This window comes from Pannonibacter indicus (assembly GCF_001418225.1).
Taxonomy (GTDB): domain Bacteria; phylum Pseudomonadota; class Alphaproteobacteria; order Rhizobiales; family Stappiaceae; genus Pannonibacter; species Pannonibacter indicus.
In genome coordinates this window covers 1-54,547 of the sequence record NZ_LIPT01000008.1, presented here as the reverse complement: position 1 = coordinate 54,547, position 54,547 = coordinate 1, and the positions used below count along the sequence as shown (strand labels likewise).

The window sequence follows — 54,547 nt, the reverse complement described above, 5'->3', positions numbered from 1 at the left end:
TCAAACTGTTGCTCGACACGGTGGAACAGGCCGATGCCCTGGCTGCGGTGCGCGAAAATGCCGGTATCGGGGCGCGCAGGGAACGCATTCGCGGCTGGTGAAGGCCGCCGCTACGACAAGAGGCTCGAAGCAAGATGAAACTGACATCTGGCAGGGCGGCGTCCCCGCTCACGCACCTCGCCGGCAACGGCCATCTCGGCCTTTTCTACATCGGCGGTCAATGGGTTTACCCCAAGGGCACTGCCCACGCCGATGTGGTCAACCCGGCCACCGAAGAGATCATTGCGCGGGTTCCGCTCGGGAACAGCGCTGATGTGGATGCTGCGGTGTCTGCCGCACGGCGGGCGTTCGCCAGCTGGAGCCGGACGCAGCCGGGCGAACGCTCCGCGCTTCTGGAGCGTCTGCAGCAGCAGATCGAGGCGCAGAGCGAACGCATCGCGCAGTGCCTCAGCCTCGAAATGGGGGCCGCGATCAGTTACGCGCGGAGCGCCCAGGTGCCGCTGGCCATCGCCCATGTGAAAGCCGCGCGGGAGGTTCTTGCTGACTTCCGGTTCATCGAGCGGCGCGGCCAGACCGCCATCGCGCGCGAGGCAATCGGCGTCTGTGCGCTGATCACGCCGTGGAACTGGCCGCTCTACCAGATCACGGCCAAGGTGGCTCCGGCCCTTGCCGCAGGCTGCACCGTGGTGCTGAAGCCGAGCGAGCTGTCGCCGCTGAGTGCGCTGCTCTTCGCAGAAGCCATCGAGCAGGCGGGCTTCCCGGAGGGCGTGTTCAACCTCGTCCATGGCAGCGGCCCGGACGTTGGGGCCGCGCTCGCCGCGCATCCCGATGTCGACATGATCTCCATAACCGGCTCCACCCGCGCCGGCATTGCGGTGGCCCAGGCTGCCGCAACGACGGTGAAACGCGTTGCCCAGGAACTCGGGGGCAAATCGCCCAACGTTATCCTGCCGGATGCCGATCTCGCGGGTGCAGTTCCCCTCGGCGTTGCTGCCAGCTTCCGCAATCTGGGGCAATCCTGCAGCGCACCGACCCGCATGATCGTGCCGCGCGCGCGGCTGGCCGAGGTCGAGGCATTTGCCGTCAAGGCTGCGGCCGAGATTGTTGTCGGGGATCCCTTTGTGGAAACGGTAACGCACGGGGCCATCGCCAATCGCGCGCAGTTTGACCGCATTCAGACCATGATCGGCGCGGCCATTGCCGAAGGCGCCAAGCTGTTGACTGGCGGGCAGGGCCGCCCGGACGGCCTCAAGGCCGGGTTCTTCGTCAAGCCCACCATCTTCTCAGACGTGCGCACCGGCATGCGGATCGCGCAGGATGAGGTCTTCGGGCCGGTGCTCTGCATCCTTGCCTATGACACGGTCGAGGAAGCCGTCGCCATCGCCAACGACACGGTCTATGGCCTCGGAGCCCATGTTCAGGGCAGCGGCATGGATCTGGTCCGGCACGTGGCATCGCAGATCCGCTCCGGCCAGGTGCACCTGAACTATCCGGCCTGGGACCCGCACGCCCCGTTCGGTGGCTACAAGCAGTCCGGCAACGGGCGCGAATATGGCCTTGAGGGCATGCTGGAATATCTCGAAATCAAGTCGGTGCTGGGATACTATCAGGACGCCTAGGTCCGGCGTCTTCTATTGTTGTTTGTGGACAGCGTCCGGACACACCGTGCCGTACGCTGTCTGCTTTTTTGAGGGCGCCCGGTCTGGGCGGTTCTCAGGCCACCGGCCGGAAAAGGGTTCGCTCAGACGAAGCGGGCAACACTGATGCGGCACTCCCTTTTCAGATGGCGCAGGCGTGACCGGCTCCCGGACAGGGGCATCAATTGATCTTCTGGGCCTGCCGGCGGATCTTCAGCGTGGTGCTGGCCACAAGCTCCACAGAGTCTGCGATATCACTGATGGCGCTGCTGATCTTGGTCACTTCGGTTGCCGCGGATTGCATACTGGAGGAGATATCGCGCGATACAGCTGACTGCTCTTCGACAGAAGCCGCGATCGTTGTCGAGATCTGGCGGATTTTTTCCGTCGTGTTGAGGATCGAGGAGATGGCCCTGCCTGCCTTATCAACGGAGGACTGGACCGCCGTGATCTGACCGGCGATTTCCTCGGTCGCCTTGGCTGTCTGCGCTGCAAGGTTCTTCACTTCGGTGGCGACCACGGCAAAGCCCTTGCCTGCTTCTCCGGCTCTTGCGGCTTCAATTGTCGCATTGAGAGCAAGCAGGTTGGTTTGATTGGCGATTGTATCGATCAGCTCAAGGACCTCACCAATTTTCTGCGAGTTATCTGTAAGGCTTTCCATGATGCTGCGGGAGGCTTCCGCCTCGCCTGCGGCCTGATCCGAGATAGCGTTGGCATGCGTCACTTGCCTGCTGATCTCTGAGACGGACGCCACCAGTTCTTCCGTTGCGGCAGCCATGGTCTGGACGCTGGTGGAGGTGGTATCGGATGCGTCCTTGGCGTCACGTATCTGCCGGGTTGCTTCGGTCAGTTTGCTAGCGACCTCCAGCAATTCGTTATTGAGCCGCAGGTTCTCGTTCCTGCGATTGATTTCCTCGGTCTGATCGGTTGCGATCTTGATGACCTTCAGCACCTTGCCGGTGTTGTCGAGAACAGGTGTGTAGGTGCCGACGACGAAGACATCCTTGCCGCCTTTTCCCTTACGGTTGAATTCGCCTGTGTTTGGCTTGCCTTTTCCCAGTTCCTTCCAGAAATCCCGGTAGCTCTCGGAGGCCTGCTCCTCGCGTGACAGGAACATTCTGTGATGCTGTCCGGCGACTTCATCCAACCGGTAGCCCATCAGGTTCAGGAAGTTCGCATTTGCCGTGAGAATGGTGCCATCGGGTGTGAATTCGATTATCGCGCTGGTCCGCCCGATGGCACCGACAAGAGCCTGTGTCTCAAGGCTTTGCATTTTTGCAGCCGTAATATCTGACGCGATCTTGATGACGCTCTGAACCTGACCCGCGGCATCAAGCACCGGGGTGTACGATCCAGCTATCCAGACGTCCTTGCCGTTTTTCCCGATGCGGCGAAACTGCCGGGTTTCCGATTTGCCCTTGGCGAGTTCTGACCAGAACTGCCGGTACTCCGGTGTCTTTGCCTCGGCAGGATCCACGAAGATACTGTGATGCTTTCCCGTAATCTCGCTGAGTTTGTATCCCATCACTTCGAGAAAGTTATCATTTGCCGTGATGATCGTTCCGTCAGGTTTGAACTCTATGATTGCCTGGGCACGGCTGATGGATTCAAATTTTGCCCTGAAGGGATTGCGGATACGAAACATATGGGAAGCTCCGGACGCTGAATTTATGTCCAGAGGCAGTTTGAGCTCAGTTGCGTAAATAAAGAATAACTTCTGGGTTGGTCTGGAGGGCGTAAGCAAATTTTATTTTGCCTGATATTGTATTGTTAAAAATGACTATATGTTAAATCTGGCGATCCTCAACCCCTCGGCGCAATCGTCTTGTCTTTGTATCAAGTGTGTCCGGAACGGACTGCCGGTGGTTTGCGTGCCACACAACGCCGGCTGAGCCAGAAAATGGTGAAAGGGTGCGGACATTGGTTTGCGACTGTGCCGCTGGATCAGGACAATAGGCAATGCCTCTGCAAGAGGCCTCAAGCTTCTGAAATTCATCAGCAAACCGCCTTTCCGGCTGCTTGATCAGAAAATCTGATTGATACAATCAGAAGATACGAATTTTGCTAATTCCAGCAATTGGGTAACGTCATGTCACTGGCGCTGTTCCTGATCAGGGAACGGCGGCTGATCCCTGCTGAAGCGGGGCAGATTTTCCGGGCAGCGTACCCCGCCGCTGCCTGCCGAAGAAGAGGGCGGCGCGCCGTGCCGCCCTGCTGAAGTGCCTCAGGCGGCAGAGATGCTGCCGGGGGCAATGTTCGGGCGGTCGGCTGTACCGCTTGGGGTAAACACAGGCGGTGTCTGGCCGCCTCAAGAACCATATGGACCGGAGAGAGACAATGGACGCGACGAATGCCAGCAAGGCAGGCAAGTGCCCGGTGATGCATGGTGGCAACACCGTCACCGGCAACTCGAACATGGAGTGGTGGCCAAACACCCTCAACCTCGACATCCTGCACCAGCATGACGCCAAGTCCAACCCGCTGGGCAAGGATTTCAACTACCGCGAAGAGCTGAAGAAGCTGGATGTAGAGGCGCTGAAGGCCGATGTGAAGGCACTGCTCAAGGACAGCAAGGACTGGTGGCCGGCTGACTGGGGCCATTATGGCGGCCTGATGATCCGCCTTGCCTGGCACTCGGCCGGTTCCTATCGTCTGGCGGATGGCCGTGGCGGCGGTGGCTCGGGCAACATCCGCTTTGCTCCGCTTAATTCCTGGCCGGACAATGCCAGCCTCGACAAGGCCCGCCGCCTGCTGTGGCCGGTGAAGAAGAAGTACGGCAACAAGATCTCCTGGGCCGACCTCATCCTGCTTTCCGGCACCCTGGCCTATGAGGACATGGGTCTGAAGATCTTCGGCTTTTCCTTCGGCCGCGAGGATATCTGGCATCCGGAAAAGGACACCTACTGGGGTGCGGAAAAGGAATGGCTGGCGCCGTCCGACAACCGCTACGAGGACGTGACCAAGCCGGAGACCATGGAAAACCCGCTGGCTGCCGTGCAGATGGGCCTCATCTACGTGAATCCGGAAGGCGTCAACGGCAAGCCGGACCCGCTGGCCACCGCTGCCCACGTGCGCGAGACCTTCGCCCGCATGGCCATGAACGATGAGGAAACCGTGGCGCTGACCGCTGGCGGCCACACCGTCGGCAAGGCCCATGGCAATGGTGATGCCGGTGCGCTCGGCGCCGAGCCGGAAGCGGCTGGCCTTGAAGCTCAGGGCCTCGGCTGGCTCAACCCGAACCAGCATGGCAAGGCCAGCGAAGCCGTGACCTCCGGCATCGAAGGCGCATGGACGACGAACCCGACCGTGTTCGACATGGGCTATTTCGACCTGCTGTTCGGCTATGAGTGGGAACTGACCCGCAGCCCGGCAGGAGCCCAGCAATGGCAGCCGGTCGGCATCAAGGAAGAGCATATGCCGGTTGATGCGACGGACCCGTCCATCCGCCGCATGCCGATGATGACCGATGCCGACATGGCCATGAAGATGGATCCGAAGTACCGGGCCATCTGCGAAAAGTTCATGGCTGATCCGGAGTACTTCAAGGAAACCTTCGCCCGCGCCTGGTTCAAGCTGACCCACCGCGACATGGGCCCGAATGTGCGCTACATCGGGCCGGATGCGCCCAAGGAAGACCTGATCTGGCAGGACCCGGTCCCGGCTGGCCCGAAGAACTACGACATCGGCGCCATCAAGTCGAAGATCGCTGCCAGTGGCCTTTCGGTTGCCGAACTGGTTTCCACCGCATGGGACAGTGCCCGCACCTATCGCGGCTCCGACAAGCGTGGCGGTGCCAACGGTGCCCGTATCCGCCTTGCCCCGCAGAAGGACTGGGAAGGCAACGAGCCGGCCCGCCTTGCCAAGGTGCTGGGCGTGCTGGAGCCGATCGCCAAGGCCTATGGTGCAAGCCTTGCCGACGTGATCGTGCTGGCTGGCAGCGTGGGGATTGAGAAGGCCGCCAAGGCAGCCGGTTTTGATGTTTCCGTTCCGTTCGAACCGGGCCGCGGTGATGCCACTGCCGAGATGACCGACGCGGACTCCTTCAAGGTTCTGGAGCCGATCCACGACGGTTTCCGCAACTGGTTGAAGAAGGACTATGTGGTTTCGCCGGAAGAGCTGCTGCTCGACCGCGCCCAGCTGATGGGGCTGACCGGTCCGGAAATGACCGTTCTTCTCGGCGGCATGCGCGTTCTGGGCACCAACCACGGTGGCTCCAAGCATGGCGTGTTCACGGACCGGGAAGGTGTCTTGACCACGGACTTCTTCGTGAACCTGACCGACATGGCCTACACCTGGAAGCCAGCCGGCAAGAACCTCTACGAGATCCGCGACCGCAAGACCGGAGCGGTGAAGTGGACGGCGACCCGTGTGGATCTGGTGTTCGGCTCCAACTCGATCCTGCGTGCCTATGCCGAGATCTATGCCCAGGATGACGCGGCAGAGAAGTTCGTGAAGGACTTCGTGGCTGCCTGGGTGAAGGTGATGAACGCAGACCGCTTCGACCTGACGGCCTGATCCGTCCGGTTAAGGAAACAAAACGCGCGGCGCTCCGGGAAACCGGGGCGCCGTTTTGTGTTTGCAGGCCTTGATTGTCAAAGCCCGTAACCCTGCGCCATGGCTGCGGCAAAGAGCGGAAGAAGGGGGAAGAGCAGTAACTCGGCCACAAGGGCGCGGCGGACCAGCCTGTGCCCGGCTGCCGGAGGCACAAAGGCAGGATCTGCCTTCAGCTGGCGCCGCCAGGACAGGATACGCAGGGTTGGCAGGATGGAGATCAGCCCAATGGCGAGGAAGATGCCCATCTTTGCCCAGAAGAACAGGTTTTCAAGGTAGTAGTCCGCTCCCTTGCCGCCATACATGACGCGCAGGCCGCCAGCCAGCAGCACCAGAACGGCGAGCGCGCCATAGTGGAGATCGAGCAAGGCAAGCCGCTTCAGATCCTCCGATGCGAGTGTCTGGCGCAGGCAGATGGCCAGTTCCATCACCAGCACCGCGAAGAGCGCGAAGACGGCCAGATGATGCAGGCCGGCAAGAACAAGGCCAGAAAGAAGAAGGGATGCGTCTGCCATTCAATCCTCCAGAGGGAACAAAAACGGCCCGGCAACCCGTCCCCACTTACTCCACCTGCAGGTGGGGCCGTCGCGGTGCGCAGGGTATGACTGGCCTGTGGTCACACTGCATTCCCCCGCACCGGAAAAATTAGTCTGAGCGGCCTGCCAGGGCACGTTGCCAGGGGAAGGACTTGATGTGTACACTGTAAACATAAGATCGAATGTGAACGGTGTCAACATGCCTGGTAAAACCGGAAATGGCCGCAGGCCTGCGTACCACCACGGCGATCTGCGCCGAGCTCTTGTTGATGCTGCAATGGCGGAAGCGGGCAGGGGCAGTCTTGCAAATCTGTCTCTGCGGTGGCTGGCGGCGAGCGCCGGGGTCTCCCCGGCGGCAGTCTACAGGCATTTTCCGGATGTCGAGGCCCTTCTGGCCGCCGCAGCACACGAGGCTTTCGACCGGTTTGCAGCATATCTTCAGGCTGGTGCCCGGACAGGCGGCGATGATCCGGCCAAACGCCTGAAGGCCATGGGCTGGGCCTACCTGCGCTTTGCGGAAACTGAGCCGGGGCTTTATTCGCTCATGTTTGGCCGGACCTACAGCCCGTGCCATACCGGACTGATGGAGGCTGCGGCCCATGCGTTCCGTCAGTTGACGGAAGGGCTGTCGCACCTGCTGCCGCAGGAGCAGATGGCTGATGCTGGTAAGATTGCGGGCAGCCTCTGGGCGCTGGTGCATGGGCTTGCAGATCTGCGGGCCAAGGGGCTGTTAGGCGCGAGTGGCAGCACGCTGCAGGGGGCGTTTGACGAGCAGGCGGAATATGCGCTTACACTGGCCGTCGAAAGCATGGTGTCGGGCCGCAGCGGGCAGAAAGTCCCTCAATAGGGCGTCAAAAGGCCTGAGAGGCGGGGTGCCGGCTGGCAAGCATTGACTCGCCCGTCAGGCTCAGGGCAGCCTGGCGGCCGTGATGCCATAGAACGCTGGCGGGGCAGACCGTCTGATCCTGCTCGTCCAGCACCAGAACGCGAGACGGCAGGGTGACTTTCACCTCGATGAGGGCGCCCGTCTCGCCGCTTTCCGCATCAAACAGGGTGCAGGCCGTAATGTCCGCGCCGGCTTCCGTCTTCAGGCGGCCGCCGCGCATCCGGGCCCTCAAGGCGGGCTTGAGCTGCGGCGGGCGGAAGCGGTGGCCTGTACGGGCCGGGGGTACGCGGGTCATGGTTTGTCCAAATGGCAATAGCGGCGCGCAGCATGCACAGCCGTTCATCCTCCTGTCAGTTATCACAGGGTTAGACGCCTTAACTTGCCCGGAGCTTGCCGGAATTGGGGTCAGACCAGAAACGGCAGGCCCGTCAGGTCGGACAGAACGGCGCTGGGGGCGAGATCCGGATATTCGTCCGGCTGGGCGGTGCGGTTCATCCAGACGGTGCGGAAGCCATAGGCAGTGGCGCCTGCAATGTCCCAGCGGTTCGAGGACTGGAAGGAGATCGCTTCCGGATAGACCCGGAAATGGTTGGTCACCAGTTCATAGACGCGCGGATCGGTCTTGTAGGTGCGCAGGTCATGCACCGAAAAGATCTCATCCAGAAGCTCGGTGATGCCGGCAGCCTTGGCCGCTGACTCCAGCATGGAGGGCGTGCCGTTGGACAGGATGGCGAGCCGCGCCCCGGCCTGCTTCAGGCTGGTGAGCACTTCGGGCACTTCCGGATAGCAGTCCAGCGCCCAGTAGGCGTTGAGAAGGTCGGCCCTGAGGCCCCGGTCGGCGGAGGGGAAGAGATTGAAGGTGGTGTCGAGCGCCTGCTCGGTCAGCACCCAGAAATCCTCGTAGCGCTGCATGAGGGCGCGGACCCAGGAATATTCCAGCTGCTTCTGCCGCCACACGAAGGAAAAGGTCTGCGCGTCGGGCCCCAGTTTCGCGGCATGTTTGCGCACGGCGGCGTGAACATCAAAGAGGGTGCCGTAAGCGTCAAAGACATAGGCCGAATGGGCCATCGGGATGCTCCGTGGGGTCGCAGGACAAGATCCGCCGTCAGCTTTCCTGAACAGCGTCCGAACATATGCCGATCATTTGCCGGGATGCAATCAGGACGATAGGCATATGCAAGCTGTGTCAACGATTTGCTGCGCCGTTCAGCCCGGCAGCACGATGGCCCCGTGTTCATCCAGGGACCAGAACGGGTTGAAGGCGATTTCCAGAAGATGGCCGCCAGGAATGCGCACATAGGCCGTGTAGCCGCCCCAGAAGGCCTTTTCCGGCGGCACGACGGCTTCAGCGCCAGCCCGCAGCGCCCGTGCATAGGCCGCATCGACCTCGGCCTCGTTGCGGCCATTCCAGGCAAGCGAGATTGCACCCAGACCTTCCGGAACGGGGCGGCCAATGTCCTTTTCCAGCGAGGCGCGGGGATAGAGCGCAAGAGCAAGGCCGGGAAGCTGATAAAAGGCAATGCCTTCCTGGCTTTCGGAGGAAGCTGTCCAGCCGAGCCCATCCTCGAAGAAGCGCCGGGTTCCGGCCAGATCATCTACGGCGAGGGTGATGAGGGAAAGGCGCTGTTCCATGATCGGGCTTCCTTGGGCTGGAGGCATCAGCGGGTAACGATGAGCGTGGCGCCCGTTCCGGCTATGACGGCTCCGGCGGTGCGGTTGACCCGGCGCACAACGGCAGGGCTGCGCAGCAGGCGGCGGGCACGCATGGCCATGAGAACATGACCGCCGATGACCACTACTTCAACCGCCAGAATGACGGCGGCAAGTTCCAGCACACTCAAGGGAGTGAGGACGGTTCCGGCCACATTGGGCAGAAGCGCCACATAAAACAGCGGCATCTTCGGATTGCCGAGATTGAGGGCAATGCCGGTGGCGAAGTCAGACAAGAGATTGCCGCTGCCGGTGGTTTGCAGGGCCGGCACCACAGGCTCCGCCGTCCACAGGCGGATGCCCGTCCAGATCAGCCAGAGGGCACCGGCATAGCGCAGCACGGTCATGGCCGTGCCCATTTCCGAGGCCAGCAGCGACAGGCCGAAAGCGGCAAGGCAGAGGAAGATGAGGATGCCCGCCACGGTGCCTGCCCCATAGGCAAGGCCGGATGCGGCCCCATGCGACAGGGTGCGGGCGATGATGGTCATGTTGTCCGGGCCGGGGCTGGCGGCAAAGACGAAGAAGGCGGCAGCAAAGGCAAGAAGCGTGGAGAGGTCCATGGTCAGTCCTCCGGATGGCGCCTGAGCGAGGGGCGGGCAGATGGAGGATCAGGCGGAATCTTTGAAAGATCAAAGGCTTTGTGAGCCGGGAAGCAGACAGTGCAGATAGTTGTGCGGATCAATTTTCCTGCAAGAGCGCTTTTCAGGAATGAGAGCCTGTCCGGGTGCGGCCTTGCCGGAGCAAGTCTTCCGATTTTCGGGTGAAGGGCGTCAAACGGTTGACCTTGCCTTTTTCCGGGCGTTTGTTCGCTGGCAGTGAAAAATACAGCGGAGGACGCGCAAGATGAGCGGCTGGAGTGAGACCTGGACCTATGTGGATGGCGCCTGGCATGAGGGCAATCCGCCGCTGATGGGGCCGCGCACCCATGCGGCCTGGCTGGGATCTTCGGTCTTTGACGGGGCCCGGTTCTTCGAGGGTGTGACACCGGATCTCGACCTGCATTGCCAGCGCGTGAATGATTCGGCCGTGGCTCTCGGCCTGAAGCCGACCGTCAGCGCGGGCGAGATGATCGAAATGACCCGTGAGGGCGTCACCAAGTTCAAGCCGGGCAGCGCCGTTTACATCAAGCCGATGTATTGGGCGGAAAGCGACGGGCCGGGGGTGATCGTGGGCGATCCGGAGAGCACCCGGTTCTGCCTGTGCCTGTTCGAGGCGCCGATGGCGCCTGCCGGTGCCTCCTTCTCCATCACCCTGTCGCCGTTCCGCCGCCCGACCATGGAAACCATGCCGGTGAATGCCAAGGCGGGCTGCCTTTATCCCAACAACGCCCGCGCCATGGCCGAAGCCAAGGGCCGTGGCTTTGACAATGCGGTGGTGCTAGACATGCTGGGCAATGTGGCCGAGCTGACCAGCGCCAATATCTTCATGGTCAAGGACGGAGCGGTGCATACGCCGGCGCCCAACGGCACGTTCCTCAATGGCATCACGCGCCAGCGGGTGATCCAGCTGCTGCGCAAGGCGGGCCATGCGGTGCATGAGCGCACCATTGGTTACCGTGAGTTTCAGGAGGCGGACGAGATCTTCTCCACCGGCAACTATTCCAAGGTGGTGCCGGTGAACCGCATCGAGGAGCGCAGCCTGCAGCCGGGACCGGTGGCGGCCAAGGCGCGGGAACTCTATTGGGACTTCGCCCACGGCTGAGGTTTCGGCTGATCACTGCTGCCGGGCGGGCACAAGCACCAGTCCGGCGGCCAGCAGCAGGCAGATGGCGGCACCTGCCGAGGGCAGGGCAAAGCTGCCCGTACTGCCTGCGGCAAAGCCCGCAAGGCTTGGCCCCAGCATCTGGCCAAGGCCGAAGCTGGCCGTCATCAGCGCGATGGTGCGGCGCGGATCGCCCGTGGACAGGCGCCGGGCTTCGATGAGCCCCAGCGCGGTGATGCCCATGAAGGTTATGCCGAGCAGAAAAGCCGCGAGCAGAATGCCGGCAGGGCCAGTTGCGGTGACGCTGAGTGCAACGCCGCAAGCCTCAATGACACAGGCGAGCGCATAGGCGCGGGGCACGCCCATGCGGGCGGCGATCCGGTTCCAGATGAAAATGGACGGTGCAGCCGCAAGGCCGACGATCAGCCAGAGATAGGGTTCGGCCATTACCAGCGCTGGATCGGAGCGGGCAATCACGGCGATGAAGGTTGCCGTCACCACATAACCGATGCCGAACAGGCCGTAGGCGGCGATCAGCTGCGGCAGCCCGGCGGGCAGGCGGCGGGGGCCGGTTTTCGCGGGCGCGGGCGGTGCTGTTTCGGTGGCGCCGGGAACCATCCATGCGATCAGGACCGTCAGGGCCAGACTGATGACGCCGCAGCCCGTCCACAGGCCCTGCCAGTCTGCGCCCAATGCGGCCAGGCCGGAGACGATGAGGGCGGAGCCAGCAATCCCTGCGCCAACACCCGAGAAATAGAGTGCTGACAAGCCAGGCCGTCCGGCCTGCGCCAGCCGGTCGAGGATGAGTGCTGCCGAGAAGACGAAGGCAAAGGCGCTGGCAAGGCCCGCCAGAAACCGCAGCAGCATGAACACCGGGATGCTGTCCGTCCAGGCCATGGCGAAGGAAAGGACAGAGCTGGCAATGAGCGAGCCGATGAACCACATGCGGCGGCTGCCGGGCAGGGAGCCGGAGGAGGCCGCAAGCGCCCCCACCAAATAGCCGAGGAAATTGGCCGAAGCGATGAGCCCGCCGTCAGCTTTGCTGAGGGGCACCTGAGCGATCATGAAAGGCAGCACGGGTGTGTAGACGAAGCGCCCGATGCCCATGGCCGCAGCCAGCGACAGAAGGCCGCCGAGAGCAAGGCGGACGGGGGAGGCTGCTGATGGCATAGAAGTGGTCACGGAAGGGCTCCGGCTGGCTGGTGAGCCGACACTAAGCCAGCTTTACCGTCCGGCGAAGCCCTGCAAGTGGATGAGACGGCCGGGCAGACCAGTGGCAGTTCAATTGGCCAAGGCTTTGTGGACCTTGCCGTCATCATCAGCAATAGGGACGGCCATCGGTACGCTCATCGGCAGCCTCTGAACGGCGAACTGCGGCGCCACTTTCTATCTATCTATAGCCTTGTCTTGTGTGGATCAGCAGCTCTCACGCGTCCGTGATTTCAGTTTTGCGGCGCACTCGGGTCTGAATGGGCGCACCGGCCAGTGACGCGGCCGGCTCTTTTGAGGGAGACTTTGATGCGCAAATATTTTTTGGCCGGCGCCTTGCTGGCCGTAACCCTGACTGCGGCATCGGCTGCCGGTGACCCTGTCGCGACCCGCAAGGCCATCATGCAGTCCGTGGCTGCCAATGCCGGTCTTGCCGGTGCGATGATGAAGGGCGACATCGCCTACAGCCCGGCAGCGGGCAAGGCGGTGATCGCTTCGATGAATGCAGCCGCCAATGCTCTTGGTGCGTTCTATCCCGACGGCACACAGAATGCGGAAGGCTCTTCCGCCAGCCCGAAGATCTGGGAGGATGCAGCTGGCTTTGAAGCTGCGCTTGCCAAATTTTCCGAGGTTGCGGGCGCGGCAGCTCAGGCCTCTGGCAAGGATGGCCCGGCCGATGTGGAGGCCTTCAAGACCGCAATGGGGCCGGTGATGGCCAGTTGCCGGTCCTGCCATGAGGCTTACCGGGTGCAGAGATAAGCAAGACATGGAAGGCGTGGTCCGATGCTGAAGAAACTGGCTCTTGCCGGTGCCCTCGTATTGGGGGCGGGTGGATTGGGTTTCTGGGCTCTGACTGCGCCCGCCTCGATTGAGCCCGCGCGGCTCGCAGCCCTGCCGGAAGGCAATGCCGGGCGGGGGGAAGCGATGTTCTGGGCGGGAGGCTGCGCCTCCTGCCACGCCGCGCCGGGCGCATCAGGACAGGACAAGCTGAAGCTGGGCGGCGGCATGAGGCTGGAAACACCTTTCGGCGTTTTCGTTGCCCCGAATATCTCACCGGACATTGAAACGGGCATCGGCAGCTGGACGCTGCCGGACTTTGCCAATGCCATGCTGGCTGGAATTTCGCCCGAGGGAGAGCATTACTACCCCGCCTTTCCTTACACATCCTATGCCCGCATGAAGGATCAGGACATCTCCGATCTCTTCGCCTTCCTGAAGACCCTGGAGCCAGTGCAGGGTGTTGCGCCCGGCCATGAGCTCGCCTTTCCCTTCACCCTGCGGCGGGGGCTGGGGCTGTGGAAGCTCATGTATCTCGATCCGGGTCCGGCCGTGGTGCTGCAGAGGATCGACGAGCAGCTGCAGCGCGGCCAGTATCTGGTGGAAGGGCCGGGCCACTGCGGCGAATGCCACACGCCCCGGGACATGGCGGGTGGCCTGAAGCTGGATCAGTGGCTTGCGGGGGCAAAGGCGCCGGTTGGCGAAGGCCGGATTCCCAATATCACCGGCGGAGAGGGCGGGATCGGCGGCTGGTCTGCTTCGGACATCGCCTATTACCTCGAAAGCGGCTTCACGCCTTCCTATGACTCCGTTGGCGGGGAAATGGTGGCCGTGCAGGAGAACATGGCCCGGCTGACGGCGGAAGACCGGGAGGCCATTGCCGCCTATCTGAAGGCCATTCCCGCCCACGCGCAGGGCCAGTAGGAGAAAGGCCGCAGTCTTCCTCACTGGCCTGTCCTCATCCGCTGCCGCTAGACTGGCAGCGATTACAGGGAGGCGGAGCAGGGGCATGAGCGGACAGATTGCAGGCAGCAATTTTGAGGAGGCGCTGCGCCTGATGGGGCTTTCGGATCTCTCCGAGGCCGGGCGCCGGACCGTTGAGCAGGCCCTGCGGCAGATGGCCATTCCGGCTGGAATCGAAGTCTTTGCGCCCGGACAGGCCTGTCCGGGCTGGCTGGTGCTCACCTCCGGCAGCATCCGCGTGCTGATGACATCCGATACAGGCCGGGAAATCCTCTTGTACCGCGTTGCTGCCGGTGAGAGCTGTGTGCTGACCACATCCTGCCTGCTGGGTGAAGAGCCTTATGCCGCGTCGGGCATCACCGAAACGGCCTGCCAGGCCTTCATGATCCCGGCCGGGGTGGTGGCGCGGCTGCTCGACAGCGAGCCGGTTTTCCGCAAGCGCATCTTTCAGGGCTTCAGCCTCCGCCTTGCCAGCATTCTGCGGAAGATGGAAGACACCATGTTTCACCGGCTGGACGCGCGGCTGGCGCGGCTGCTACTGGAACTGGCCGGAGACGGAGGAGAAATTCACCTGACACAGGCTGCCCTTGCCGCAGAAACCGGCAGCGCCCGCGAGGTAATCGCCCGGCTGCTGGGGCGTTGGGCAGAGGCCGGCCATATTGCGCAGGGGCGCGGTGAGGTGCGGCTGCTTGACGCTGCGGCGCTTCGCCGGATCGCCGATGCGGGCTGAGCGGGCGAGAAGTAAGTGCAACTACGCTGCCGGGTTTTGTTTGTGACCATGTCACAGACGGGGTGTCCCACTGGCGCTAGGATCGTCTCACCGTCCGGACAGTCCGGACAAGCCTTGAGCCAAGGGGACGGGATATGACTGTGAACATGGGAACCCTCGACCGGGCCATCCGCTTCCTGATAGGGATTGCACTGATTGGTTTCGCGCTTTTCGGACCGGCTGACATCAGCTGGAAGTGGATCGGCTGGTTCGGCGTCATTCCGGCAGTGGTTGCACTGGTGGGCTGGTGCCCTGCCTATACGCTGTTCGGGATCAAGACCTGCAGGGCAAACTGACCCCCTGCAATGATCCCGCAGACAGAAAGCCGGAGCAGCCCCATACTCCGGCTTTCTTGCATCTAGAGGATGTCGTTACAGCCGCTTGCATTCCCGCGAATAGACGAAGTCGATATAGCCGCTCATCACGTTGAGGAAGGCCTGGCAGTCCTGCTGTGTCCGGAAACAGCCTTCACGGCTGACCGGACTCGTCTTTTTCGCGTCTGGCCAGACCTGACCACCGATCAGGCCGCGCCAGACGCCTGCCGTCTGATTGGCGGCTTTCAGCGGACGGCAGTCATAAGCCGTGCCATAGGTCTCCGGGACGTCCCCCGGGGTGCGGGTCGGGGACAGCAGAAGATGCTCCAGAAAACTGCCCTGCGCCATGGCAGCCGATTGCCCGATCACGAGGACCAGTGCGGTGAGCGTGGATCTGTTCAACATTTTCATGACTTCTCCAAACATGAGGCAATCTTCCGGCCGCTGCGGTGATGCAGCCAGGGCGGGCACCTGCCGGGCCCGGTTCAGCCTTATGGAAGGTTATGGGAAGCGTAAACGCAAATGGGAAGAAGCTTCTGCGGCATTTGTGCTGTTTCTGACGGTCCAGTTCAATTGCTCTGCCGCAGCGCCTTGTGCAGGGGGAGGCGGACTGCGGTCTGCGCCGGGAGGACGCCGCCTGCATGGCTGAGGGCGACGCCGGGCCCCGCAAGGCAGATGGCCTCGATCCAGACTGCAAGAAAGGCGGGCAAACGGGCAAAACCGAGGGCCCGCAGCGTGGCGATTTCGCCGGAGCGGCTGGATACGGCGCTGAACATGGTGTTAAGCACGCCCGCCGCCGCCTAACGCCCAGCCCTGCGCCTCGGCCAACGCTCGGCCCGCCAGCAGACTGTCACGGCTCTCGTTCAGGTTGGCGATGAGGGCGGGCGTCAGCGCCAGTTCCGGTCCGTTGACGGCGGCAGCACGGGCAGGACCCACTGCCGCGACCGCGATGACATTGGTCTCCCGGTCCTGAAAGCCGCGCAGGCGGGCGGCGGGGCCGGCGAGAACGGCTAGCACATCCCCGGCCCGGACTTCAGACCCGAGCGTGACGCTGACGCTTTCGATCCGCCCCTCGTAACGGGCAAAGACAGGGACGGATTGCAGGGCAATGACATGGCCCGAGCCGGTGATCTCCCGCGACAGGAGAGCTGGAGGAAGAGACGGGGATAGGGGTGCTGCCGCCTGCTGCTGCGATACTGCGGTTGCGGCAGGGACTGAAGCCGTGCCGGTGAGCGCTGCCACCCCAATGGCAAGGGCGGCGCTGCCGAGGCCGGTCAGCAGAAGCCATGTGGGGAAAAGACGCGGCTTGCGCTGCGGCTGTTCCGTGCCGGGCGCGGGATCGGGGAGGGAGAGAGACCGCAGCGTCCCGGCGAGCTGGCGGTTATTGTCTGTCAGGCTGGTCATGTGGCCAGACTGGCGCCGTCAGCCCATCGGCTCGACCTTGAACACGATCCGGGAGGGTGCAGATCGTGATCGAGGACCTGATAGGAGAGTTTCAGGCCGCGCCGGACTTCTGCTGGCGCCACTCCACCGGGCTCAGGCCTGTCACACGGCGGAATTCACGGTTGAAGTTGGATTTGGTCTGGAACCCGGCTTCGAACATGATGGCTGCCACCGGCTTGTCCGTGCTTTGGAGAAGCTGGCAGGCCTCTGCGATGCGGAACTCGTTGACATATTGCGAGACGTTCTTGCCGGTGGTGCGGTTGATCGCGCCGGAGATCTGCCGGGCGGGAATTCCGGCACGCCGGGCCAGCCGGCCCAGAGTGAGATTGGCGTCCCGGTAAAGCGTGCGGGCCTGCATCAGGGCTTCGATGCTGGATATGACCTCACGGCCGGCAATCACCGTGTCTGCGCCTGACACAGAGGTGCTGGCGGTCTCTTGTCTGGTGGCTGAGAGGGCCGGCTCTTCCGTTTTGCGGGGCGACCGGAGAATGGCTGGCGGCGGAGGCGGCGATGGCGAGAACGATCAGAACGCCTATGTTCCCGCCAGTGATGACGCTGATCGCGTGCTGGCCGTTGAGCCAGGTGAAATCCAGAGCAACGTAACTATCCACCAGCGCTGACAGGATCAATGCCACGGCGGCGAAGAGGATGGCCTTGTGGACGCGGGATGCGTCCTCAAAGGTGGCAAACCGAAGTGTATCCGTGCCCTGGCGCGTAAGCCGCAGGATTGCGGCTGCATAGCCGAGGAATATGGAAATCAGCGAAACGTCAATGGCTTGTGGGAGAGCGATCACGATAACGGCCATGAGGAAAGCCGGGGCAGCATGCAGCGCAAGCCGCTGTAGCAAGGGACGTGTGCTCCGGCGCACCAGCCGGGCGACGCCGCAATAGGCGAGTGGTGGCACCAGAGCAGCTGTCACGGGCAGGGCATACATGAGGACCGCGATGCCGTAGCCCCAGCGCAACCCCAGCAGTACCGATTGCGCCGCGGCCAGAAGGATCAGGGCCAGAAAAGGGACGTTGCGGCCTTCCCTTTCGGATCTGCGCAGCGATCCGGCGAAGAGCATCAGCAGCACCATGACTGCAGCAAAGGGGAAGGGAATGAAGAGCTTGGAGGGGATCACGGGGGGCCAGCAGAACCCGCACTATGCCTGCCCCGTCCGGTAAATTCGGCCTGAAACACGTTTGAGGACGAAAGGTTTCAGGGGCAATTGGCACCGCCCCGGTGGTTGACCGGGGCGGCGCGGATGTTTCTTCAGGCCTTGCCGGTCAGCATCAGAGCGAAGGACTGGACGAGGGCGACTTCCTTGAGGCGGTCGAAGCGGCCAGAAGCACCGCCGTGGCCGGCGTCCATGTTGGTCTTCAGCATCAGCAGGCTGTCACCGGTCTTGCGCTCGCGCAGGCGTGCGACCCACTTGGCCGGTTCCCAATAGGTGACACGCGGGTCAGTGAGGCCGCCAACGGCGAGGATGGCCGGATAGTCCTTCGCCGCCACATTGTCATAGGGCGAGTAGGAAGCGATCAGGTCATAGGCCTCGCGCGAGGCAATGGGGTTACCCCACTCCGGCCATTCCGGCGGAGTGAGGGGCAAGGTGTCGTCAAGCATCGTGTTCAGCACATCGACGAAGGGCACTTCGGCGATGATGCCGGCGAACTTCTCCGGCGCCATATTGGCGACCGCGCCCATCAGCATGCCACCGGCAGAACCACCCTGCGCGACGATGCGGTCATGGGCGGTGAAGCCCTCCTTCACCAGATGCACCGCTGCGGCGATGAAATCGGTGAAGGTGTTGGTCTTGAACTCGCGGCGGCCCTTCTTGTACCAGGCGTAGCCCTTGTCCTTGCCGCCGCGGATGTGGGCGATGGCATAGACGAAGCCCCGGTCCACCAGCGACAGGCTGGTGGTGCTGAAGCTGGCCGGGATGGAGATGCCATAGGAGCCGTAGCCATAGAGCAGGCAGGGCGCTGAGCCATCAAGCGGCGTGTCCTTGCGGTAGAGGATCGACACCGGCACCAGTTCGCCGTCTGGAGCAGGCGCCATCAGGCGGCGGGTGATGTAGTCATCCGGATTGTGGCCGGAGGGCACTTCCTGCTCCTTGCGCAGGGTGCGCTGGCGCGTTTCCACGTCATAGTCATAGACCCGCGCGGGCGTCGTCATGGACGAGTAGGTGAAGCGGATGATGTTCGTGTCGAACTCGTAGCCATCGGCAAGGCCCAGAGAATAGGCTTCCTCGGCAAAGGCAATCGGGTGTTCGAGGTGATCCGCCAGCCGGTGGATGATGATGCGCGGCAGGCCCTCGGCCCGCTCCAGCCGCACCATGAAGTCCTTGTAGAGCGTGTGCGACAGGATCAGCCGGCCAGCCTCATGCGGGATGAAGTCGCGCCAGTTCTCCCGGCCGGGCGTCTCCACCGGAGCGGTGACGATCTTGAAGTCCTCGGCATCATCCGCATTGGTGAGAATGTAGAAGGTGCCGCCGTTCTCCTCGACCGAATATTCGATGCCCCTGTCGCGGGCCGCGATGAGGCGCGGAGCAGCGAGCGGCTGGTCTGCCGGGATGACGTGGACTTCCGAGGTTTCGTGGTCGTGGATGTCGATCAGGATATGGCTGTCCGACTGCGTCTTGCCGACGCCCATGAAAAAGCCAGCGTCTTCTTCTTCGTAAACCAGCACGTCAGCAGCCGGATCCGTGCCGATCTCATGGCGGAACAGTTTTGACGGGCGGTGGTTTGCGTCAAGGCGCACGTAGAAGAGATAGCGCCCGCAGGCGGAGAAAACTCCGCTGCCAGCGGTATCCTCGATCCGGGTGGGCAGGTCCTTGCCGGTGGTGAGGTCGCGGATGAGCAGGGTGAAGAACTCCGAGCCCTTGTCGTCAAAGGCCCAGGCCAGCCGGTCATGGGCGGGGGAATGCATGGCACCGGCCATGCGGAAATAGGCCTTGCCTTCGGCTTCCTTGTCGCCATCGACGAGGATCTCCTGCGCGCCGCCGCCAAGAGGCGTGCGCACAAGGCGCGGATGCTGGCCACCGGTGACGTAGCTGACGCCATATTCGAACGGGCCGTCCGGCATCGGCACGGAATTGTCGTCTTCCTTGATCCGGCCCTTCATCTCGGCAAAGAGCTTGTCCTGAAGTTCTTTCGTGGGCGCCATGACCGTTTCCAGATAGGCGTTTTCCGCCTCAAGATAGGCGCGGATGTCCGGCGCCAGCACGGACGGATCACGCATCACGTCCTGCCAGTTTTCCGCCCTCAGCCAGGCGTATTCGTCCTGGCGGGTGATGCCGTGAGCTTCGAGGGTGAGGGGGCGCGCTTCGGCGCGCGGGGGAAGTGTCTGTGTCATGGCGGGGAGGTAAGGTTTTTCCGGAAAGGTAGCAAGAGGGAGGAGTGATCATGAGGGCGGAACAGCTGCAGGACGCAGCAGCAAGCTGGCACAGAGGCCACCTGAAGGGTGGGCGGCAAGTTCCAGCCTGCCTCCGGAAGATACGGCAATCTCCTGCACGATAGACAGTCCGAGCCCGAGATTGGCGAGCGGACTGGTATCTTCTTCGTCCAGCCTGTTGCCGCGCACGAGGCAATGCCTGATCTGTCTTTCTGTCATGCCAGGGCCGTCATCCTCGACCGATATCCGGACACAATCCGCTTCGGCATGGGCCGTGATCCGGATGCTGGAGTGGGCATAGCGGACAGCATTTTCAACGAGATTTCCGAGGGCTTCGGCAAGGTCATCAGGATCAACCGCGGCAGCAAGGGAGGGGGGCGTTTCCACTCGCCAGTTCAGGGCGGTGCCTGAGGGTGTGCGCTCCATGACGCGGGTGATCTGGCTGATAATACGGGCCACATCCGGGGTGAGCGCATGACCGGAAAGGTTGAGCCGTGCGCGTGCGAGTTCACGCTCCACATGACGGCGCATGGCGGCTGCGACCTGTTCGATTTCGTCTGCGATTTCGCGCTCTCCAGCAGTGCGCAGGCGCTCCACGTCCCCCATAAGAACCTGCAATGGTGTCTTGAGGCAATGGGCCAGATCTGCGGCACGGCTGCGGGCCCGGACGATCTGGTCCTCGCGGGCCGACAGCAGGTCGTCAATGGCTGCGGCGACCGGCTTCAATTCGTCGGGAAAGGTGGAGCCAATGCGTGCCTGCGGATTAGCCCGGATCTGCGACAGGCGGCTGCGGATGCCTTTGAGGGGAGACAGGCCAACCGTGACCTGAAGGGCTGAAGCTGCCGTCAAAACAGCAGCCAGAAGCAGCATGTAGGGCAGCATACCGAGGGCGAAGGAATAGGCGGCATCGGATACTTCGCTGCTGACGACGGCGACCGATATGCGGACCGGCTCGCTGCCAAGGCGTTCGGGCAGAACGATCTGACGATCCAGCACAAGCAGCGGCGCTCCATCAGGGCCTCCGGCCTCGTGCTTGTGCAGATGGCCATCCGTGACGCCATCCTCCGGAAGGTCCAGCCAGCCGTCCCAGAGCGAGCGGGAGCGCAGGTTGCCTTCTGGCGACGTGATCTGCCAGTAGAGGCCGGAGAGTGGTTGATTGAAGCGGCTGCTGGCCTGAGGGGATTGAATCACAAGCTGGCCGGTGGCGGGGTCTTTCTCGAGGCCCGCCGCAAGCTGATCGAGAATCCCAGTCAGTTCCGCCTCGACCCTTTGTTCCACATGCCGGGAGAAAAGCTGGGTGAGGCCGAAACCGGCGAGGGCAAGGGCAAGGCAGGTGGAAACGGCACCAGCTGCAAGAAGGCGGATGCGCAGGGAGCCGGAACGGATCACGCGCCATCTCCTGCCATGTAGCCGAAGCCGCGCCGGGTTTCGATGGCATCGGGCCCCAGCTTTTTGCGCAGGCGTGTGATGACGGCCTCCAGTGCATTGAAGTCACGAGCGTCATCATCGCCGTAAAGGTGCTCCAGCAGCTCGGCAGGCGGCACGACACGCCCCTTGTGGTGCAGCAGATAGGCTGTGAGACGATATTCCAGCGGTGTGAGGGAGACCGGCACACCATCGCGGCTGACACGCATCTGCCGGGTGTCGAGTGTCAGCGCGCCTGCTTCGATGACCGGTGAGGCGATACCTGCCGACCGGCGGATGAGGGCCCGCACGCGAGCGGTGAGTTCCTCCATCCGGAAAGGCTTCGGCAAATAGTCGTCAGCGCCTGGGTCGATGCCCTCCACCCGCTCGGACCAGGAGCCTCTTGCCGTAAGCACCAGGATGGGTGTTGCGAGGCCCGCTGCCCGCCAGCGCTTGAGCACCGCAAGCCCATCCATGCCCGGCAGGCCGAGATCGAGGATGATGAGATCCCAGGCCTCGGTGTCACCCATGAACCAGGCAGTTTCGCCGTCACTGGCTTCTTCCACCCGGAAGCCCGATGCCTCAAGGGCCGCTTTCACGTTGGCGCGGATGCGCGGTTCGTCCTCCACGAGCAAGACACGCATTCAGTCGTCTTCCTCCTTGAGGATTTCTCCGCTGCGGGCGTCAATCACCATTTCGCGGATCTTGCCCTTTGCAGAGAGTACCTTGAACTCGTAGACGAACCGGTCATCGTCTTCTTCGAACTCGATGCCGATCACTTTCCCGTCCAGCACCGGCGACACTCGCTTCAGGATCTCTGCAAGCGGAAGGGCCTTGTCGTCCCGAAGGGCCTGTTCAGCCCGCTTCTGAGCATCTTCGTCTGCGTGCACCTGCGAGGTCGCTAGACATGCGGCAGCAAGGCCAGCGCACAGGAGAGTTGCCTGCAAGGCGCGGCCGGCAGCTTTGGATTTCCTGTGAGAGATGGATGAAGTGAACATGGCGGAAGACTAGCGTTTCTTCTCTGACAATTCACTGACAAAGGCCGGAGGGCAGCTGTCAGGAGGGGTGTGCCAGATTGCGTCTCACCGGACGCCAGCGTGCCGCCGCAGACATGAAACAGGAGACTGACATGCGCAAGTTTGCAATCGCCACCCTCATCGCCCTTGGCGCCCTGACCGGGGCAGCTCATGCCTCCGAAAACAAGTTCAACGTTGATGCGCCGCGTGATCAGTGGATGACCGTCGAGCAGGTGGCCGCCAAGTTTACTGCTGAAGGTTACAAGGTGCGCGAAGTGGGTGAAGAAGATGGCGTCTATGAAGTCTACGCCATGGACAAGGACGGCAAGCGTGCCGAACTCTATGTTCATCCGGTGACGGGCGAGATACTGAAGCGTGGCGGGGACAACTGATGCACACGCCACATTCCTCCCTATCCTCCGGCGCAACGGCGCCGGAGGAGACCGTCCGGGTCTGGGACCCGTTCGTCCGCCTGTTCCACTGGTCTCTGGTGGGACTTTTTGCAACGGCCTGGCTGACCGGCGATGAAGTGCAATGGGTGCACGAGCCGGTTGGCTATGTGATTGGCGGCCTGATCGCCGCGCGTGTTCTTTGGGGGCTTTTCGGCAGCCGTCACGCCCGCTTCCGTGACTTCATCTATCGCCCTGCTACGGTTGCCGGTTTTTTGCTGGACAGTCTCAAGGGGCGGGCAAAGCGCTACATCGGCCACAATCCTGCAGGCGGCATGATGGTGATTGCGCTGATCCTGACCATCGCGGGCATCTGCACCACGGGCTACATGCAGACCACGGACATGTGGTGGGGTGTGCGCTGGGTGAAGGAAGTGCATGAAACCCTTGCCACACTGGCGCTGGTTCTGGTGGGGCTTCACGTGGCAGGTGTGGTTTTCGCCTCCTGGGAGCACCGGGAAAACCTTGTGAAAGCCATGATTACCGGCCGCAAGCGCCGGGAGCCATAAGGCGAATGACATGCACTAGAAAAGGCCGGACGGGTAGCCCGTCCGGCCTTTGTCATGGCGGCCAGCCGCCTATTCCGTTTGGCAGAATGATGCGTATCTGCCACCATCGCTGATGTTCCGTGTTGGCTCTGGCCTCTGTGTCATGCCGGGAGGGATGATGGAGCGGATTACCAAGCTTGCCCGTATTTCCGTGACGCGGGCCTGGGGCTTTTGCGGTCTCGCCATCCTGATGGTGATGATGGGCACGGCCTCGCATCCACCCTACTGCTTCACCTTCGGTGCGCTGGGCTGTGGCATCACCGGGCTGGTCATGGCGTGGTATGGCCTGACCTACCATCACCGGAGGCGGGTCGAGGATACCGAAGTGTGGATGCTGCTGGCCCCCGAAGACCGCCCGGCCAAGGCGGTTGCACTGCCTCTCATAGCGACGGCGATGCGCGATGAGCTTCTGGAAAAGGCCTGGTACTCGGCGCGGCTCTGCGGGCTGTTTCTGGTGCTGGCCGCAGCGCTTCAAGCCGTGCGGCTGGTTCTGGGGCCGGCGGGGTGAAAGGCGGCGGCCCCAGAGCGGCGCAAAGTCTGGCCCTTGCAAGGATTTATATCAAGGCTCTGAGATGCTGACGCATCACGCCTTGAACATGCTCAAGCGCCGCACGTCTTAACCGGCGCTCGATGAGCCAAGCCCATCGAGCATTGGACTTACGCCTTCCCGGACTTCTCCAGCCGGGCGATGAGGCTGGAGGTGTCCCAGCGGTTGCCGCCCATGTCCTGCACTTCGCCGTAGAACTGATCCACCAGCGCGGTGACGGGCAAGCGGGCGCCTGTCTCACGTGCGGTGTCGAGCACGATGCCGAGATCTTTGCGCATCCAGTCCACGGCAAAGCCGAAGTCGAACTTGCCGTTCAGCATCGTCTCCCAGCGGTTTTCCATCTGCCAGGACTGGGCCGCACCGCCCCGGATGGCGGCGATGACGGCCGGAATGTCAAGGTCTGCTTTCTTGGCGAAGTGGATGGCTTCGGCAAGGCCCTGCACCAGACCGGCGATGCAGATCTGGTTGACCATCTTGGTGAGCTGGCCGGCACCCGGTGCGCCAATCAGGCCCACGAACCTGGCAAAGCACTCGATGACGGGCTTGGCGGCGTTGAAGTCTGCCTCCTCACCACCGCACATGACGGTGAGAATACCCTTCTCCGCGCCCGCCTGACCGCCGGAAACGGGGGCATCGACAAATCCGCAGCCTGCTGCCTTGGCAGCAGCGTGAAGTTCGCGCGCCACTTCTGCGGAGGCGGTGGTGTGGTCGATAAAGATGGCGCCCTTCTTCATGCCGTGGAAGGCGCCATCCGGGCCGGTGGTTACGGCGCGCAGGTCGCCATCATTGCCGACGCAGGCGAGAACGAAGTCGCAGTCTTCTGCGGCCTCACGGGGAGTGGCGGCAGACTTGCCGCCGTGCTCAGCCACCCACTTGTCTGCCTTGGCTGCGGTGCGGTTATAGACGGTGACCTCGTGGCCGCCGCGCGAGGCAAGGTAACCGGCCATGGGATAGCCCATGACGCCCAGACCAATGAATGCAACTTTTGCCATGCCAGAACTCCCGGTAAGCGGATTGTTGCGTTTTGCTCGCACAGCCGCGCGCCGGGTGCAACGGATAATACCAGCTCTCAATGCGCTTGCTTCATTGAGAGCTGGTCAAGCCCGTGCGGTGCTGAGCGATATCAAGGCGTGGTGCGTCAGCCTCTCAATGTCTTGGCATGACGTCAGGCGTTGCGGCGCAGATGGCGGGTCAGGCGCCGCTCCATCAGGTCCCAGGCGCGGCGGATGAGTTCCACCGCGATGAGATAGGCAACCGCCGCCCAGATATAGGCCTGAAAGTCGAAACTGCGCGAAAACGCCCGGTTTGCCTCGCCCATGATGTCGTAGATGGTGACGATGGAGGAAATTGCGGAACCCTTGAGCAGCAGGATGATCTCGTTGCCATAGGGGCGCAGGGCCACGATAAGCGCTTGCGGCAGAATGACCTTGAAGAAGGTGATGCCGCGCGGCAGCCCGAGCGAGAAGGCGCCCTCCCACTGGCCCTTTGGCATGGACTGGACGGCGCCGCGCAGGATCTCAGCCTGATAGGCGGCGGTGTTGAGCGCGAAGGTCAGGAGCACGCAGTTCCAGGCGTCACGGAAGAACCACCACAGGCCAAGACTATCCAGGGCGCTGCGGAAGGAGCCAAGGCCGTAATAGATCAGGAAGACCTGCGCCAGCAGCGGGGTGCCGCGGAAGAAATAGACATAGGCATTGCCGAGCGAACGGACGGCTGAGTTCTTTGCGGAACAGGCCAGAGCCAGCGGCACGGAAAGCGCGGCGCCAATGAGGAAGGAGTAGATGGTCAGCTTCAGCGTCACCACCGCGCCGGTGACATATTTGGGCAGATACTGGCTGGCGAAGGTGCTGAAAAGGTTCTGGCCGAGGTAAAGGGCGAGACCAATGCCGCTGACGATCCAGAAGGCCATGAGCACATGGCCGGTGATGCGTGCGGCCGTCCAGGGGCGCCGGGCGGGCAGGGGCGGGCGGCTGATGGCGGGGGCGGCGGTCTGGCTCATCGGGCCATCTCCGCGCGCTTGGCCCAGCCTTCGGTGCGGCGCAGCACCAGGGAGGACAGGATCGCCAGCATCAGATAGATGAGGCAGGCAAGACTGTAGAAGAAAAAGGCTTCCTTGGTGTTGCGGGCGGCAATGCCGGTCTGGCGCATCACATCGACAAGACCCACGGCAGACACGAGCGATGTTTCCTTGAGAAGGATCAGCCAGAGATTGGTCAGGCCCGGCATGGCAAGGCGGATCAGTTGCGGCATGACCACGAGGCGGAAGGTCTGGAAACGGCTGAGGCCAAGCGCCTTGCCGCCCTCATATTGGCCCTGCGGGATACCGAGGAAGGCGGAGTGGAACACTTCGCTGGAATAGGCAGAGAACACCAGCGCCAGCGCGATCATGCCGGCGAGGAAGCTGTTCACCTCGATGGAGATGCCATAACCCATGCGCTCGGACAGGGTCTTGAGGGCGATCTGGAAGCCAAAATAGACGAGGAACAGCGTCAGCAGCTCCGGCAGACCACGGAAAATCGTGGTGTAGATCGTGCTGGCAAGCTGCAGGGACGGCTCGGGCGATTTCTTGCCCAGGGCAATGATGAAGCCCAGCACCAGCCCGAAGGGCAGGGTGGACAATGCAAGGCTGACCGTGATGAACAGGCCGCCGAGAAGTTCATCACCCCATCCTGTGGGGCCGAATGCAAGAAGTTCCAGATATTTGTCCATCAGCTGCCCGGACCCTGCGCCTCAGGGGCACATGCCCCTGATCCTGGCTTTGCCGGACATGCCTTGCTGTCAGGGGAGGGGCTGGCAGCGCCGGCCAGTTCTGCCCGCGCTTTCCAGCCTGTACCTGCATCCGGCGTTCCGGCCACCTGTCTGAAGCGGTGCGGGCAGGACATCGCCTGCCCGCCCGAGCCTCATCAATCGCCGTAAACGTCGAAGTCGAAGTACTTGTCGTTGATTTCCTTGTACTTGCCGTTCGCGCGGATGGCGGCAATGGCAGCGTTCAGCTTTTCCTTGAGCTCCTGGTCTTCCTTGCGGATGGCAATGCCGGCGCCTTCGCCGTTGATCACCGGGTCCGGCTTCAGGGTGCCGAGGATCTTGCAGCAGGCTCCGTCTTCGCTCTTCACCCATTCCGAGAGCACGACAACGTCGTCAATCACGCCGTCGATGCGGCCGTTGACGAGGTCGAGCTTGTACTCGTCGGACGTCGGATAGAGCTTCAGATCGGCCGAAGGAAGCTTCTCTTCCGCATAGTTGGAGTGGGTGGTGGAGCTCTGTGCGCCGATGGCCTTGCCAGCGAGGGCCGCATCGGTGGCTTCCGTCAGCGGGCTGTCCTTCGGCACGGCAATCGCCGGGGGGGTGTTGTAGTACTTGTTGGTGAAGTCGACCTGCTGCTTGCGCTCTTCGGTGATCGACATGGAGGCAATGATGGTGTCGAACTTGCCCGCCTGCAGCGCCGGGATGATGCCGTTCCAGTCAGAGGTGATGAATTCACACTCGACCTTCATTTCCTCGCAAAGCGCCTTGGCAATGTCAATGTCGAAGCCCGTCAGCTGACCATCGGAGCCCAGCACGTTGAACGGAGGATAGGCGCCCTCCGTGCCCATGCGGATCTTGCTCCAGTCCTTCGCCTCAGCTGCACCGAATGCGGCGACCGACAGGATTGCAGCGGCGGCAATCGTCTTGATACCCATGTAACTTACCCCTCGCGCCTTGTGTCGCGGCAGCAGGCCGCTGGCGGCTGCTGTGCCTCAGGTTGCTTGTTCTTTCATTCATCCAGGCACCGGTCCGCAGCACTTCAGCAAGCGGCAGACCCGGCACCCATTGTATGAACATATCCCGGCAGAAACCGCTCGCCCAGATGAAAAAACATGCTGGCACAGAGGATGTGCACTGACATTTTACCGGTATTCACTCCGTGACGCAGCGTCCGGCTGAGGCTGCAGGGCGCGACATCATGCCAGAAAGCTGCTGAAGGGAAGAAAACACACCACGTCGCCCCTGTGGATGGCCGCCGTTTCTTCCGGAATCTCGATGAGGCCGTCCGCCTCTCTGAGGCTCGAAATCAGCCCGGAGCCGGAGCGGGGATAAAGCTCTGCATGCACGGAGCCATCGGGATGTGTGACAAGACGTCCGCGGCTGAACTCCCGCCGCCCGGTCTTGCGCCGGGGCAGGTCGAAGGCGGCCTGTACCTGAAAACCCTGGACTGGGGCGGCCGCCATTCCGGCACGGCGCAGCAGCAGGGGGCGGGCATAGAGCAGGAAGGAGACCATCGCCGCCACGGGGTTGCCGGGCAGGCCGATGATCAGGCAGTCTCCGGCCCGGCCCGTGATCAGCCTGCGGCCCGGCTTGATGGCAAGGTCGAAGACCTGTGCTTCACCAATGCGCTCGAGCACGGCCAGAAGGTGATCTTCCTCTCCGTGGCTGGCCCCGCCGCTGGTAAGGATGACGTCGCAGCGGCGCGATGCCTCAGACAGGGCAAGCTGCAGCGCATCGCGCCGGTCCGGGCAGATGCCGAGATCGGTGATGTCTGCCGGGCAGCTTTCCAGCAGCGATGTCAGCAGGAAATGATTGGCATCATAGAGCCCGCCGGCGCCAAGGGCGGTGCCGGGGCGGACGATTTCATCGCCTGTCGAGATCACACCGGTGCGAATCCGCGTGAACACAGGGACCTCTGCCGTTCCGGTTGAGGCGATGGCGGCAAGGTCCTGGGCCCGCAGCCGGTGGCCTTGCACAAGGATCTGCGTGCCTGCCGCGAGGTCTTCCCCCGCCAGCCGCCGGTTGGCACCCTTGGGCAGACCTGCGGGGATGACAACAACACTCTGGCCGCCGCTGGTCTCGAGGCGGCAGTCTTCCTGCATGGCCACCGTGTCGGCACCTTCCGGCATCACGCCGCCGGTGAAGATACGGGCGGCGGTCCATGGGGCCTGCGCCTGCACGGCCGGGTGGCCCGCGGGAATGCGCGTTTCCAGCCGGAAGAAGCCGCCGCAGGGGGCGAAGTCCTGATGGCGGAAGGCGTAGCCATCCACGGCGGAGGTGTCGTGCTGCGGCACGTTGCGCGGGGCTGTGACGGGCGCTGCCAGAATGCGGCCGCGCCCTTCGCCGAGGCTGATGGTTTCATGGCCGGGCGCAGGCAGAGGCAGGCGTGCGAGCAGGTCCAGCGCCTCGTCATGGAGCAGGCGCTTGTCATCTGCGCCAAAACAATCCTCACCCCGCATCCGCTTTTCCCGCTGTCCATCTGCCGCCTGTGTGTGGCTGTCTGGAACATTCCCTGCTTTGCGCCTGCGTGCAAGCCGCATCAGGATCATGCGTCAAGAGGTCAGGTGTATCTGAGGCCCGCTCCCTTCCGCGCAGCAAGGATCCGCTGTGCTTCGGCGAGATCTTCCGGCGTGTTGATGTTGAAAAAGGGGTCTGTGCCATCCCCATCGAGCGGAAAATCCACCTCGGCAGCGCCGCATTCGCTCAGGAACTGGCCCACGCGGGCGTTACCGGCTGCCACCCAGTCCTGCAATCGCGGCAGCAGCGAAACGGGCCAGCAGGCAAACAGCGGATGCCTGCGGCCATCAGACACGGCTATGACCGGGGTGCCGGGGGCACTGGCTGCGGTCAGCCTCTCAACCAGTGTTTCAGGGAAGAACGGGCCATCACAAGGAATACTCACCAAATGATTGCACTCCGGATGGTTTTCTCTTGCGTAAAGCATTGCCGTAATAATACCGATCAATGGCCCGCCGCGCCCCGGCTGGAAATCACGGGCGACCGGTAGCTTCAGAGTTTCAGGCAAATAGCCTGGATCGTTATTGATAATTATAACAGTCTCGACTTGTTTCTGAAGCCTTGCCGCCACATGCGAGATCAGTGGAAGTTCCGTAAGTGGAATCGATGGCTTATGGCCAATTTTCATCCGGGAGCCGGCACCTCCTGCAATAATAAAGCCGATGATCATCGTGGCCTCTAACTTTCCCTTGTTTGAGCTGGCCGCTTTGCAGCGCATTGTTGAACAGGCTTGTTAACTTCACCCAGAGATTTCATGACGTATTGTTGCGCAATCCAGAACAGGAGCTGTCATGTTTATCTCGACCGTTCGTGCGAAGCTTTGGGGCGGATTTGGCGCATCTGTTGCCGCCCTGCTTGTGGTATCGTACATCGGCTACAGTGGTTTGCAGACTGCTGCCGCCTATTTCAGCCAATTCCGCGAAACGGCGAGGTAGAGCCTGACTGGTTATGAGGCGCAGGCCGCGCTGATGGAAGCCAGGCTCGCCATCTTGCGATATCAGCTGGAGGAAACTCCGGGCAGCGCTGCTCAGGTGAATGAGCTGATCGGGAAGATCAGCGCAGGCGCATCGCAGATCGAGGAGGTCTTCGCCGGATCTCCGCTGCTGGCCGAACTTCGGGAACTGATCCAGCCGGTTGACGCCTATCAGGCTGCCTTTGATGAGTTGCGTGCGGTGAATGAGGAAGTTGCTCTCAGCCTGACGCAGGTTAAAGAAGGGGGCGACGCCTTCAGCGAGAATATGGCCGGTGTGATACACAAGACCATTGAGGAGCAGAATTACCTCATTATGGAAGCCGTGGCCCCGGCGATGCGGGAATTTCTGCTGGCGCGGATCTATGTCGAGCGTTACGCGAGCAGCGGAAACGCGGACGACCTCTCTGAGGCCATGGACCATCACGATGAGGCGACCCCGCTTCACCAGCGCCTGCAGTTTGCACAGAAGCCGCTGGAGCTGAACCGGCTTGTGGCACCGCTGCCCGCGCAGATGGAAGATGTGATCAGCGAGGCTTCCTATCTTGAAATCGCCATTTCCAAGGCCGCGGACATTCGCGAGAACAACCTCGAGATGCTGGGGCCGCTGATCATGTCCGGATATCAGGCGGCCGTCGGCAAACGGATCAATGTCGGGGACACGATCGCGCCGCTGAACGGCATTGCCGCGACAATTGCCGCTGCGGTGGAAGAGCAGAATGCGGCCGCGCTTGAGATCGCCCGTAACGTGCAGCAGGCCTCTGCGGGCACGGTGGAAGTCTCCTCCAGCATCACCGGCGTCAGCCGCGCTGCCGAAGAGACGGGTGCTGCGGCTTCAGAGGTTCTGGGCTCCGCAGGCGGACTTGCCAGGGACGCGGAAATCCTCAAGGCCGAGGTCGCCCGCTTCATCGCGCAGGTGCGTGCCGCGTAACACCAAGGCTTTCGATGCTGGCGTATCATGCCTTGAAATTGCTCAGGTACCGCTTGGGTTTATGATGCTCACGCATCATGGCCTGACAGGCCTGGACGCCGTAGGGGCCTGAGCCATGCATGAAACGTGACATCTATCAAGCGCTGATATCAGGCGCAGCACAGGGCGGGGCAGCGATGTCCGGCATTTTGCTGTTTGCCGCGGGTCTTGCTGCGTGCGGCTCCCGCAGGGATGGCGAGGCGGTTCCGGGCTGTCAGGTTTTTAATGCCGCAGGTGCTTGCCGTACCGCTGTTCCAGATGCCAAGACTGCAGCTTTTGGCTGTTATAATAAGAATTTACAATAGTTAAAATTAACAGTAGCTCGCGTCAGGTTCTCTCTGGTGGGCCATGTGCGGCTGGCTTGCGGTAACCCAGGACAAATTCCTTCATAAAAATCAAACATATAATAAATCGGAGGGGCAGATTGGGGGGTACTCCTCTGAAAGACCAAGTTTTCTGCAGATTTTGGCCTGTATGCACCCGCAGAGTTGATTGGGTGCCAAGTATGGAAATCTTTGGGTGTCGTTCAGAGATAATCTTTCTTCCGCAGGGTTTCGATTTAGAATTTTGAAATTTATACGTTGTTATTGGTGGTTTATTAAGTATGTATGAGTAATTTTTATTTTTTGATGTGTTCTTTCAGGCTCCAGACTCAATCATAGCCAGAATGCGACGAGGGTTGCCAGGGCGACGGCGGACAGGAAGTTTCTGGCGAGTTTGTCGTAGCGGGTTGCGACGCGCCGGAAGTCCTTCAGGCGGCAGAAGGCGTTTTCGATGAGATGGCGGCTCTTGTAGCGTCTGGTGTCATACCGGATGGCGCGCTTGCGGTTTGACCGGCCCGGTATGACCGGGACAATGTGAGATTGGCGCAGGTGCTTTCGCAGGCTGTTTGCATCATATCCCTTGTCGGCCAGCAGATACCTTGCCCCCTTCAGTCCGGCCAGCAGATGGGGCGCCACCGGGCTGTCTGCCGCATTGCCTCCGGTCAGCATGAACGCAAATGGGCGGCCGATCACGTCGGTAAGGGCATGGATTTTCGTGGTTTGCCCGCCTCGCGAGGGCCCGATAGCCTGATTTTTCGCCCCCCTTTACCGCCGTGCGCCGAGCGGTGCGCCTTGACGTAGGTGCTGTCGATGGACGTGCTCTTCGTCACCGCTCCGGATGCCGCAAGCGCCTCGACCAGATCGATCCAGAAGCGTTTGCGTGACCATCTGTTGAAGCGGTTGTAGATCGTGGTCGAAGGTCCGTAGTCTTTCGGGCAGTCGCACCACCGGCAACCCACCTTGAGAACATGGATGATGCCGGAGATCACCCTGCGATCATCGACCCTGCGGGCTCCACCCTTGTTCGCCGGAACAAACGGCTCAATCACCGCCCATTGTTCATCCGACAGCCAAAACAGATGCCCCATCCAAGCCTCCAAATCACCGGTTTGGAGCTTTGAATCAGATTTGCTAAGTTAAATCAATGATATCAATGGGTTTTGACCCCAGGCTCTGGGTGGAGTTCGGATCTGTTTGATTATATTCCGTCCTTGCCGTTAACTATGTATATATTGTTTTGGTTCAGCCTGATGAGACCTGTTAACCGGGGATAAAAATGCTTAACCTCACTGTGCGCTCCAAACTCTTCGGCGGCTTCGGGCTTTGTGTCGCCGCACTCCTTGCAGTCTCCTGGCTCGGCTATAGCGGGCTGCAGACCGCGTCCAATTATTTCCATGACTACCGGGCAGCGGCCCGGCAGTCGCTAGTGATTTCTGAATCGGCCGAGACCCTGACGGATGCTCGTCTGGCTGTGATCCGCTATGCGCTGTCGCCCAATGACACGGACGGGCAGAAGGCTGAGAAACTGCTGTCCGAGCTCAAGGCCAGCAAGGCCAAGGTCAGCCAGTTCTTTGCAGGCTCCCCGCAGCTTGCCAAGCTTCAGGCACTTGAAAGCGATGTTGCCGCATACGAGCGGGCTTTCCTTGATTTCCGCACCTCTCCAGTGCAGCCGCATTGAAGGGGCTGGAAGGGCTGCAGAAAGAGGGTGTGGAATTCCGTGTGCTTTTGACGGACACCATCGAGGAGGCCATTGCCGAAGACAATGTTGCCGTTCTGGTGGCTGCGGCGCGCACGATGCAGGAGTTTCTCCTCGCCCGGGTGTTCATGGAACGCTATGGCCTTGGTGCCAATCCGGCTGACCTGACCACGGCCCAGACCCATTATGTAAATGTGGAGCCGCTGCTGAAGACGGTTGTTTCAGCACAGCAGAGCCCCAAGCTGTCTCAGCTGACAGGCAAACTTGCGGCGGAGTTCGAGCAGGTGCGCCAGCAGGCGGCTGCCGTTGAAACCGGCGTTGCGGCCCAGCAGGAGGCTCTGACGGCGCGGATCTTCAAGATCGGCCCTCCCATTTCTACGGCCTATCAGGAGATCACCGGGGAGGTGGTTGCGGTACAGAACGACATCGGCCCGAAGGCCTCTGCCGGCATCTCGAGCACCCTCTCGACGATGCTGACGCTGGCCAGCATCTTCACGCTGTTGATCGCAGGGATTGCTGTCTTCCTCGGCATGTCCATTTCGCGTGCCATCTCTGCGATCACCGACTGCATGCGGGCTGTTGCTGCCGGCAACCTGACCATGAAGGTCTTCGGCTCTGGCCGCTCTGACGAGATCGGCGAGATGGCCGCTGCTGTCGAGGTGTTCCAGGCCAATGGCATCGAGAAGGAGCGGCTGGAGCGTGAGCAGGCTGCCGTCAAGGAGCAGCAGGAGGCCGAGCGCCGCCGCATCATGAACGAACTGGCCGACAGCTTCGAGCGGGCCGTGGGCGGTATCGTCGAAACCGTGTCGGCCGCCGCACAGGAAATGCAGGCTGCTGCCAACACGCTGAGCGCTTCGGCAGAAGAAACGGCCCAGCAGTCCACCGCGGTGTCGGCGGCTTCCGAAGAAGCTGCCGCCAATGTGCAGACCGTGGCCTCTGCGACGGAACAGCTGGCAGCCTCGGTGAACGAGATCGGCCGCCGGGCGGAAGAGTCGTCCAGTATGTCCCAGCAGGCGGTTGGTGATACCCAGACTGCCAGCGAGCGTATCGCCTTCCTGTCTTCGGCATCGCAGAAGATCGGCGACGTGCTGAACATGATCTCGGAGATTGCCGGCCAGACCAATCTGCTGGCACTGAACGCCACCATTGAAGCGGCCCGTGCCGGTGAGGCTGGCCGTGGCTTCGCGGTCGTGGCGTCGGAAGTGAAGGCGCTGGCGGAGCAGACGTCCCGCGCCACCCAAGAAATTTCCGGTCAGATCGCCGAGATTCAGTCTGCGACCAACGCCTCGGTGGATGCGATCCAGAACGTTGGCGACACCATCGCCAAGCTGAACAGCATCGCCGCGACAATTGCCGCGGCGGTGGAAGAGCAGACCGCAGCCACAGCTGAAATCGCCCGCAATGTGCAGCAGGCCTCGGCCGGCACGGTGGAAGTCTCGTCCAACATCACCGGCGTCAGCCGTGCGGCGGAAGAAACCGGGGCTGCCGCTTCGCAGGTTCTGGGTTCGGCTGGCGGCCTTGCCAGGGACGCGGAGACGCTGAGGATGGAAGTGGCCCGCTTCATCGCGCAGGTGCGGGCGGCGTAAGCTTCAGGCGAACACGTCAAAACAGCGAAGGCCGGGCAGCAATGCCCGGCCTTTATGTTTCTTCAGCCTTCGGCTTCCTCACGCAGCATTTCCAGTTCCAGCCACTGCTCTTCGGCCGCATCCCTTTCGCCAGTGAGGCGGGTGATTTCGACGGAGAGCTTGGCGAAGCGGTCCGGGCTTTTAGCATAAAGGTTCGGATCGGCCATCTCGGCCTGCAGCTTTTCCAGCTTCTTTGTCAGGCCGTCGATAGTCTCCGGCAGGGTCTTGAGGAGATGCAGCTGGGTGAAGGAGAGTTTTACCCTTGAGGACGCTTTGGCTTCGGTTACGGCCGGCGCGGGAGCTTTCTCGGCCTTGGCGGCTTTCTCTGCCTTGCGGGCGGTCACGCCATCGCCGCGCTGTGCCACCATGTCGGAATAGCCGCCGGCATATTCCTGCCACTTTCCGTTGCCTTCCGAGACGATGACGGAGGTGGCGACGCGGTCGAGGAAATCACGGTCGTGGGAGACGAGGAGAACGGTACCCTCGTAATCGCTCAGCAGTTCCTGCAGGAGGTCCAGTGTCTCAAGGTCGAGATCGTTGGTCGGCTCGTCGAGCACCATCAGGTTGGACGGGCTGGCGAGGGCACGGGCGAGCATGGCACGGGCGCGCTCGCCGCCCGACAGAACGCCGACCGGTGTGCGGGCCTGTTCGGGAGCGAAGAGGAAGTCCTTCATGTAGGACATGACGTGCTTCGTCTCGGTGCCCAGAACCACCGTATCGCCACGCCCGCCAGTGAGGACGGTGGCCAGCGTGTCGAGCGGATTGAGATTCTCGCGTTTCTGGTCGAGGGTAACCATCTGCAGGTTGGTGCCGAGGCGCACGGTGCCGCTGTCCGGCTCCAGTTCACCAGTCAGCATCTTGAGCAGGGTGGTCTTGCCCGCACCGTTGGCGCCGATGAGGCCGATGCGGTCGCCGCGCTGGATGCGGCTGGAGAAATTCGAGACGATGGAGCGCTCGCCGTAGCCCTTGGAAATGGACTTGGCCTCGATCACCAGCTTGCCGGATGTCTCGCCTTCGGTGGCTGCCAGCTTGGCGGTGCCCTGAGGGCCACGGTGATTGCGGGCCTTGTCGCGCAGGTCAGCCAGCTCGCGCACGCGGCGCATGTTGCGCTTGCGCCGGGCGGTGACGCCGTAGCGCATCCAGTGCTCTTCGCGCTTGATCTGCTGGGCGAGCTTCTGCTGGTCGCGTTCTTCCTGCTCGAAAAGCTCGTCGCGCCAGGCCTCGAAATGCTCGAAGCCCCGTTCCATCCGCCGTGACGTGCCCCGGTCGATCCAGACGGTGGCACGGGAGAGGTTTTCGAGGAAGCGCCGGTCGTGCGAGATGAGCACGATGGCGGACCTAAGGCTCTTCAGCTCGGTTTCGAGCCACTCGATGGCCGGAAGGTCGAGATGGTTGGTCGGCTCGTCGAGGAGAAGAATGTCCGGTTCCGGCGCCAGAGTGCGGGCGAGCGCGGCGCGGCGGGCCTCGCCACCGGACAGGCTCTTCGGGTCTTCCTTGCCGTTTAGGCCAAGGACTTCCAGCAGATAGGGCGCGCGGTAGGGATCATCGCCGGGGGCAAGGCCTGCGGTCACATAGTCGAGCACGGTTTCGTAAGCCGACAGATCCGGCTCCTGCGGCAGGTAGCGGATGGTGCGGCCTGGCTGCACGAAAATCTCGCCCTTGTCGGCTTCGATCATGCCGGCGGCGATTTTGAGCAGGGTGGATTTGCCCGAGCCATTGCGCCCGACAAGGCAAAGCCGGTCACCTTCCGAAACGCTGAGTTCGGCTCCGGTCAGAAGTGGCGTGGCGCCGAAAGTGAGATGAATGTCACGCAGGATAAGAAGCGGAGGGGCCATGTGGTCCTGTCAAACGTCGAGTGCCGGAACGCCGCCCATGGAGCGCGGCGTGAAAATCTCGCGCAGAGGAACGCCATCTTGGTCCGCCATGCAAGAGGAAACCGCAGGAGGGCCGTTTCTCTGTTTTCAGCGTGTCCGTGCAGCGGGCAGGTGAAAAAGCCGCAGAATGCAGGCGTTTTCTGGGCCTTGATTGTGGGCGCGATGAATAACTAAGCGGAATGCATAATTTTTCAGGGGAGGAAAAATTTTTCGAATGACTGGCGCTGCCGAAAAGAATCCGTTTTTTTACCCTCCTGCAACCCGTGTTCCCCCGTGGCAGGGTTGAACAGGGTGGGGCTGCATGTGAACGTGCCAGCGCACCGGCATCAGGTGCTCTTCAAGTGTTGAAGAGGGGAGACTAAAATGTTCAAGTCCGCAAGGATGACTGCGCTCGCCGCCGCGCTTCTGGCTGCAACCTCCTTCTCCGCCATGGCGGAGATGGTTTATCACCGTGGCAATTCCGCCGATCCGGAAACGCTGGACCAGCACAAGACCTCGACGGTCTATGAAGGCAATATCCTGCGTGACCTCTATGAGGGGCTTGTTGCCTACAGCGCTGCCGGCAAGATCATTCCGGGCGTTGCAGAGAGCTGGACCCAGTCCGAGGACGGCAGGACCTACACCTTCAAGCTGCGCGGCAACGCCAAGTGGTCGAATGGGGATCCGGTCACGGCCGGTGACTTCGTTTTCTCGCTCCGCCGCATCATGAACCCGGAAACGGGCGCGAAATACGCGACCGTGCTCTATCCGATCCTCAATGCCGAAGCGATCAACAAGGGCGAGAAGCAGGGTGAAGAACTGGGCGTGAAGGCGGTTGACGACCACACGCTGGAAATCACGCTTGAGCGGCCAACCCCGTATTTCGTGGACCTCCTGGCCCACCAGACCGGCCTGCCGGTGCATCCGGCCAGCGTCGAGAAGTTCGGCAGTGACTTCGTCAAGGCCGGTAACATGGTATCGAACGGCGCCTACATGCTGGCCGAGTTCACGCCGAACGCCCAGATCAAGATGGTGAAGAACCCGAACTTCCACGATGCTGCCAATGTGGCCATCGACACGGTGTTCTACTACCCGACGGAAGACCGTGGTGCTGCGCTGCGCCGGTTCCAAGCGGGCGAACTGCATTCCAATGATGACGTGCCGACCGAGCAGATGGCTTTCATCAAGAAGGAACTGGCAGACCAGTTCAAGCCCGCTCCCTACCTTGGTACCTACTATTATGCCCTCAACATGAAGGACGAGGCGCTGGCCAAGCCGGAAGTTCGTCAGGCTCTTTCCATGGCGATCGACCGCGAGTTCCTTGCGGACGAGATCTGGGGCGGCACGATGATCGCCGGCTACTCGCTGGTTCCACCCGGCATCAACAACTACGGTGAGCCGGCCTATGCGGACTACAAGGATCTGCCGCAGATCGACCGCGAAGAGAAGGCCATCGAGCTGATGAAGCAGGCGGGCTATGGCCCGGACAAGCCGCTGAAGCTGACGATCAACTACAACACCTCCGAGAACCACAAGAATACGGCAGTTGCCATTGCCGACATGTGGAAGCCGCTGGGTGTGGATGTGTCGCTGGTGAACACCGATACCAAGACCCACTACGCGATGCTGCGCGACAAGCAGGACTTTGATGTCGCCCGTGCGGGCTGGATCGGCGACTATTCTGATCCGCAGAACTTCCTGTTCCTGGTGGAGTCTGACAATGCCGGCTTCAACTATGCGAACTACAACAACCCGGACTATGACAACCTGATGAAAGAGGCCGCCAACACCACGGACCTCGAAAAGCGCGCTGCCATCCTGAAGGAGGCAGAGACCATCTTCATGCGCGATCTGCCTTTCATCCCGATGATGTACTACGCCTCCAAGAACCTCGTCTCGCCGAAGCTCAAGGGCTTCGAGACGAACCTCATGGACGTGCATCCGACCCGCTGGATGAGCATTTCCGAGTAAGACAGGACACGGCTGGCTGCGGCTTCCAAAAGGAGGCTGCAGCTGGCCGTTTTGCGTCATGACGGGCGCTGTCCTGCAGCTGCTGGCTGCCGGGCAGCGTTTCCCGCTGGCGAAAGAAAGGTCTGGGCATGTTGCGCTACGTGCTTGAACGGCTGTTGGGAGCCATCCCGACACTCTTCCTTATTGTCACTATCTCCTTCTTTCTGATCCGCATCGCGCCGGGCGGGCCCTTCGATCTGGAGCGTCCGCTGGAAGCCAAGGTGATGGAAAACCTCAACCGTATCTATCATCTGGATGAACCGCTCTGGAACCAGTACCTGATCTATCTGAAGAGCATTGCGGTTCTGGATTTCGGTCCGAGCTTCTATTTCCGTGATTTCTCCATCAACGAACTGTTTGCCGCCAGCCTGCCGATCTCGATGCAGCTGGGCCTGAGCGCACTTGCGCTGGCGCTGGTCGTGGGTGGTGTGCTGGGTGTTGTGGCTGCTCTGCGGCAGAACCACGGCCTCGACTATTCCGTGATGGCGGCAGCAACTCTTGGCGTGACCATTCCGAACTTCGTGTTGGCGCCGGTGATGCAGTTGCTGCTGGGTGTGCACCTCGGCTGGCTGCCGGTTGGCGGATGGGCGGCCGGCAACTACGCCGATGCAATCCTGCCCGTGGTGACGCTGGCTCTGCCGCAGATTGCCGTGGTGGCGCGCCTGACGCGCGGCTCGATGATCGAGGCGCTGCGCTCCAACCATGTGCGCACTGCACGGGCCTATGGCCTGTCGGCCTATACGGTCATCGTGGTGCATGCCCTGCGCGGGGCGCTGCTGCCGGTGGTCTCCTACCTCGGACCGGCCGCCGCTGCGCTGCTGACTGGATCGGTGGTGGTGGAAACCATCTTCGGCATTCCCGGCATCGGCCGCTACTTCGTACAAGGGGCGCTCAACCGGGACTACACGCTCGTCATGGGCACCGTGGTCATCGTTGCCTGCTTCGTCATTCTTTTCAATCTCGTCGTGGATCTGCTCTATGCGCTGCTTGATCCGCGCGTGCGTTTCGACTGAGGACCAGCCATGAGCCTGACTTCCTCTGCAAACGGACCTGTGCCGGTGAAAGGCCGCTCCCTCTGGGATGACGCGCGCGACCGGCTGAAGGCCAACCGGGCGGCGGTTGCGAGCATGATCGTGCTGGCACTCGTGACGCTTGTCTCCATCATCGGCCCTTATTTGTCGCCGCATGGCTTCGATCAGGTCTATCGTGACTTCGTGAAAGTGCCCGCGAGCCTGCAGCCCTATCCGCAACCGGAACAGGTCGAGCCGGGGCTAATGAACGTGCTGCGCCGGGCGCGCCTGGACGCTGAGAACTTCCAGCGCGACGGGGACACGGTGAGCGTGCGGCTCACCTCCCCGCGCGAGATCGATCCGCGTTCGGTGCAATATGTGGACCGCAGCGACTTCTTCCAGAATGCCCGGCTTGAGGACATGGCGGCCGATGGCAAGTCGGTGACGCTGAAGGCGGACGTGCGCAAGCTGTATTTCTACTTCGGCACGGACGCCAATGGCCGCGACCTGATGACCCGCACGATGATCGCAGGCCGCGTATCGATGACCATCGGCCTGCTGGCAACGGTGGTGGCCATCTCCATCGGCGTCATCTATGGCGCAACCTCAGGCTATCTCGGCGGCCGTGTGGACCAGGTGATGATGCGCATCGTCGATGTGCTCTATTCGCTGCCGTTCATCTTCTTCGTCATCATGCTGGTGGTGTTCTTCGGCCGGAACTTCGTGCTGATGTTCATTGCCGTGGGTGCGGTGGAGTGGCTGGACATGGCCCGCATCGTGCGCGGGCAGACGCTGACCATCAAGCGGCAGGAATATGTTCAGGCGGCCGAAGCCATGGGCGTTGGCAATGCCGGCATCCTGCGCCGCCATGTCATCCCCAACACACTGGGGCCAGTGGTGGTCTATATGACGCTGCTGGTGCCGAAGGTGATCCTGCTGGAGAGCTTCCTCTCCTTCCTTGGCCTTGGTGTGCAGGAGCCGATGACAAGCTGGGGCGTGCTGATCTCTGAAGGGGCGCGCAACCTGCAGGGCGGCGTCTGGCTGCTGTTGTTCCCCTCGATCTTCCTGACCTCGACGCTGTTTGCGCTGAATTTCATCGGCGATGGCCTGCGCGATGCGCTTGATCCGAAGGACCGCTGACATGACGGCATCTGAGAACCAGAACGAAGCGGTGCTGAAGATCGAAGGCCTGACGGTCAACTTCCGCACCAACACAGGCATGGTCGAGGCCGTGCGCGGCGTCGATATCCACGTCAACCGGGGCGAAACGGTCGCCATCGTGGGCGAAAGCGGCTCGGGCAAGAGCCAGACCATGATGGCGGCCATGGGGCTGCTGGCGTCCAACGGCATCACCGGCGGTCGTGTGCTCTACCGGGACCGGAACATCCTAGGCCTGAAGACGGGCGAGCTGAACCAGGTGCGCGGCAAGAAGATCACCATGATCTTCCAGGAGCCGATGACCTCGCTCGATCCGCTCTACACCATTTCCCGCCAGCTGTGCGAGCCGATGGTGGAGAATGGCGGCCTGAGCTGGGCGAGGGCAAAGGCGCGGGCGCTGGAGCTTCTGAAGCTCGTCAATATTCCCGAGCCGGAGCGCAAGCTGAAGTCCTATCCGTATGAGCTGTCCGGCGGGCAGCGCCAGCGCGTGATGATCGCCATGGCGCTGGCCAATGACCCGGACGTGCTGATTGCCGATGAGCCGACCACGGCGCTGGACGTGACGACGCAGGCGCAGATCCTTGATCTTCTGGCAGATCTGCAGAAGCGGCTGGGCATGGCGGTGGTGTTCATCACCCATGACCTTGGCATCGTGCGGCGGATTGCGGACCGCGTTTACGTGATGCGCAAGGGCGAGGTGGTGGAAGAGGGCGAGACGGCGCAGATCTTCGAGGCGCCCGCCCATGACTACACCCGCATGCTGCTGGACGCCGAGCCGGAAGGCACCAAGGCTCCGGTGGATGTGTCGGCACCGGTGGTGATCGAGGGGCAGAAGGTGTCGGTGGAATTCGCTCTCGGCGGCGGGCTGCTGACCAAGCCGTTCATCCTGAAGGCGGTGAATGACATCTCGCTGACCGTGCGCAAGGGCCAGACGCTGGGCATCGTGGGCGAGAGCGGGTCCGGCAAGTCGACGCTGGGCCGGGCTCTGCTGGGGCTGATGCCTGCGCAAGGGCGGGTGTTCTTCAACGGTACGCTCATCTCGGACAAGAGCAAGGCGGAGTTGCGCCCGCTGCGCAAGCATATGCAACTGGTGTTCCAGGATCCGTTCGGCTCGCTCAGCCCGCGCATGACCGTGGGCCAGATCATCACCGAAGGGCTGCTGGTGCATGAGCCGGGCCTGAGCAGTGCCGAGCGTGACCGCAGGGCCTGTCAGGCACTGGAAGAGGTGTCGCTCGATCCGGTGATGCGCAACCGCTATCCGCACGAGTTCTCCGGCGGCCAGCGCCAGCGCATCGCCATCGCGCGTGCCATGGTGCTGAAGCCGGATCTGATGGTGCTGGACGAGCCGACATCGGCACTGGACCGCACGATCCAGAAGCAGATCGTGACGCTGCTGCGTGACCTGCAGAGCGCCCATGGGCTGACGTATCTCTTCATCAGCCACGACCTTGCAGTGGTGCGGGCCATGTCGGACACGGTGATGGTGATGCAGCACGGCAAGATCGTCGAGGCGGGGTCTGCGGCGGATGTATTCGAGGCGCCGCGCGAGGAGTACACGCGCCGCCTGATCGCCGCCGCCATGCTGCCAACGGCGCATGCGGCCGCGTGATCTGTGACGAAAAACCTCTCCCGGATGGCTCCGGGAGAGGCTGATATGCGTGAAAGGCGGTCGGTGGTCAGCCCTTCACGGCCTCAGCGACCATGACGGCCAGCGGAGTCGTGGGACGGCCCGTCAGGCTGGAAAGCGTCTTGCTGTTGTCCTCAAGGTCGCCCTTGGCGGTGCAGGTGTCGCAGTCAGCCAGAATGGCGGCAAAGCCTTCCGGCAGGCCGGCCTGCACGAGAACGTCCTTGTAGGCCGCTTCCGGCAGGTTGGTGTAGGTCACCGGTTGGCCCGAGGCGCGGGACAGTTCAGCCGCATAATCCGCCTTGCTGAAGGACGTATCTCCGGCCAGTTCATAGATGGTGCCGGAGGGTGCGCCCTTGCGCAGCACTTCAGCGGCGGCAGCGGCATAGTCGGCGCGGGCTGCGGCGGAGATGCGGCCGTCACCGGAGGCGCCGACGACGCCATGAGCAATCTCGGCCTGCACGGCGGAGAGATAGTTCTCGATATACCAGCCATTGCGCAGCAGGACGTAGTTGAGGCCGGACGCGGCGAGCATGTCTTCGGTGGCCTTGTGTTCACCGGCAAGGATCATGCCGGACTGCTGGGCGCGCAGGACGCTGGTGTAGAGGACGAGGCCGACGCCCGCAGCTTTCGCTGCCTCGATGACGGCCTTGTGCTGCGGCACGCGCTGGCCGACTTCGCTGCCGGAGATGAGCAGCAGGCGGTCAACACCGGCGAGGGCAGGGGCGAGGGTTTCCGGCTTTGAATAGTCGAAGGCCACCACTTCCACGCCGCGTGCGGCAAGATCGGCCACCTTTTCCGGGGACCGGACGAGCAGGCGCAGCGAGGCGGCCGGTTCGGTGGCGAGCAGGTTTTCGGCGACGAGGCGGCCAAGCTGACCGGAAGCACCGGTGATTGCGAGTTTCATTTGCGGCTCCATCTGCTGATTTGCTCCGGCGGGATCGCCGGATCCATGCGATGCGGCAGATATGCGCTATGTACTTTCTTTTGGAAAGTACATACAATTTGGTAAGTTAGAGGAAAGTCGTCCCGGCTGGATGTGTCTTTCAGGAGAAAAGATATGGAAAACAGTACCTTGGACAGGGAGGAAAAAATCTCTGACGAAGCCGGAACTGTGGACGTGCCCCCCGATCTGGTCACGGGACAGCCGCTTTCGGAGCTGATACGCCGGGGCGCGCTGTTCAGTGTGGCCTGTCCGTCGCGGGAGATTCTCAATCATCTGACCAGCCGCTGGGGTGTGCTGATCCTGCTGGCGCTGCTGGAGGGCACGCACCGTTTCAGTGAGCTGCGCCGCAAGGTCGGCGGCGTGAGCGAGAAGATGCTGGCGCAAACATTGCAGCAGCTGGAAGGGGATTGCATGATTGACCGGGTATCGCTGCCCGTGGTGCCGCCGCATGTGGAATACAGCCTGACGCCGCTGGGCCGCGAGGCAGCCGGGCGGGTGAAGACGCTGGCGGACTGGCTGGAGGTCAACACCCCAAACATCATGGCGGCGAAGGCGGAGCGGCTACGGGGAACCAGTTGATCAGCTGCTGTGAGCAGGCCGCCAGCCTGCGGCAATGGCTTCCGCTTCCGTGCAGAACCAGCGCTCACCCTTGTTTTCGTTGATGCTGGTGCGGGCGTAGGAAGCGGACCAGGGCATGTGATAGATGCGGCCGTTCTTGGAGATGTTGCCCTTGATCGGGCATTCCCTGTCCGCATCCGCCGAAGCCTGGACGTGTCTTTGAGTGCTGGCATTCTGCCACTTGGCGGCCCTGAACTCCCACGGGGCTTGGGCTGTGCCTGCGAACATGCCGATACGGCCTGCACGGGCACGGGCTTCCTCGGCCACGTAGCTGGAGGAATAGCGGACGAAGGCGAAGGCGTGACCGCTTTCCGCCATGGCTGCATTCACGTTGATGCCGCCGGAATAGCAGGTGCCCAGCCGGCGGCCATAGGTGTCGGTAACATCGCCCTTGCAGGTCACCGGCCCACGTGAGAGCAGCGCCTTCAGGGCATTTGCCGCCTCTTTGCCGCAGTCATACTCCTTGCCGGAAGACGAAAGGCAGCGCTGCGCCAGCTCGGGCGCATCAATCCCTTCCAGGCGGATCGTCTCGCCGTTCAGCACGATCGTATCGCCGTCGGTGACCTTCAGTGCCTGAAGCGTCAGAGGGGCCGCACCGCCGGTGACACATGCAGCAATGACAAGCGCGCCGAGCGGAAGACGGCTCCGGAGGGATAGCCGGATTGCGTGTGTTTTCAAGGCGGTAATCTCGGAATCAGGCGAGGCCTATGTGGCTTTGAGAGAAGTTTGGGGAGCAGGGGTTAACGGGCTGTTAAGATCTTGCTTCCGGTTTTAAGGACGCGCGGATTGGCCGCTTGTGAAAGGCGGGAGGCGCTGAACGCGGCGCACCGGAAATGGTTCCAGCTAATAAACCAAGAAAAATATTTTTTTATTTGCCCGGACGCATTGCCCACGAGCGAGAAGACGCCTATTTTGCATTCCGGCGCGAGCTGCTTCCCCGCAGCTCCGGAAGGGCCCGGCGGGCATGAACGCATGCAGCCGGGCCGCACCACAGCTTTCCTGAAGGAGGATTTGCCATGTCTTTCGAACTTCCCGAACTGCCGTATGCCTATGACGCCCTTGGCCCCTACATGTCCAAGGAGACGCTTGAGTATCACCACGACAAGCACCATCAGGCCTATGTGACCAACGGCAACAACCTGCTGAAGGACAGCGGCCTCGAAGGCAAGACGCTGGAAGAGATCGTCAAGGAGAGCTTCGGCAAGAATGCCGGTCTCTTCAACAACGCCGGCCAGCACTACAACCACATCCATTTCTGGAAGTGGATGAAGCCGAATGGCGGCGGCAAGTCCATCCCGGGTGCTCTGGCCAAGGCCATCGACAGCGATCTGGGCGGCTATGACAAGTTCCGTGCCGACTTCATCGCCGCCGGCACCACCCAGTTCGGCTCCGGCTGGGCCTGGGTTGCCGTCAAGGATGGCAAGCTGATCATTTCCAAGACCGCCAACGGCGAAAGCCCGCTGGTGCAGGGCGCGTCCCCGATCCTCGGCGTCGACGTGTGGGAGCACTCCTACTACATTGACTACCGCAACGCCCGTCCGAAGTACCTTGAGGCCTTCGTCGACAACCTGATCAACTGGGACTACGTCCTGGAAATGTACGAAGCTGCAACCAAGTAAGCCTCCGTTTCGTTGAAAGGCCCGGCCTTGTGCCGGGCCTTTTGGCATTGGAGGGGAGGCTGAAGGCATGACCATCCGGCTTCGCGGACATCACCTGCTGTGCATGCTGACCTTCGTCGGGGAGGGCTATTCCCCCCGCTTTGTCGCCAATTATGCGAGGGTGATCCGGCGGATGAGGGCAGGCGAGCCTGTCTTGATCGTGCAGGGGCCGGATGACATCTGTGCGCCGCTTCTGGCTGGTGACGCTCCCCATTGTCACCGCGACAGCGTTGTGGAACGTGACCGGCTGGCTCTCGAAAGTGCCGGAACACTGCTCGGGCGGCGGCTGGAGGCTGGCAGCGAGGTGATCGTGGACGGGGGCATGCTGAACCGGTTGCAGCGTGGCTTTGTTTCAGGCGAACTCCGCCCGGCCTGCAGTGGCTGCGAGTGGTCCGGCCTGTGCGACAAGGTTGCCGAGGCGGGGTTTGAAGGGACCCGGCTTATGGCAGGGACAGGAGACTGACCTGGCAAACATCTGATTCGGCCTCTTGCCATGCAGGGCAAGATCTCGGTAGGCAGTGCCAGGTAAACGTGCCGTCCGGGCAGATTTTCTATCCAGAGATTTTCGTCCTGGGGTGCTCCTTTCCGGGTTGCCGCGGCGTGAAGGCGCGGGGTCTTGCGATTATGGCGAAAAGTGGTCTTCGCGCCCTTGTGCAGCACCTCGACAGAGCCTAATTCGATCAAAATTCTTAACTCTCGGCCGCTACACTGAGAGTCCCGATTTGCATGTACTGGCAATTTGCCCTAGCCGAAGAGTGAGCATGACACCCGCCGCACTCGACACGACCATTCTCGCCGTGCTTGCACCCTTCGCGGCTGCAATCATCGCGCCATTCGCCACGAAAGTGCTGAAGCACAATGCGGCCTGGCTGCTTGCCATCGTGCCGCTGCTGATCTTCTTGCACTTCACCCGGTTCGTGCCGGGTGTGTCCGAAGGCGAAGTCTATACCGTCGCAAAAGAATGGGTGCCCGCCTATGGCGTCACCCTTTCTTTTTATCTGGACGGGCTTTCGACGCTGTTTGCGATGCTGATCTCCGGGATCGGCACCTTCATCATTCTCTACGCTGGCGGCTATCTGAAGGGACATCCGCAGCAGGGCCGGTTCTTCTCGTTCCTGTTCCTGTTCATGGGGGCGATGCTGGGACTGGTGACGAGCGATAACCTGCTGTCGCTGTTCATCTTCTGGGAATTGACCTCGATCACGTCCTTCCTGCTGATCGGTTTTGATCATCTGAGGGCTGCCTCGCGCCGTGCTGCGCTGCAGGCGCTGCTGGTCACCGGTGGCGGCGGACTGGCGCTGCTGGCCGGTTTCCTGCTGATCATGCAGGTAACGGGCGTGTCTCAGATGTCGCAGGTGCTGGCGGGCGGCGATGTGCTGCGCAACAGCGGCCTCTATCTGCCGATCCTGATCCTCGTTCTGGGCGGCGCCTTCACCAAGTCGGCGCAGTTCCCGTTCCATTTCTGGCTTCCCAATGCCATGGAAGCGCCGACGCCGGTGTCGGCCTTCCTGCACTCGGCCACCATGGTCAAGGCCGGTGTCTATCTGCTGATGCGCATGCATCCGGCTCTGGGCGGCACCGAAGTCTGGATGACCGTGCTGCCGCTGTTTGGCGGCATCACGCTGCTGGTGGGCACGGTCCTGGCCGTGCGCCAGACCGACCTGAAGCTGATGCTGGCCTATACGACGGTTGCCTCGCTCGGCCTTCTCGTCATGCTGACGGGCACCAGTTCGCAGAAGGCGCTGGAAGGCGCTGTGCTCTATCTGCTGGCGCACTCCCTGTTCAAGGGCGCTCTGTTCATGGTGGCCGGTATCATCGACCATGAGACGGGCACGCGCGACGTGACGAAGCTGGGCGGGTTGCGCAAGGCGATGCCCATCACCTTTGCGGCTGCCGCGCTCGCCGGGCTTTCCATGGCCGGCCTGCCGCCCTTCATCGGCTTCATCGCCAAGGAAGTGCTGTATTACGGCACCTGGGGGCTCTCCAGTGGCGCTCTGCTGATATCCGCCGTGGCTGTGGCGGGCAATGCGCTGATGCTGGTGATTGCGGCAGCTGTCGCCATCAAGCCATTCTTCGGGCCCGAGGTACATACGCCCAAGCATGCCCATGAAGGCCCCGCATTGCTGTGGGCCGGACCTGCCGTGCTGTCGCTGACCGGTCTTGCCGCCGCTCTGCTGGCCCATTCGACGGGCGAATTGTTCATAGGGCCGATGCTGTCCTCCCTGATGGGCGCGCAGACGGCCGTGGAACTGCATCTCATCCCCGGCTACATCTCCGCACCGCTGATCCTGTCGATCATTACCGTGGCTCTGGGGATCGGGCTGTTCCTGATGCTGGACCGCCTGCGCGCGGCGGTGGCCGGTGTGCTGAAGGCCATCGGCTGGGGACCGGACAAGGGGTTCGACCAGTTTGTGGCTGCCATCGTCAAGCTCTCCACCGGCATCACCCGCCTGCTGCAGGGCGGTTCGATGCAGACCTACATGGCTGTCGTCTTCCTTGCCACGGGGGCCGCGCTGCTGTTGCCGGCAGTCTTTGCCAATGGCATGCCGCAGGTGCCGGAATGGCCTGATTTCCGCTTCTATGAATGGGCCGTGATCCTGATTGCGGTGGCAGGTCTTGGTGCGGTTCTTGTGGCGAACACCCGGCTGACGGCTATCGTGACGCTTGGCATCCAGGGCTTTGCCGTGGCGCTGATCTTCATGCTGTTCGGTGCACCGGATCTGAGCTTCACCCAGTTCATGGTGGAAACCCTGTCCGTGGTGATCCTGGCCCTCGTCATGACCCGGCTCAACCTGTCACCCCGCGACCACCGTCCGATGCTTGCGCGGATCGTCAGCCTTGGCATTTCCGGTGCTGTCGGCCTCGGCTTCACGCTGGTGCTGCTGGCCATCACCCAGCAGCCCTTCGACGCGCGCCTGTCTGACTTCTTCAGCCAGTACAGCCGCGTGATTGCTCATGGCCGCAATATCGTCAACGTGATCATCGTCGACTTCCGCGGCTTTGATACGCTGGGCGAAATCTCGGTCGTGGTGCTCACGGGCCTTTCTGTGCTGGCGCTGATCCGCATCCGCACCAAGCCGGACGCGGCGGCGCCGAAGAGCGGCAAGTCCCCGAAAGCCAAGATGGTGGAGGCACGCTGATGCGCACGATCATCTTCCGCACCTTTGCGCCCTATATCGCGGCCCTGATGGTGCTGTTCTCCATCTTCGTGCTGCTGCGCGGCCATAATGAACCCGGCGGCGGTTTCATTGGCGGCCTGATTGCAGCTTCCGCCCTGGCCATCTACGGCATCGCCTGCGGTGTGGAGGGTGTCCGCAGGGCCATCGGCGTGCATCCGATGACGCTCGCCGGTATCGGTTTGCTGCTGGCTGCCGTTGCCGGGCTGCTGTCGGCTTTCACGGGGCAGGCCTACATGACCAGCCAATGGGTCACGGTTCATGTCTTTGGTACGGCGGTGGATCTGTCCACGCCGATGTTCTTCGATATCGGGGTTTATCTCGTCGTGGTGGGAGCCTTCGGCTCCATCGCGCTCGCGCTTGAGGAAAGGGAGAGCGACTGATGGAAGCCGGACTGTCCATCCTCATCGGCCTGTTCTTCACCGTGGCCGTCTATCTGATGCTGTCGCGCATGTTCGTGCGGATGCTGATCGGTGTCGTCATCCTCGGCAATGCGGTCAACATGCTGATCTTCGTCAACGGGCGCCTGACCCGCGAAGTGCCGCCGCTGATCCCGTTGGATCAGGCGACTGTCACGCAGGCAACCGCCAATCCGCTGCCGCAGGCTCTCGTGCTGACGGCCATCGTGATTTCCTTCTCCTTCTTCGCCTTCCTGCTGGTGCTGGCCTACCGCACCTATCAGGAACTGGGCACCGATGACGTGAACGACATGCGCATCGCCGAGCCCAAGGGTGAAGCCGGTCCTCCGCAGGGGTACTGATCCATGGCCGGACCTTCCTATTCGGTTGATATTTCTCAGGCTATGACCACCGCGCCGGTGACGGCGGCGGACTGGCTCATCGTCGTGCCCTCGATTCTGACGATCATCGGCGGCTCGCTCTGTCTCGTCATGCGCAAGAACACCAGCTTCCAGCCGAAGCTGGCGCTGTTCTTCCTCGGCTTGCTGGTGCTGACGACTGGCGCGCTGCTGGTGCATGTGCTGAAGACCGGTGTCGTCACCATGGTGATGGGCAACTGGCTGCCGCCTTTTGGCATCGCCTTCACGGCCGATCCTCTGGGCGCAGTCCTTGCCTTCATCGCCTCGGTGGTGGCGCTGTGTGCGGGCATCTACGGGGCAGGGACCATTGATACCTCCGGGCGGCGTTACGGGTTCTATCCGTTCCTGCTGTTCCTTATGACGGGTGCCTGCGGCGCCTTCCTGACCGGCGACATTTTCAACATGTATGTCTGGTTCGAGGTGCTGCTGATCTCGTCCTACGGTCTTCTTGTGCTGGGCAACGGCAGGGCGCAGCTGGACGGCGCCGTGAAATACGGTGTGCTGAACCTGATCGGCACAAACCTCTTTCTGATTGCCACAGGCCTGCTCTATGGCCATCTGGGCACGCTGAACATGGCAGATGCCGCCATGAAGCTGTCGAATGCAGAGCCTTCCGGCCCGGTGATGACCATCGGTGCCCTGTATCTGCTGGCCTTTGCGATGAAGGCGGCAGCCTTCCCGGTGAATGCCTGGCTTCCTGCGTCCTATCACACCCCGAGAGTTGCGGTTTCGGCGATCTTTGCCGGGCTTCTGACCAAGGTTGGCGTCTATGCGCTGCTGCGCGTCATGGTGATGCTGATGCCGGTGGCCCGCGCCGAAATGAGTGAAGTGATTGCCTGGGTAGCGGCTCTGACCATGCTGGTGGGGGTTATCGGTGCTCTGGCGCAGTCCGATCTCCGGCGTTTGCTCGGCTATCTGGTCATTTCCGGCATAGGCTCGATGCTGGCGGGCATCGCCATGGGCACGCCTGCGGCGATTTCCGGCACCATTTTCTATACGGTGCATTCGATCATCGTCATGACGGCGCTCTATATGGCCGCCGGTGTGATGGCTTCGATGTGCGGCAGCAATGATCTTCGCAAACTGGGCGGCCTTTACGGCGTGAGCCCGGCCCTTGCCGCCGTGTTCCTGATCCTTGCCTTTGCCGTGGCCGGCCTGCCGCCCTTCTCGGGCTTCTGGCCCAAGCTGATCCTCGTCGATGCCGCGCTGGAGAGCGGCTGGTCCTGGCTGGCGGCCGCCATCCTCGTGACAGGGTTCCTGACCTCAATGGCCGTTGGCCGGGTTTGGATCTATGCGTTCTGGCGCGGCGGACCCGAGGGAACGGCTGATGGCGGTCAGGTGGCGATGCAAAGCGGTGGTTCTGCAGCGGTTGCCGTGCAGGCCTCAGGCTTTGCTTCTCCGGCGCTCTGGATCCCGGTTGGCGCACTTACGGCGCTGGCCGTCCTGTTCGGACTTGCGCCGGAGTGGCTGATGAACATCGCCATGCGCGGTGCCGGCGGCCTGATCGATCCTGCCGGTTATTTCCTGTCTGTCTTCGGAGGTGCAGCATGAGCGGCCTGTTCCTCGTCAATATCCTGCTGGCTGCCGCATGGGGGGCGGTGACTGGCTCCTTCTCGGTGGTCAATCTTGCTTTCGGCTTCGTGCTGGGACTGGGAGCGCTGTATCTGATCCGCGAGCAGATCAACACCGGCGGCTATTTCCGCCGTGCCTCGCGCGTCACCGGGCTGATCCTGCTCTTCCTCTACGAGTTGGTCATGTCGGCCTGGCGCGTGGCCCGGATCGTGATCCGCCCGAAACTTGGCCTCAATCCGGGATTCATCGCGTTCCCCCTGACGGTTGAAAGCGACTTCGAGATAGCGCTTCTGGCCAATCTGATCACGCTGACGCCGGGAACGCTGTCCGTGGATGTCTCCGAGGACCGGAAGGTGCTCTATATCCACTGCATCGACGTTCCTGATCCGGAAGGGACCATTGCGGACATCCGCAATGGGTTCGAACGCAAGATCATGGAGGCCTTCCGTTGAGCCCGCTTGACCTGTTTGCCGAAAATTTCCTTGAGGTCTGCATCCAGATTTCTCTGGTGCTGCTGGTCTTCACCTTCGCCGTGACGGTGGTGCGCACAGTGCTCGGACCGAGCCTTCCGGACCGGGTGGTGGCCCTCGACATGCTGGTGGCGACGGCGATCGGCTTCATTGCCGTGATCGGCATTGCAACCGAGTTCTATCTCTACGTGGACATCGCCATTACGCTTGGCCTTGTCGGGTTCCTCAGCACAGTGGCGCTGGCGCGCTTCATTTTGAACCGGGGTCAGGTTGGCGATCCGACCATCTCCGCGGAAGTGAAGGAAGATCTCGCCCGCAGAAAGGCTGGAAAATGAACGCTGCAATCGAAATCGCCAGTGGGCTCTTCCTGGTTGCCGGAGCGCTGTTTGCGGCAGCTGCCGCACTTGGCGTCATCCGCTTTCCCGACGTGTTCTCGCGCATGCATGCCGCGTCAAAGGCCGGGACGCTGGGGTCAGGGCTGATGCTGATCGCGCTGGCCCTGCATGCGAGGGAACTGGATGTGATCACCAGAGCGATCGCTGGTGTTGTTTTCTTTCTGCTGACCGCTCCAATCTCGGCGCATCTTGTGGCCAAGGCGGCTCTTGCTGCCGGATACCGCCCTTGCGCGGTGACAAAAATGGACGTCCTCGCACCGCTTCTCGACCGGAAGAAGAAGCAGAAGACCTGACAGGGTTGCCCTTCCGGTCAGGAGAGGAAAGTGCTTGTTGCAAGGCCTGGTATCAGAAACCGGGCCTTACTTTTGCCGCGACAAGTTCCGGCTCTATAAAGCTTGCAGGGCCGGGCAGGGAGCTGCCCAAAGGCTGGTTGCGCGCGGGATGCGGGAAAGCCGCAACTTGACGGCACTACAGCGGGTTTTTACCACAAATTGGACAAATTTGAACTACAGATGACGGAGGTGTTTCGTTGAAAACGGGTCGTTTTACTTTTTTCTTGTTTGTTAGGGCTTGTCCAATGAATGAAGCATCTATATAAGCTCGAATACGTTGCCTCTGCATAAGAATCAAATTTTTCTCGTCGCGCTTCCCAAGTAAGCTTGTGCTGCAAAGCGCCGATTGGTGAAGACGTTGGGTTTGTGCAGGAATGCGAACACGCGACAAATTTACGAGATGGGTGAGAAATGACTGACACGCCGGTAGATGCAAACCTGATCGACCTGACCGCTGAGATTGTTTCCGCTTATGTGAGCAATAATACCGTGGCGGCAACTGAACTCCCGGGCCTGATCAACGAAGTTTACGGTGCATTGCAGCGCACGTCTGGCGCCCAGGTCGAGCCGGAGCCGGAGCCGCTCAAGCCGGCCGTTCCGGTCAAAAAGTCTGTGATGCCGGACTACATCATCTGTCTGGAAGACGGCAAGAAGTTCAAGTCGCTGAAGCGTCACCTGCGCACGCACTACGACATGACCCCGGAAGAGTACCGCGAGAAGTGGGACCTGCCGGCCGACTACCCGATGGTTGCTCCGAACTATGCTGCTGCACGTTCGGAACTGGCCAAAAAGATGGGCCTGGGTCAGCAGCGCAAGCGCGCCAAGTAACTGGCAGCCCTGCTTTGCAGGCGTGATTTTGAGACCGCTGCGGGAAACCGCAGCGGTCTTTTGCATTTGTGGCTGCAGTGCCTGGAGGCCAGGCGCCGCACCCGCCGGAACTCTTCCGGTGAAAACGATGGCGCTGAGAGGCTCTCTCTTGGCCTTGAAGTAAGTATGGCCGAAAAGCCGGTTCCCGCTTCTGTCCGAATTGCCTGAGATGAGCTGCAGGCAGGACAAGTTCACCAGCGGTGGCATGAGTGGCGCAGGGGCCATAATGTGCGGAAGGAGGCGCGCAGTCCGGCAAGGCGGTTGATATCGCCTGTCCAGTGCGCTTGCCGGCACCTTGCCCGCTCTGCCCGCATGGCATGGACCAGGTGGAGCAGCAGGACCGGAAGACCGTTGGCTGCTGTGCTTTGCTCCCGCAATCCTGTTCCAAGCCCAAGACGCTCAAGGCGCATCCAGAACACTTTGTCCGGCACTGGCGTTTTATGCATCCGGGCTCCCTTCACGTCTCCAGGAGCCGCCAAGGCTTGATGCTGACGTCTCAGACATCAAAGAGGCCCAGGCTCCGGTTTTCTGCCGGCGGTGGCCGTCAGGAATGTATCCATCATCCACCGGTTGACAGAGGTGGGGAGAAATGGCGGATATCTGCGCTCCCTTAAAAGTTGCTAGGAAACTTATCCCTCACCCCGGATTGCTGGCGTATTATGTAGGAATATAAGCCTAAGTGGGAAATCCACGGGGAGATTGGTGATGGAGTGCGTAGCGAGGACTTCTATCCGGCAACAGCGTCAGGGTGGAGGCGGGGGACAGGCGGGAGAAGTGAGGAACAGAACCGTCTTGGCCCGGCTTCTGCTGATCGAGGGGTTGGTTGCGGAAGTTTATGGCATCAGCCCGCCGGAGCTGCTCAGTGAGGGCCGTGGCGTCCGGCTGATTGCCGATGCCCGGCAGCTGGTGATGTATCTGGCCCATGTCGCCCTTGGCCTCTCCTGCGCCGAAGTGGGGGACTACTACGGCCGGGACCGGTCCACGGTCGCTTACGCCTGCCGCAAGTGGGAGGACCGGCGCGATGATCCTCAGGTCGACGCCGTGCTTTTCAAGATTGAACAACTGATTGCAGGTGGCATGACCGTCTATGGTCTTGCCCGCTGGGAGGGGGGACGATGAGCAGAACGTTGACAGACGAAGGACGCAAGGTTCTCAAGTTTCTGGCCGCGACAGGGGCGGTCATTGTGTCCGGCAGCGGTCAGGAAGAAGCTCCGGTGCGGCTTGAGGGGCGCCAGGAGACCGGGGGGAAGCGCCGGCAGATGATTGTGACGGTGCGGGTGCTCCACTGATCGGCCCCCACGGACGGGTCCAATTTGATTGTTAGTGCAATGATGGTCGTGGCGCCAGCGCGGGCGGCAT

General features: G+C 61.9%; 58 protein-coding genes and 2 pseudogenes (1 of these 60 cut by a window edge). 34 read left to right on the top strand and 26 right to left on the bottom strand.

Features of this window, described 5'->3' with window-relative positions:
* Both ASC48_RS12610 and ASC48_RS12605 read left to right on the top strand, forming a co-directional pair.
* On the top strand, window positions 1-101 hold the final stretch of the coding sequence (locus ASC48_RS12610; protein ID WP_055456102.1) for a type III PLP-dependent enzyme domain-containing protein. It extends 343 nt beyond the left edge of the window; only the last 101 of its 444 coding nucleotides appear in the window; the start codon falls outside the window, past its left edge; its stop codon occupies window positions 99-101.
* A 33-nt stretch (window positions 102-134) separates the two neighbouring features.
* Window positions 135-1,619, top strand: a complete 1,485-nt coding sequence (locus ASC48_RS12605; protein ID WP_055456101.1) for an aldehyde dehydrogenase family protein — start codon at window positions 135-137, stop codon at window positions 1,617-1,619.
* A 199-nt stretch (window positions 1,620-1,818) separates the two neighbouring features.
* Here the strand turns inward: ASC48_RS12605 and ASC48_RS12600 are convergent, their stop codons facing one another.
* The gene (locus ASC48_RS12600; protein WP_055456100.1) at window positions 1,819-3,282 is read right to left on the bottom strand and encodes a methyl-accepting chemotaxis protein; all 1,464 of its coding nucleotides are present in this window, start codon (window positions 3,280-3,282) and stop codon (window positions 1,819-1,821) included.
* A 692-nt stretch (window positions 3,283-3,974) separates the two neighbouring features.
* Between ASC48_RS12600 and katG the strand changes: the two genes are divergently transcribed.
* Entirely contained in the window at window positions 3,975-6,152 is a 2,178-nt protein-coding gene (katG, locus tag ASC48_RS12595) for a catalase/peroxidase HPI (RefSeq protein WP_055456099.1), read from the top strand.
* Window positions 6,153-6,229: 77 nt separating this feature from the next.
* Here the strand turns inward: katG and ASC48_RS12590 are convergent, their stop codons facing one another.
* On the bottom strand, window positions 6,230-6,703 hold the full coding sequence (locus ASC48_RS12590; RefSeq protein ID WP_055456098.1) for a DUF2214 family protein: 474 nt from the start codon (window positions 6,701-6,703) through the stop codon (window positions 6,230-6,232).
* A 220-nt stretch (window positions 6,704-6,923) separates the two neighbouring features.
* Here ASC48_RS12590 and ASC48_RS12585 point away from each other — a divergent pair, with 220 nt between their 5' ends.
* Window positions 6,924-7,571, top strand: coding sequence for a TetR/AcrR family transcriptional regulator (locus ASC48_RS12585; protein ID WP_141658945.1), 648 nt, complete (start codon window positions 6,924-6,926; stop codon window positions 7,569-7,571).
* Between the two features lie 4 nt (window positions 7,572-7,575).
* On the opposite strand, the gene ASC48_RS12580 is transcribed toward ASC48_RS12585, so the two are convergent.
* From ASC48_RS12580 to ASC48_RS12565, 4 genes are all read right to left on the bottom strand, one after another.
* Window positions 7,576-7,905, bottom strand: a complete 330-nt coding sequence (locus ASC48_RS12580) for a hypothetical protein (RefSeq protein ID WP_141658944.1) — start codon at window positions 7,903-7,905, stop codon at window positions 7,576-7,578.
* 110 nt (window positions 7,906-8,015) lie between these two features.
* Window positions 8,016-8,678 (bottom strand): haloacid dehalogenase type II, encoded by a 663-nt coding sequence (locus ASC48_RS12575; protein WP_019962823.1) that lies wholly within the window; start codon window positions 8,676-8,678, stop codon window positions 8,016-8,018.
* A 138-nt stretch (window positions 8,679-8,816) separates the two neighbouring features.
* Window positions 8,817-9,242, bottom strand: coding sequence for a VOC family protein (locus ASC48_RS12570; protein WP_055456095.1), 426 nt, complete (start codon window positions 9,240-9,242; stop codon window positions 8,817-8,819).
* A 26-nt stretch (window positions 9,243-9,268) separates the two neighbouring features.
* Complete coding sequence (locus tag ASC48_RS12565) at window positions 9,269-9,880, bottom strand: LysE family translocator (RefSeq protein WP_055456094.1); 612 nt, start codon at window positions 9,878-9,880, stop codon at window positions 9,269-9,271.
* Between the two features lie 283 nt (window positions 9,881-10,163).
* On the opposite strand from ASC48_RS12565, the gene ASC48_RS12560 reads away from it, so the two are divergent.
* Window positions 10,164-11,021: a branched-chain amino acid aminotransferase gene (locus ASC48_RS12560; protein WP_055456093.1), complete on the top strand. Its 858-nt coding sequence runs from the start codon at window positions 10,164-10,166 to the stop codon at window positions 11,019-11,021.
* A gap of 12 nt (window positions 11,022-11,033) precedes the next feature.
* Here ASC48_RS12560 and ASC48_RS12555 read toward each other — a convergent pair whose 3' ends face one another.
* Entirely contained in the window at window positions 11,034-12,203 is a 1,170-nt protein-coding gene (locus ASC48_RS12555) for a YbfB/YjiJ family MFS transporter (RefSeq protein ID WP_244270054.1), read from the bottom strand.
* 336 nt (window positions 12,204-12,539) lie between these two features.
* Between ASC48_RS12555 and ASC48_RS12550 the strand changes: the two genes are divergently transcribed.
* From ASC48_RS12550 to ASC48_RS12535, 4 genes are all read left to right on the top strand, one after another.
* Complete coding sequence (locus ASC48_RS12550; RefSeq protein WP_055456091.1) at window positions 12,540-12,989, top strand: c-type cytochrome; 450 nt, start codon at window positions 12,540-12,542, stop codon at window positions 12,987-12,989.
* Window positions 12,990-13,013: 24 nt separating this feature from the next.
* Window positions 13,014-13,931 carry a cytochrome c gene (locus tag ASC48_RS12545; RefSeq protein WP_055456090.1) on the top strand — a complete coding sequence of 306 codons (918 nt, stop codon included), beginning with the start codon at window positions 13,014-13,016 and terminating at the stop codon, window positions 13,929-13,931.
* An 85-nt stretch (window positions 13,932-14,016) separates the two neighbouring features.
* The gene (locus ASC48_RS12540) at window positions 14,017-14,700 is read left to right on the top strand and encodes a Crp/Fnr family transcriptional regulator (RefSeq protein WP_055456089.1); all 684 of its coding nucleotides are present in this window, start codon (window positions 14,017-14,019) and stop codon (window positions 14,698-14,700) included.
* Window positions 14,701-14,834: 134 nt separating this feature from the next.
* The gene (locus ASC48_RS12535) at window positions 14,835-15,035 is read left to right on the top strand and encodes a YgaP family membrane protein (protein ID WP_055456088.1); all 201 of its coding nucleotides are present in this window, start codon (window positions 14,835-14,837) and stop codon (window positions 15,033-15,035) included.
* Window positions 15,036-15,110: 75 nt separating this feature from the next.
* Here ASC48_RS12535 and ASC48_RS12530 read toward each other — a convergent pair whose 3' ends face one another.
* From ASC48_RS12530 to ASC48_RS12495, 8 genes and pseudogenes are all read right to left on the bottom strand, one after another.
* Entirely contained in the window at window positions 15,111-15,458 is a 348-nt protein-coding gene (locus ASC48_RS12530) for a hypothetical protein (protein ID WP_141658943.1), read from the bottom strand.
* Window positions 15,459-15,622: 164 nt separating this feature from the next.
* The gene (locus tag ASC48_RS12525) at window positions 15,623-15,829 is read right to left on the bottom strand and encodes a hypothetical protein (protein ID WP_055456086.1); all 207 of its coding nucleotides are present in this window, start codon (window positions 15,827-15,829) and stop codon (window positions 15,623-15,625) included.
* A gap of 4 nt (window positions 15,830-15,833) precedes the next feature.
* Window positions 15,834-16,457 (bottom strand): efflux RND transporter periplasmic adaptor subunit, encoded by a 624-nt coding sequence (locus ASC48_RS19565; RefSeq protein WP_055456085.1) that lies wholly within the window; start codon window positions 16,455-16,457, stop codon window positions 15,834-15,836.
* Between the two features lie 91 nt (window positions 16,458-16,548).
* Window positions 16,549-17,575, bottom strand: a pseudogene (locus ASC48_RS12515) (helix-turn-helix domain-containing protein).
* A gap of 176 nt (window positions 17,576-17,751) precedes the next feature.
* Complete coding sequence (locus ASC48_RS12510) at window positions 17,752-19,833, bottom strand: S9 family peptidase (protein ID WP_055456084.1); 2,082 nt, start codon at window positions 19,831-19,833, stop codon at window positions 17,752-17,754.
* Between the two features lie 48 nt (window positions 19,834-19,881).
* Window positions 19,882-21,261 (bottom strand): sensor histidine kinase, encoded by a 1,380-nt coding sequence (locus tag ASC48_RS12505; protein WP_141658942.1) that lies wholly within the window; start codon window positions 21,259-21,261, stop codon window positions 19,882-19,884.
* On the bottom strand, window positions 21,258-21,920 hold the full coding sequence (locus tag ASC48_RS12500) for a response regulator transcription factor (RefSeq protein WP_055456083.1): 663 nt from the start codon (window positions 21,918-21,920) through the stop codon (window positions 21,258-21,260). Before ASC48_RS12500 ends, ASC48_RS12505 begins: the two co-directional genes overlap by 4 nt.
* Entirely contained in the window at window positions 21,921-22,166 is a 246-nt protein-coding gene (locus tag ASC48_RS12495) for a PepSY domain-containing protein (RefSeq protein ID WP_167345139.1), read from the bottom strand.
* Window positions 22,167-22,405: 239 nt separating this feature from the next.
* Here ASC48_RS12495 and ASC48_RS12490 point away from each other — a divergent pair, with 239 nt between their 5' ends.
* From ASC48_RS12490 to ASC48_RS12480, 3 genes are all read left to right on the top strand, one after another.
* A complete protein-coding gene (locus ASC48_RS12490; protein WP_072242607.1) occupies window positions 22,406-22,684 on the top strand; it encodes a PepSY domain-containing protein in 279 nt (92 codons plus the stop codon).
* Window positions 22,684-23,250 carry a cytochrome b/b6 domain-containing protein gene (locus tag ASC48_RS12485; protein ID WP_055456080.1) on the top strand — a complete coding sequence of 189 codons (567 nt, stop codon included), beginning with the start codon at window positions 22,684-22,686 and terminating at the stop codon, window positions 23,248-23,250. The genes ASC48_RS12490 and ASC48_RS12485 overlap by 1 nt, the downstream gene beginning before the upstream one ends.
* 157 nt (window positions 23,251-23,407) lie before the next feature.
* Window positions 23,408-23,797 carry a hypothetical protein gene (locus tag ASC48_RS12480; protein ID WP_055456220.1) on the top strand — a complete coding sequence of 130 codons (390 nt, stop codon included), beginning with the start codon at window positions 23,408-23,410 and terminating at the stop codon, window positions 23,795-23,797.
* 149 nt (window positions 23,798-23,946) lie between these two features.
* Here the strand turns inward: ASC48_RS12480 and ASC48_RS12475 are convergent, their stop codons facing one another.
* From ASC48_RS12475 to mobA, 6 genes are all read right to left on the bottom strand, one after another.
* Entirely contained in the window at window positions 23,947-24,828 is an 882-nt protein-coding gene (locus tag ASC48_RS12475; protein WP_055456079.1) for an NAD(P)-dependent oxidoreductase, read from the bottom strand.
* A gap of 173 nt (window positions 24,829-25,001) precedes the next feature.
* Complete coding sequence (locus ASC48_RS12470; protein ID WP_055456078.1) at window positions 25,002-25,835, bottom strand: ABC transporter permease; 834 nt, start codon at window positions 25,833-25,835, stop codon at window positions 25,002-25,004.
* A complete protein-coding gene (locus tag ASC48_RS12465) occupies window positions 25,832-26,545 on the bottom strand; it encodes an ABC transporter permease (protein ID WP_055456077.1) in 714 nt (237 codons plus the stop codon). Before ASC48_RS12465 ends, ASC48_RS12470 begins: the two co-directional genes overlap by 4 nt.
* Window positions 26,546-26,739: 194 nt before the next feature.
* Window positions 26,740-27,516, bottom strand: a complete 777-nt coding sequence (locus ASC48_RS12460; RefSeq protein WP_055456076.1) for an ABC transporter substrate-binding protein — start codon at window positions 27,514-27,516, stop codon at window positions 26,740-26,742.
* A 261-nt stretch (window positions 27,517-27,777) separates the two neighbouring features.
* Window positions 27,778-29,040, bottom strand: coding sequence for a molybdopterin molybdotransferase MoeA (locus ASC48_RS12455; protein WP_055456219.1), 1,263 nt, complete (start codon window positions 29,038-29,040; stop codon window positions 27,778-27,780).
* A 101-nt stretch (window positions 29,041-29,141) separates the two neighbouring features.
* On the bottom strand, window positions 29,142-29,768 hold the full coding sequence (mobA, locus tag ASC48_RS19330; RefSeq protein ID WP_072242606.1) for a molybdenum cofactor guanylyltransferase MobA: 627 nt from the start codon (window positions 29,766-29,768) through the stop codon (window positions 29,142-29,144).
* Between the two features lie 121 nt (window positions 29,769-29,889).
* Here mobA and ASC48_RS19560 point away from each other — a divergent pair, with 121 nt between their 5' ends.
* The 3 genes from ASC48_RS19560 to ASC48_RS19555 all read left to right on the top strand — a co-directional run bounded on the left by ASC48_RS19560 (window position 29,890) and on the right by ASC48_RS19555 (window position 31,343).
* Complete coding sequence (locus ASC48_RS19560) at window positions 29,890-30,033, top strand: hypothetical protein (protein ID WP_156367100.1); 144 nt, start codon at window positions 29,890-29,892, stop codon at window positions 30,031-30,033.
* A gap of 33 nt (window positions 30,034-30,066) precedes the next feature.
* Window positions 30,067-30,999 carry a methyl-accepting chemotaxis protein gene (locus ASC48_RS12445; RefSeq protein WP_055456074.1) on the top strand — a complete coding sequence of 311 codons (933 nt, stop codon included), beginning with the start codon at window positions 30,067-30,069 and terminating at the stop codon, window positions 30,997-30,999.
* A 119-nt stretch (window positions 31,000-31,118) separates the two neighbouring features.
* Window positions 31,119-31,343 carry a hypothetical protein gene (locus ASC48_RS19555; protein WP_141658941.1) on the top strand — a complete coding sequence of 75 codons (225 nt, stop codon included), beginning with the start codon at window positions 31,119-31,121 and terminating at the stop codon, window positions 31,341-31,343.
* Window positions 31,344-31,694: 351 nt separating this feature from the next.
* Here the strand turns inward: ASC48_RS19555 and ASC48_RS19325 are convergent.
* Window positions 31,695-32,449 (bottom strand): IS5 family transposase gene (locus tag ASC48_RS19325; RefSeq protein WP_425270029.1). Its coding sequence is split into 2 segments (ribosomal slippage): window positions 31,695-32,114 and window positions 32,117-32,449, totalling 753 coding nucleotides; the frame shifts between segments, so codons are not numbered across the junction.
* A 188-nt stretch (window positions 32,450-32,637) separates the two neighbouring features.
* Here ASC48_RS19325 and ASC48_RS19795 point away from each other — a divergent pair.
* Both ASC48_RS19795 and ASC48_RS12425 read left to right on the top strand, forming a co-directional pair.
* On the top strand, window positions 32,638-33,039 hold the full coding sequence (locus tag ASC48_RS19795; protein ID WP_055456073.1) for a CHASE3 domain-containing protein: 402 nt from the start codon (window positions 32,638-32,640) through the stop codon (window positions 33,037-33,039).
* Window positions 33,040-33,080: 41 nt separating this feature from the next.
* The gene (locus ASC48_RS12425; protein WP_208975705.1) at window positions 33,081-34,643 is read left to right on the top strand and encodes a methyl-accepting chemotaxis protein; all 1,563 of its coding nucleotides are present in this window, start codon (window positions 33,081-33,083) and stop codon (window positions 34,641-34,643) included.
* 62 nt (window positions 34,644-34,705) lie between these two features.
* On the opposite strand, the gene ASC48_RS12420 is transcribed toward ASC48_RS12425, so the two are convergent.
* Window positions 34,706-36,517 carry an ABC-F family ATP-binding cassette domain-containing protein gene (locus ASC48_RS12420; protein WP_055456071.1) on the bottom strand — a complete coding sequence of 604 codons (1,812 nt, stop codon included), beginning with the start codon at window positions 36,515-36,517 and terminating at the stop codon, window positions 34,706-34,708.
* 402 nt (window positions 36,518-36,919) lie between these two features.
* Here ASC48_RS12420 and ASC48_RS12415 point away from each other — a divergent pair, with 402 nt between their 5' ends.
* The 4 genes from ASC48_RS12415 (at window position 36,920) to ASC48_RS12400 (ending at window position 42,322) form a co-directional block, all read left to right on the top strand.
* A complete protein-coding gene (locus ASC48_RS12415; protein WP_055456070.1) occupies window positions 36,920-38,506 on the top strand; it encodes a peptide ABC transporter substrate-binding protein in 1,587 nt (528 codons plus the stop codon).
* Between the two features lie 128 nt (window positions 38,507-38,634).
* Window positions 38,635-39,558 carry an oligopeptide ABC transporter permease OppB gene (gene oppB / locus ASC48_RS12410; protein WP_055456069.1) on the top strand — a complete coding sequence of 308 codons (924 nt, stop codon included), beginning with the start codon at window positions 38,635-38,637 and terminating at the stop codon, window positions 39,556-39,558.
* 9 nt (window positions 39,559-39,567) lie between these two features.
* Window positions 39,568-40,695, top strand: a complete 1,128-nt coding sequence (locus ASC48_RS12405) for an ABC transporter permease subunit (RefSeq protein ID WP_055456068.1) — start codon at window positions 39,568-39,570, stop codon at window positions 40,693-40,695.
* Window position 40,696: 1 nt separating this feature from the next.
* Window positions 40,697-42,322, top strand: a complete 1,626-nt coding sequence (locus ASC48_RS12400; protein WP_055456067.1) for an ABC transporter ATP-binding protein — start codon at window positions 40,697-40,699, stop codon at window positions 42,320-42,322.
* A gap of 67 nt (window positions 42,323-42,389) precedes the next feature.
* On the opposite strand, the gene ASC48_RS12395 is transcribed toward ASC48_RS12400, so the two are convergent.
* Complete coding sequence (locus ASC48_RS12395; RefSeq protein ID WP_055456216.1) at window positions 42,390-43,244, bottom strand: SDR family oxidoreductase; 855 nt, start codon at window positions 43,242-43,244, stop codon at window positions 42,390-42,392.
* 153 nt (window positions 43,245-43,397) lie between these two features.
* Between ASC48_RS12395 and ASC48_RS12390 the strand changes: the two genes are divergently transcribed.
* On the top strand, window positions 43,398-43,862 hold the full coding sequence (locus ASC48_RS12390) for a winged helix-turn-helix transcriptional regulator (RefSeq protein ID WP_208975704.1): 465 nt from the start codon (window positions 43,398-43,400) through the stop codon (window positions 43,860-43,862).
* On the opposite strand, the gene ASC48_RS20330 is transcribed toward ASC48_RS12390, so the two are convergent.
* Together ASC48_RS20330 and ASC48_RS20265 are read right to left on the bottom strand one after the other, a co-directional pair.
* Complete coding sequence (locus ASC48_RS20330) at window positions 43,863-44,006, bottom strand: sunset domain-containing protein (RefSeq protein ID WP_462686817.1); 144 nt, start codon at window positions 44,004-44,006, stop codon at window positions 43,863-43,865.
* A gap of 132 nt (window positions 44,007-44,138) precedes the next feature.
* Window positions 44,139-44,444 (bottom strand): annotated as a pseudogene (locus tag ASC48_RS20265) (thermonuclease family protein); the annotation flags it as partial.
* Between the two features lie 473 nt (window positions 44,445-44,917).
* Between ASC48_RS20265 and ASC48_RS12380 the strand changes: the two are divergent.
* From ASC48_RS12380 to ASC48_RS19550, 12 genes are all read left to right on the top strand, one after another.
* Window positions 44,918-45,520 carry a superoxide dismutase gene (locus ASC48_RS12380; RefSeq protein ID WP_019962779.1) on the top strand — a complete coding sequence of 201 codons (603 nt, stop codon included), beginning with the start codon at window positions 44,918-44,920 and terminating at the stop codon, window positions 45,518-45,520.
* Between the two features lie 67 nt (window positions 45,521-45,587).
* The gene (locus ASC48_RS12375; protein ID WP_055456065.1) at window positions 45,588-46,022 is read left to right on the top strand and encodes a DUF1284 domain-containing protein; all 435 of its coding nucleotides are present in this window, start codon (window positions 45,588-45,590) and stop codon (window positions 46,020-46,022) included.
* 298 nt (window positions 46,023-46,320) lie between these two features.
* Complete coding sequence (locus ASC48_RS12370) at window positions 46,321-48,699, top strand: putative monovalent cation/H+ antiporter subunit A (RefSeq protein ID WP_055456064.1); 2,379 nt, start codon at window positions 46,321-46,323, stop codon at window positions 48,697-48,699.
* Complete coding sequence (locus ASC48_RS12365) at window positions 48,699-49,118, top strand: Na+/H+ antiporter subunit B (RefSeq protein ID WP_055456063.1); 420 nt, start codon at window positions 48,699-48,701, stop codon at window positions 49,116-49,118. The genes ASC48_RS12370 and ASC48_RS12365 overlap by 1 nt, the downstream gene beginning before the upstream one ends.
* Complete coding sequence (locus ASC48_RS12360; protein ID WP_050471095.1) at window positions 49,118-49,495, top strand: Na+/H+ antiporter subunit C; 378 nt, start codon at window positions 49,118-49,120, stop codon at window positions 49,493-49,495. The genes ASC48_RS12365 and ASC48_RS12360 overlap by 1 nt, the downstream gene beginning before the upstream one ends.
* A gap of 3 nt (window positions 49,496-49,498) precedes the next feature.
* A complete protein-coding gene (locus ASC48_RS12355) occupies window positions 49,499-51,103 on the top strand; it encodes a Na+/H+ antiporter subunit D (protein ID WP_055456062.1) in 1,605 nt (534 codons plus the stop codon).
* Window positions 51,100-51,576 (top strand): Na+/H+ antiporter subunit E, encoded by a 477-nt coding sequence (locus ASC48_RS12350; RefSeq protein WP_055456061.1) that lies wholly within the window; start codon window positions 51,100-51,102, stop codon window positions 51,574-51,576. Before ASC48_RS12355 ends, ASC48_RS12350 begins: the two co-directional genes overlap by 4 nt.
* Entirely contained in the window at window positions 51,573-51,929 is a 357-nt protein-coding gene (locus ASC48_RS12345) for a cation:proton antiporter (protein ID WP_050471098.1), read from the top strand. Before ASC48_RS12350 ends, ASC48_RS12345 begins: the two co-directional genes overlap by 4 nt.
* A complete protein-coding gene (gene mnhG, locus ASC48_RS12340) occupies window positions 51,926-52,282 on the top strand; it encodes a monovalent cation/H(+) antiporter subunit G (RefSeq protein ID WP_055456060.1) in 357 nt (118 codons plus the stop codon). Before ASC48_RS12345 ends, mnhG begins: the two co-directional genes overlap by 4 nt.
* Window positions 52,283-52,732: 450 nt before the next feature.
* A complete protein-coding gene (locus ASC48_RS12335) occupies window positions 52,733-53,149 on the top strand; it encodes a Ros/MucR family transcriptional regulator (RefSeq protein ID WP_050471100.1) in 417 nt (138 codons plus the stop codon).
* An 831-nt stretch (window positions 53,150-53,980) separates the two neighbouring features.
* On the top strand, window positions 53,981-54,307 hold the full coding sequence (locus ASC48_RS12330) for a helix-turn-helix domain-containing protein (protein ID WP_055456059.1): 327 nt from the start codon (window positions 53,981-53,983) through the stop codon (window positions 54,305-54,307).
* Entirely contained in the window at window positions 54,304-54,477 is a 174-nt protein-coding gene (locus ASC48_RS19550) for a hypothetical protein (RefSeq protein WP_156367097.1), read from the top strand. The genes ASC48_RS12330 and ASC48_RS19550 overlap by 4 nt, the downstream gene beginning before the upstream one ends.
* Window positions 54,478-54,547: the final 70 nt, after the last annotated feature.

What these genes read in the sequence shown, in the direction of transcription:
- ASC48_RS12465 (WP_055456077.1), bottom strand. Translation starts at nt 26,545, where the DNA reads ATGGACAAATATCTGGAACTTCTTGCATTCGGCCCCACAGGATGGGGT.
- ASC48_RS12480 (WP_055456220.1), top strand. Translation starts at nt 23,408, where the DNA reads ATGGAGCGGATTACCAAGCTTGCCCGTATTTCCGTGACGCGGGCCTGG.
- ASC48_RS12540 (WP_055456089.1), top strand. Translation starts at nt 14,017, where the DNA reads ATGAGCGGACAGATTGCAGGCAGCAATTTTGAGGAGGCGCTGCGCCTG.
- ASC48_RS12460 (WP_055456076.1), bottom strand. Translation starts at nt 27,516, where the DNA reads ATGGGTATCAAGACGATTGCCGCCGCTGCAATCCTGTCGGTCGCCGCA.
- ASC48_RS12570 (WP_055456095.1), bottom strand. Translation starts at nt 9,242, where the DNA reads ATGGAACAGCGCCTTTCCCTCATCACCCTCGCCGTAGATGATCTGGCC.
- ASC48_RS12350 (WP_055456061.1), top strand. Translation starts at nt 51,100, where the DNA reads ATGAGCGGCCTGTTCCTCGTCAATATCCTGCTGGCTGCCGCATGGGGG.
- ASC48_RS12565 (WP_055456094.1), bottom strand. Translation starts at nt 9,880, where the DNA reads ATGGACCTCTCCACGCTTCTTGCCTTTGCTGCCGCCTTCTTCGTCTTT.
- ASC48_RS12395 (WP_055456216.1), bottom strand. Translation starts at nt 43,244, where the DNA reads ATGAAACTCGCAATCACCGGTGCTTCCGGTCAGCTTGGCCGCCTCGTC.
- ASC48_RS12575 (WP_019962823.1), bottom strand. Translation starts at nt 8,678, where the DNA reads ATGGCCCATTCGGCCTATGTCTTTGACGCTTACGGCACCCTCTTTGAT.
- ASC48_RS12470 (WP_055456078.1), bottom strand. Translation starts at nt 25,835, where the DNA reads ATGAGCCAGACCGCCGCCCCCGCCATCAGCCGCCCGCCCCTGCCCGCC.
- ASC48_RS12390 (WP_208975704.1), top strand. Translation starts at nt 43,398, where the DNA reads ATGGAAAACAGTACCTTGGACAGGGAGGAAAAAATCTCTGACGAAGCC.
- ASC48_RS12455 (WP_055456219.1), bottom strand. Translation starts at nt 29,040, where the DNA reads ATGCGGGGTGAGGATTGTTTTGGCGCAGATGACAAGCGCCTGCTCCAT.
- ASC48_RS12420 (WP_055456071.1), bottom strand. Translation starts at nt 36,517, where the DNA reads ATGGCCCCTCCGCTTCTTATCCTGCGTGACATTCATCTCACTTTCGGC.
- ASC48_RS12585 (WP_141658945.1), top strand. Translation starts at nt 6,924, where the DNA reads ATGCCTGGTAAAACCGGAAATGGCCGCAGGCCTGCGTACCACCACGGC.
- ASC48_RS12490 (WP_072242607.1), top strand. Translation starts at nt 22,406, where the DNA reads ATGCGCAAGTTTGCAATCGCCACCCTCATCGCCCTTGGCGCCCTGACC.
- mnhG (WP_055456060.1), top strand. Translation starts at nt 51,926, where the DNA reads ATGAACGCTGCAATCGAAATCGCCAGTGGGCTCTTCCTGGTTGCCGGA.
- ASC48_RS12370 (WP_055456064.1), top strand. Translation starts at nt 46,321, where the DNA reads ATGACACCCGCCGCACTCGACACGACCATTCTCGCCGTGCTTGCACCC.
- ASC48_RS12525 (WP_055456086.1), bottom strand. Translation starts at nt 15,829, where the DNA reads ATGTTCAGCGCCGTATCCAGCCGCTCCGGCGAAATCGCCACGCTGCGG.
- oppB (WP_055456069.1), top strand. Translation starts at nt 38,635, where the DNA reads ATGTTGCGCTACGTGCTTGAACGGCTGTTGGGAGCCATCCCGACACTC.
- ASC48_RS12365 (WP_055456063.1), top strand. Translation starts at nt 48,699, where the DNA reads ATGCGCACGATCATCTTCCGCACCTTTGCGCCCTATATCGCGGCCCTG.
- ASC48_RS12485 (WP_055456080.1), top strand. Translation starts at nt 22,684, where the DNA reads ATGCACACGCCACATTCCTCCCTATCCTCCGGCGCAACGGCGCCGGAG.
- ASC48_RS12405 (WP_055456068.1), top strand. Translation starts at nt 39,568, where the DNA reads ATGAGCCTGACTTCCTCTGCAAACGGACCTGTGCCGGTGAAAGGCCGC.
- ASC48_RS12335 (WP_050471100.1), top strand. Translation starts at nt 52,733, where the DNA reads ATGACTGACACGCCGGTAGATGCAAACCTGATCGACCTGACCGCTGAG.
- ASC48_RS12550 (WP_055456091.1), top strand. Translation starts at nt 12,540, where the DNA reads ATGCGCAAATATTTTTTGGCCGGCGCCTTGCTGGCCGTAACCCTGACT.
- ASC48_RS12530 (WP_141658943.1), bottom strand. Translation starts at nt 15,458, where the DNA reads ATGTTGAACAGATCCACGCTCACCGCACTGGTCCTCGTGATCGGGCAA.
- ASC48_RS12500 (WP_055456083.1), bottom strand. Translation starts at nt 21,920, where the DNA reads ATGCGTGTCTTGCTCGTGGAGGACGAACCGCGCATCCGCGCCAACGTG.
- ASC48_RS12590 (WP_055456098.1), bottom strand. Translation starts at nt 6,703, where the DNA reads ATGGCAGACGCATCCCTTCTTCTTTCTGGCCTTGTTCTTGCCGGCCTG.
- ASC48_RS12580 (WP_141658944.1), bottom strand. Translation starts at nt 7,905, where the DNA reads ATGACCCGCGTACCCCCGGCCCGTACAGGCCACCGCTTCCGCCCGCCG.
- mobA (WP_072242606.1), bottom strand. Translation starts at nt 29,768, where the DNA reads ATGATCATCGGCTTTATTATTGCAGGAGGTGCCGGCTCCCGGATGAAA.
- ASC48_RS12360 (WP_050471095.1), top strand. Translation starts at nt 49,118, where the DNA reads ATGGAAGCCGGACTGTCCATCCTCATCGGCCTGTTCTTCACCGTGGCC.
- ASC48_RS12560 (WP_055456093.1), top strand. Translation starts at nt 10,164, where the DNA reads ATGAGCGGCTGGAGTGAGACCTGGACCTATGTGGATGGCGCCTGGCAT.
- ASC48_RS12380 (WP_019962779.1), top strand. Translation starts at nt 44,918, where the DNA reads ATGTCTTTCGAACTTCCCGAACTGCCGTATGCCTATGACGCCCTTGGC.
- ASC48_RS12545 (WP_055456090.1), top strand. Translation starts at nt 13,014, where the DNA reads ATGCTGAAGAAACTGGCTCTTGCCGGTGCCCTCGTATTGGGGGCGGGT.
- ASC48_RS12535 (WP_055456088.1), top strand. Translation starts at nt 14,835, where the DNA reads ATGACTGTGAACATGGGAACCCTCGACCGGGCCATCCGCTTCCTGATA.
- ASC48_RS12600 (WP_055456100.1), bottom strand. Translation starts at nt 3,282, where the DNA reads ATGTTTCGTATCCGCAATCCCTTCAGGGCAAAATTTGAATCCATCAGC.
- ASC48_RS12400 (WP_055456067.1), top strand. Translation starts at nt 40,697, where the DNA reads ATGACGGCATCTGAGAACCAGAACGAAGCGGTGCTGAAGATCGAAGGC.
- ASC48_RS19555 (WP_141658941.1), top strand. Translation starts at nt 31,119, where the DNA reads ATGAAACGTGACATCTATCAAGCGCTGATATCAGGCGCAGCACAGGGC.
- ASC48_RS12475 (WP_055456079.1), bottom strand. Translation starts at nt 24,828, where the DNA reads ATGGCAAAAGTTGCATTCATTGGTCTGGGCGTCATGGGCTATCCCATG.
- ASC48_RS19560 (WP_156367100.1), top strand. Translation starts at nt 29,890, where the DNA reads ATGTTTATCTCGACCGTTCGTGCGAAGCTTTGGGGCGGATTTGGCGCA.
- ASC48_RS19550 (WP_156367097.1), top strand. Translation starts at nt 54,304, where the DNA reads ATGAGCAGAACGTTGACAGACGAAGGACGCAAGGTTCTCAAGTTTCTG.
- ASC48_RS19565 (WP_055456085.1), bottom strand. Translation starts at nt 16,457, where the DNA reads ATGACCAGCCTGACAGACAATAACCGCCAGCTCGCCGGGACGCTGCGG.
- katG (WP_055456099.1), top strand. Translation starts at nt 3,975, where the DNA reads ATGGACGCGACGAATGCCAGCAAGGCAGGCAAGTGCCCGGTGATGCAT.
- ASC48_RS12355 (WP_055456062.1), top strand. Translation starts at nt 49,499, where the DNA reads ATGGCCGGACCTTCCTATTCGGTTGATATTTCTCAGGCTATGACCACC.
- ASC48_RS12415 (WP_055456070.1), top strand. Translation starts at nt 36,920, where the DNA reads ATGTTCAAGTCCGCAAGGATGACTGCGCTCGCCGCCGCGCTTCTGGCT.
- ASC48_RS12510 (WP_055456084.1), bottom strand. Translation starts at nt 19,833, where the DNA reads ATGACACAGACACTTCCCCCGCGCGCCGAAGCGCGCCCCCTCACCCTC.
- ASC48_RS12375 (WP_055456065.1), top strand. Translation starts at nt 45,588, where the DNA reads ATGACCATCCGGCTTCGCGGACATCACCTGCTGTGCATGCTGACCTTC.
- ASC48_RS12605 (WP_055456101.1), top strand. Translation starts at nt 135, where the DNA reads ATGAAACTGACATCTGGCAGGGCGGCGTCCCCGCTCACGCACCTCGCC.
- ASC48_RS19795 (WP_055456073.1), top strand. Translation starts at nt 32,638, where the DNA reads ATGCTTAACCTCACTGTGCGCTCCAAACTCTTCGGCGGCTTCGGGCTT.
- ASC48_RS12445 (WP_055456074.1), top strand. Translation starts at nt 30,067, where the DNA reads ATGGAAGCCAGGCTCGCCATCTTGCGATATCAGCTGGAGGAAACTCCG.